Here is a 40,717-nt window from a genome sequence, read left to right as displayed (position 1 = left end):
CGGACGCGGCCCCGGCCGCCGACGCCACCGACCCGGCCGAGGGAGCCACCGCCGGCGACGCCTCCGCCAAGCCCGCCGCCCCCTACGTCGACCAGCCCACCGCCGTCTTCCGGACCGACGGCAAGCCCGCCGCCGGGAGCGCGGGCGAGGCTGCCCCCGAGAACACCGGCAGGGGCGTTGGCGACAGGTCCACCGGGCCGCACGTCGATCAGCCCACCGCCGTGTTCAAGGCCGTGCGGCCGCCGGTCGACCAGGCCACCACGATGCTCAAGCGCGGCGACGCGGCCGGGGACGCCCCCGGGAGCGACCGCAAGGCCGGACCCGACGACGGCCCGAAGGGCACCGCCGGGGCCGCCGCCGGTACCGCGCCCGAGACGGACGTCGAGCGGACCAGCAAGTTCGTCGCGCTCAAGCCGCTGGACGATCCGGCGACGCGGAAGCCGCAGCCGGGGCCGAAGGCGGGCGCGGCGGCAGCCGCGGGCGCGACCACCGCCCCCGGGCGGACCGCACCGGCCGCCCCGGAGCAGAAGGCACCGGCCGCCCCGGCGAAGGACACCCCCGGGCGGAAGGCGTCGCCGGCCGAGGCCACCGCCGCCGTCCCCGTGGTCGGACCCGAGCGGACCACGCAGCAGCCGCTGCCGCCCAAGCCGCCGCTGGACCTGCTGGCCGAGCTGACGAACACCCCGCCGCCCCCGGAGACCCCGCTGCGCACGGCGGTGCGCCGGGTGAAGATCTGGACGCCGATCGCGCTGCTGCTGCTGATCGTCTTCGCGGTCGCGCAGAGCCTGCGCCCCCTGCCGTCGCCCACGCTCGACCTCACCGCGAAGGAGAGCCACACCTTCGAGGGCGGCAAGGTCGACATCCCCTGGCCGGCCGACGGCCAGGCCGCGCTGGACGTCCAGGGGATCGGCACCTTCGGCTCCTCCGGCGAGCAGCGGCCCGTGCCGATCGCCAGTGTCGCCAAGGTCATGACCGCCTACGTCATCCTGCGCGACCACCCGCTCAAGAGCGGCGAGGACGGTCCGAAGATCGGCATCGACCAGGCCGCCGAGGACCAGTCCGACGCCGGGCAGGAGTCCACCGTCGACGTGACCAAGGGCGACAAGATCAGCCAGCGGGAGGCCCTGGAGGGCATCCTGATCGCGTCCGCGAACAACGTGGCGCGGCTGCTCGCCCGCTGGGACGCGGGGTCGGAGAAGGCGTTCGTGCGGAAGATGAACGACGCCGCCGAGGACCTCGGCATGAAGAACTCGACGTACACCGACCCGTCGGGGCTGAACAACACCACCGTCTCCACGGCCGTGGACCAGGTGAAGCTCGCCAAGGCGGCCATGCAGCAGCCCGTGTTCCGCGAGGTCGCGGCGATGATGTCGTACGTCGACTACAAGGGCGTCAAGCACGACAACTGGAACCGTCTGGTCGGCTCCAACAACGTCACCGGCATCAAGACCGGCACCACCACCTCCGCGCTCGGCAACCTCGTGTTCTCCGCCAAGAAGGACGTGAACGGCGAGACGCGGCGGATCATCGGCGCGGTCGTGCGCCAGCCGGCCGGCGGCCCCGACAACACCATCCTCGGCGCCGCCCTGCACGAGGGCGACAAGCTGATCCGGGCCGCGCAGGGCGCGCTGGAGTCGGCGACGATCCTGAAGAAGGGCGAGGTCGTCGGATACGCCGACGACGGTCTCGGCGGCCGTACGCCGGTCGTCGTCACGAAGGACGTCACGGCCGTCGGCTGGGCGGGACTGTCGGTCAAGCTGACGTTTGCCGCGGACGAGCTGCCGCACCAGGCGAAGGCGGGCACGAAGGTGGGCACGCTCACCGTCGGCGACGGATCCAGCAGCGCCGTGAAGGTCCCGGTGGCTCTCCAGCGGGATCTGGTGGAGCCGGGCTTCGCGGACAAGCTGACGCGCATCGGCTGAGCGCGGGCCACGGCCCGCGCACCGCACCCCGTCGGTCGACGGCCCGTCCGGGCCCCGCCCGGCGGGGTGCGTGCTAGCGTCACGAAACGGGGCAGGTCGCCGTGCGCGGCGGCGCGCCGGGGGACCGGGGGACGAACGGTTCACGGCCGGGGAACACGGGCGAGAACAGAAGACGGGACACGGGGAGTGCCTTCGAGTGGCCACTGCGGAGCCGACACGCGCAGACGACGCCGATCCGGGCCCGGTTTCCGGCCCGCGAATAGGCCTGCCCGCAGAACCGGAGCGAACGCCGCGGGAGACCGCGGACCCTGGCGACGGTGACACGACGCCGGGCGGCGGGCACACGACGCCGGGCGGGGACGGCGGAGCGGGGCTGCACCCCGCGGTGCGGGCCGTGCGCGCGCGTATGCTGCGCCACCCGGTCCTGTCGATCACGGGCCTGGCCGCGGTGCTCCACGTCGTCTGGTTCTTCACGTTCGCGAACAGCGGTGGCGATCTGGCCGCGCAGGACGCCTGGGCGGAGTTCGTCGGCCGGCACCCGGACTCGGCGTACAACCTCGCCTGGTACGGCGGTATGCACCCGGTGTCGTACAGCGTGGTGTCGCCGTACCTGATGTCGGTGCTCGGCGTCCGGACGACGATGATGATCGCGGGGACGGTGTCGGCCGGTCTGCTGACGCTGCTGCTGCTGCGCTCCCGTGCGGTCCGCAATCCGCTGTGGGCGTCGCTCGCGGGAGTGTTCGGGCTGTTCTGCAACGCGGTGTCGGGCCGGGTGACCTTCGGCCTGGGCATGATGTTCGCGCTGGGTGCGGTCGCGGTCGTGTTCTGCTGGCCGTACCGGTGGCGGTACAAGCGCTGGGCGAAGGCCCTGTGCGCGGCGCCGCTGGCGGCGCTGGCGACGATGGCGTCACCGGTGGCGGGCCTGTTCGTGGGCCTGGTGGCGGTGGCGTTGTTCCTGCAGAGGCGGCGGCCCGGGGCCTGGGCGCTGGGGTTGGCGCCGAGCGCGGTGGTGGCGCTGTCCGCGTGGCTGTTCCCGTTCTCGGGGACGCAGCCGATGATCTTCGGCTCGGTGCTGCTGCCGCTGGCGTTCTCGGTGCTGGTCCTGGTGCTGGTGCCGCGGGACTGGAAGACGGTCCGGCTGACGGCGGCGGTGTACGGCCTGGGGGTCGTGCTGGTGTGGCTGATCAGCTCCCAGATCGGCTCCAACATCACGCGGCTGGCCATGCTGTTCGCCGGTGTGGCGCTGACCGCCGCACTGCCGTTCACGGTGCCGCGCAGCCGCAAGTGGTACGCGGCCGTGGTCGCCCTGGTCGGTTTCGGCGTGTGGATCGGCTTCAAGACGGTCGACGACATCGTGCACACGGCCCCGGCGGCCTCCTGGTCGCGTGAGCTGGCGCCGCTGGTGAACGAGTTGCAGGAGGTGGGCGCGGAGAAGGGCCGGGTCGAGGTCGTGCCCGCCCGTTCCCACCGCGAGGCCTCCGCCCTGGCGCCGTACGTCAATCTGGCCCGGGGCTGGAACCGGCAGGCCGACATGGAGCGCAACCCGCTCTTCTACGACGACACCCTCAACTCGGCGAACTACCACGAGTGGCTCAAGCGCTGGGCGGTCCACTACGTGGTGCTGCCGAAGGACGAGCCGGACGGCGACGGCGGGGAGCGGGAGCGGGCGCTGGTGCAGCGCGGCCTGCCCTATCTGCGCCAGATCTGGGGCGACGCCAACTGGCAGTTGTTCAAGGTGACGGCGCCCACGCCGCTGGCCGAGCCGAACGCGGTGGTCGACCGGGCCGAGCAGGGCGAGATGGTGCTGCGGGTGAGGAAGCCGGGCCGCGTCCTGGTGCGCGTGCCGTACTCCCCGTGGCTGAGCATCGTCGACGCGGAGGGCAAGAGCCTGAAGCCGCCGCAGGAGACGGAGGCCTCCAAGGACCGTCCCGAGGGCGAGCCGAAGACGTACGTGAACGTCAACGGCTGCCTGGCGGAGACGGAGGAGGACGCGCACGGCGACAGGTGGACGGAGCTGCTCGCGCCGAAGGCGGGCACGTACCGGCTGGCGGCGCCGTACCAGTTCCCGCGTGGGACGCCGTGCCCGGAGGAGCTGCGCTGACCTCGGCGGATCCCGTTCGACCACCGGCACCCCCGGTCTGCCCGACGCAGGCCGGGGGTGCCGTGCATCGGGCCACGGACACCTCTCCATCGTTCATGTAGATGAACGTAGGTCATCTCAGCGAACATCTTTGCCGTCTCTTGACCTTCCTCTTGCTTGCCGTGCGCACGTCACCAAACCCAGAGTTCACATGCCTGACTGTGGCGGCAGCACCGTGGAAGGGGACTCATGAACGGTCTCGACTGGGCCGTGCTCATCGGCTATTTCGCCGTGATGGTCGCGATCGGCGTCTGGTCGCACAAACGCGTGGACAACGTCAGCGACTTCTTCACGGCCGGCGGCAAGATGCCGTGGTGGCTGTCCGGCATCTCGCACCACATGTCGGGCTACAGCGCGGTGATGTTCACCGGGTACGCGGGCATCGCCTACACCTACGGCGTCACGTCCTTCGTCACCTGGTCCTTCCCGATCGCCCTCGGCATCGCCATCGGCTCGAAGCTGTTCGCGCCGCGCATCAACCGGCTGCGCTCCCGGCTGCACGTGGCCTCGCCGCTGGAGTACCTGAAGAACCGCTACGACCTCAAGACGCAGCAGGCGCTGGCCTGGTCGGGCATGCTGCTGAAGATCGTGGACGTGGGCGCGAAGTGGGCGGCGATCGCGACGCTGCTGTCCGTCTTCACGGGCATCTCGCTCAACCAGGGCATCCTCATCACCGGCGGCATCACGGCGATCTACTGCACGATCGGCGGCCTGTGGGCGGACGCGCTGACCGAACTCGGCCAGTTCATCATCCAGTTGCTGGCCGGTGTCGCGATGTTCGTCGCGGTGTTCGTCCGGCTCGACGACCACGGCGGATTCTTCGGCGTCTGGGACTCGCCCGAGCTCCAGGGCCACGAGAAGCCGCTGGTCGGCCCGTACGGCACGGTGTTCCTGCTGGCGTTCCTCTTCATCAAGCTGTTCGAGTACAACGGCGGCATGCTCAACCAGGCGCAGCGCTACATGGCCACGCCGAGCCCGAAGGAGGCGGAGCGCTCGGCCCGGCTGTCGGCGATCCTCTGGCTGGTCTGGCCGCTGGTGCTGTTCTTCCCCATGTGGATGTCCCCGCTGCTGGTCGAGTCGCAGAAGACGGACGGCTCGGACTCCTACGCGCTGATGACCGAGCAGCTCCTGCCGCACGGCCTGCTTGGCCTGGTCATCGTCGGGTTCTTCTCCCACACGATGGCCATGTGCTCCTCGGACGCCAACGCCATCGCGGCCGTGTTCACCCGGGACTGCGCGCCGGTGATCTGGGCACGGGCCCGGGCGTGGAACCAGAGCCAGGGGCTGCGGGTCGCCCGGATCGCCACGGTGGTCTTCCTCGGCCTGTCGATGGCGGCGGCCACCCAGGTCAACTCCCCCGCGTTCAAGGACATCATCACCGTCGTCATCAAGTGGGTGGCCGGTCTGATGGGGCCCATGGCGATCCCGATGATGCTGGGCCTGCTGCGGGCGTTCCGCCGTTCCGGCCCCACCGCGGCACTGGTCAGCTGGTCGATGGGCCTGTTCGCCTTCTGGCTGGTGAACTACCCGATCCACTGGAACGTCGAGGGCGGTGTGCCGCTCCAGTACCAGGTGTCGATCCCGCTGGCGGTCTCCCTGGTGCTGTACGTCCTGGTCGGCTACATCAAGCCGGAGGACACCCCCGAGCGCCTCGCGCTCATCGAGAAGATCAACACGGACGGGGACGGAGCGGCGGCGGCCGCGGTGCCGGCTCCGGCCGGGCCGGTGGACGAGGCGGTGCGCACGACGGTCCGCGAATGACGGGCGGCGTGACGCACGGGGGCGGGGTGACGGCCGGCGGTCGGCCGCGCTGCCGGGAGGCCGCTCAGGCCCGCGGGTAGCGGGCCAGCCACCCCGGGGAGGAGCCGCCGGGCCCGTGCAGGGCGGACCCCTGGGTCATCTCCATGGCGAAGTCGTCGGCCAGCTCCAGGATCGTGGGGCGGCCCTCCAGCTCGGCCAGCCAAGCCGGCGGGAGGGCCGTCTCCCCGTGCAGGGCACCCAGCAGACCGCCGGTCAGGGCGGCGGTGGCGGCGGACGGGCCGTCGTGGTTGACGGCCAGGCACAGTCCGTGCCGGACGTCGGCGGCGACGAGCGCGCAGTACACGGCGGCGCCGACGAGCCCCTCCGCCGTCCCGGGCCCGCTCAGCTCGGCCACGCGCTCCGGCCCGGGCATGCCCTGGCGGACGGCCCCGAGCGCCTGCTGCAGTGCCTCGGACACCGGCTCGTGCCCGGGGCGGGCCGCCAGCAGGGCGAAGGTGCGCTGCACCGCGGCGTCCAGGCTCTCCCCGAGGGCCAGCGCGTGCACGAGCAGGGCGTACGCGCCCGCCGCGAGACAGGCCACCGGGGAACCGTGGGTCTGCGCGGCGCACTCCACGGCGAGCTGGGCGACGAGCTGCGGCTCCCAGCCGACGAGCAGCCCGAACGGAGCCGACCGCGCCGCGGCCTCCGGCCCGTTCTCCCCGGGGTTCTTGGGCGCCTCCAGGGTGCCCATCGTCTCGTCCCCGAGCCCGAGCAGCAGGGCGCGGCCGGGGTTGCGCCGGGCGTACAGCCACTCCTCGCGGGCCAGCCACCCGTCGTCCTTGCGGCGCTCGTCGGGGCCCCAGTCCCGCTGGGTGGCGGCCCAGCGCAGGTACGCCCGGTGCAGGTCGGTGGGTGGGTGCCAGGCACCGGTGTCCCGCCGCACCTGGGCGCGGATCAGGCCGTCGACGGAGAACAGGGTGAGCTGCGTCAGGTGCGTGACGGCTCCGCGTCTGCCGTGGGCGGGGGCGAGGTCCAGCAGCCCTTCCGCGCCGTGCGCCTCCCGGATCTGCTCGATGCCCAGGTTGTCGACCGGCGCGCCGAGGGCGTCCCCGACGGCCGCGCCGAGCAGTGTCCCGCGCACCCGGCTGCGGAAGTCCTGCTGCTCCGTACGGCCCCAGACGGCACCGGCAGTCGCACCCACCTCGACCTCCCAGGGCACCGTCCAGACGTACGACGCTCAGCACTGTAATCGAACGACGACGGCGGGCTCAGGGCCGCAACGGTATGGGAGAAGTGCCGGGAGGGACCCGAGTGGCCGGGTATCAGCCGTACCGGGTCGCCCCCCGGCTGCGGGTCATGACGGGCCGCGGCCCGGGCTCGAGAAGACGTGGAAGAAGGTGTTGGCGTCGGTGGAGTAGGGGGACGGCTCGCCGGCCTCCGTCGTGATGCCCAGGTCGCGGCGCATCGCCTCCCTCGCAGCGGCGATCAGCGTCCACACGGCGTGCTGCGCCTCGGCGGCCGACCGGAGCGTCTCACCCGGTCGCGGGTTGCCCTGCTCCAGGCGTTTGACCTGCCCGTAGACCGCGTTCAGCGCCCCGTTCACCGCACGCGCCGGGTCGACCACCGCGTCGGGCGCGACCATCAGTGCCTCGGACCAGCGGTCGCGGTAGGTGTCCTTGGCCGCCTCCAGCGCCTGGACGTCCTCCTCGCCCACCGCGCGGTCCCGCATGACGTACAGGTGCCGGCTGAGCGCCGTGCAGAACTGGCGCGCGTCGCGGTGCAGTTCCGTGTAGCAGCGGCGCCGCAGCTCACGGTCCTCGCGCTCCTCCTGGAGCGCCTGACTCATCTCCAGCTCACGCCGCTTGGCCTTGTCGGCACCCCGCTGGGTGAGCAGCGCTCCCCCGAGCGTCCCTGCCACACCGGCCACGGCTATCACGACCGCCCCCACGTCCATCCGACCACCCTAGACAGGTCCGAGCGCGAGTTCGGCCCACACCGTCTTCGCTCCGGCCGGCGCCCCGCTCACGCCCCAGCGGTCCGCGTACGCGCGCACGATGACCATGCCGCGGCCCCCTTCCGCGTCCTCCCCCACCGGATCGGGGAGGCACGGGACCCGGTCGCCCCGGGCGTCGGTGACCTCGATGCGGAGCGTGCGGCCGGGACGCAGTTCCAGCACCAGCCGGAAGTCCCTGCCCGGTACGCGCCCGTGCAGCACGGCGTTGGACGCCAGTTCCGCCACCACCTGGGCCGCGGCCGCGTACGGCTCGCCCCAGTCGTCCAGTTGGCGTTCGGTCAGCAGGCGGGCCAGGCGCGCGCCCCTGCGGGTGGCGGACAGCCGCACCGTGAACTGACGCGTCCGAGCCGGGACTTGCAGGGTGAATCTCTGACTCATGTCACCCAGGGTGGTCGCACGGTCCCTACTCTGAACAGCCATGACCCCGGTACGGAGCGTGACTGTACGGACACCGCACGGGGTCGTACGGCTCGTACGTCAGGAGGGAAGGCGTGGAGGACGAGGAAGCGGCGGCCGTACTCAGGGCGGTCGGGCGGCAGATCAGGATGTGGCGGGAGGCCGCCGGGCTGAAGCAGGCGGAGCTGGGCACGGCCATCGGTTACGGGGAGGAGATGGTCTCGTCGGTGGAGCGGGCACGGCGCGTGCCGAAGCCGGACTTCCTCGACAAGGCGGACGAGGTCCTCGCCGCGGGCGGCAAGCTCTCGGCGATGAAGGAGGACGTGGAGAAGGCCCGGTACCCCAAGAAGGTCCGCGACCTGGCGAAGCTGGAGGACGAGGCCGTCGAGCTGGGTGCGTACGACAACCATCAGATTCACGGGCTCCTCCAGACCCCCGAATACGCCCAGGCGCTGTACGCCATGCGGCGACCGGCCTTCACGGAGGACGAGATCGAGCGACATGTCGCGGCGCGCATGGCACGCAAGGCCGTGTTCGATCGCGTGCCACGCCCGCTCATCACCTTTGTCCAGGAAGAGACGACGTTGCGGCGGCCCGTCGGCGGCAGAATGGTGCTCCGCCGGCAGCTCGAACACCTGCTGGACATCGCCAAGTTGCGGCACGTGTCGATTCAGATCATGCCGACGGACCAGGAGGATCACGCGGGCATGGCGGGCCCGTTCCGGGTGCTGAAGCTCCCGGAGGGAAAGACGCTGGGTCACTTCGAGGCCCAGCTGCACAATCGCGTGATCAGCGACCCGAAGGACGCCCAGATCCTCGACATGCGCTATGGAATGATCCGGGCCCAGGCCCTCTCGCCTCAGGAGTCCCTGGCCTTCATCGACAAAGTTCTGGGAGATGCGACGTGACCACCGAACTGCACTGGTTCAAGAGCAGCTACAGCAGCAACGACGGCCCCGACTGCGTCGAGATAGCCCTGGCCCGGACGGCCGTCCACGTGCGGGATTCGAAGGACGCCGGCGGTGCCCGTCTGGCGTTCACGGACGACGCCTGGTCGGCGTTCCTCGCGTTCGCCTCGGAACGCTGAACCCACGGAGATACCGGCGGCCGTGTGCGGGGAGAATGATCGTCATGGCCACCTCATCAACGTCACGCGGCGGACTGTCACTTGCCGCCACGCTGCTCACCGCCACCATCGCCCTCTACATGGCTCTCGTCGCCTTCGGGAACATCACCGACTTCGGGACCAACCAGCAGTTCGTCCGCCATGTGCTGGCCATGGACACCACGTTCAGGGACGAGGACCTGATGTGGCGGGCCGTCACCAGCACGGCGCTGCAGGACACCGCCTACGTGCTGATCATCGTGTGGGAGACCGTCGCCGCGCTCGTGCTCGTCTACGGGACGTGGCTGTGGGCCCGGCGCGACGCCGCGGCGGCCCGGCGGATGTCGACGTACGGGCTGCTGATGGTGATGCTGCTGTTCGGCGTCGGGTTCATCGCCATCGGCGGCGAGTGGTTCTCGATGTGGCAGTCGAAGACCTGGAACGGGCTCGACGCCGCCACCCGGATCTTCCTGTTCAGCGGGGTCGTGCTGATCGTCAACCAGCTGACGGCCCTGCGGACGGAGCGGTCCGCTACCTGACCACGACCACGGTCGTGCCGACCGTGCCGAACGCCCACAGTGCCGTGCCGTCCGCCTTCTTCATCCGCACGCCGCCCGTCTGCGTGCCGGAGGCGGCCGGCGGCGGCGACGCCCCGTCGACCGCGTTGGAGAAGGCGACGGACACGCCGGACTTCGCCGTGAAGTACAGGATGTGCTCGATCTCGACGCCGTCCGAACCGGTCGTCGCGCGGTTGCGGGAGGAGATCGTGTACGTGCCGGGGTCGGGGTCGACCGTCCCCGGCCAGACGGTGAACGTACGGCGGGTCGCGTCGCTGGCGTCGACCAGCCAGACGCGCTCGTCGTCCAGCGCGTACACGATGCGCCGGCCGGTGCCGGAGCCGTCGGGCACCTTCGCCGGTTCCTGCGCCGTGGGCGTGGGTGTGGGCGTGGGCCGCGCGGTCGCCGGGGTGCTCGGCTTCGCCGCGGAGGCGGTGGGGTGCGGGCCGCGGTCCGCCTGCACGCCCAGGACCGTCACCGCGGCTATCGCTCCCACGGTCAGCCCGGTCACCCAGGCCCACGAAGGGATTCGGGCAGGCACCGGCACGCATCTCCTCAGTCACGGGACCCCGGACAGCATCGGGGTTCCGATCATCGTACTGCGCGCGGGCCGCTCCCCCTGCGGCCTCAGGGGCCGTCGGCCGTCTTGCGCACGGGGACCGGACCGGTGCCGGCGCCCCGGGCCGTGTAGCGCGGGGTGCGGGCGGGGGCCGGGTAGGCGAGGTGCACCAGCCGGGTCTGCTCCTGGCGCATGTGCGTGAGCGACTCGAGGATGTAGCCGGACAGCAGCACCAGCGCGGCGATCGTCATGATCGCGGCGGCCAGGATCGCGGTCGGCACGCGGGGCACGGTGCCCGTCTCGACGAAGTCGGCGATGACCGGGATGCCGAGGATCACCGAGACCAGGGCCAGCACCCCCGCGATGAGGGTGTGCACCAGAGAGGGGCGTTCGCGGCGCGCGAGGTCGAGGATGACCCGCAGGATGCGCCAGCCGTCGCGGTAGGTGCGCAGCTTGCTCTCGCCGCCGGCGGGCCGGACCCGGTAGTCCACGGGCACCTCCGCGGTGGGCAGCCTCAGGTGCAGCGCGTGGATGGTCATCTCGGTCTCGGTCTCGAACTCCCGGGCCAGCGCCGGGAAGGACTTCACGAACCGCCGTGAGAACACCCGGTAGCCGCTGAGCATGTCGGTCACGTCGTTGCCGAACAGCGAGCGCACGGCCCCGGTGAGCACCTTGTTGCCGACGGCGTGCCCGGCCCGGTAGGCACCGTCCACCGTCACCCGTCGGGCGCCGACGACCTGGTCGTAGGGTCCCTCGAAGAGCAGGTCGACCAGGTCCCGGGCGCGGGAGGCGTCGTAGGTGTCGTCGCCGTCGATGATGAGCAGGGCGTCGGCGTCGACGTCGGCGAAGGCGCGGCGGATGACGTTGCCCTTGCCCTTGCGGGGTTCCTCGCGGACCACCGCGCCGGCAGCCCGGGCGACCTCGACCGTGCGGTCGGTGGAGGCGTTGTCGTACACGTAGATCACGGCCTCGGGCAGGGTGGCGCGCAGGTCGCGGACCACCTTGGCGACGGCCGCCTCCTCGTTGTGACACGGCACGACACACGCGATCGTCGGTTCCACTGCCACTCCCACTCCTCGCCACTCGTCGCCCGCAGCGCTGTCGGATAGTAGGAAATGATGCGATATGCGCGAGCCCCCGGAGCGAGGGCACGCCGGGTGGCTACCCTCCCTTTCGTGCCGGTTCCTCCCTCTGTGACCAGCTCCGTGCGCCACGCCGTGCAGGGCATCTGGCGCGAAGCCGCCAAGTTCGGCGTCGTGGGCGCGCTGGCGTTCGTCGTCGACAACGGCGGGTACAACCTGCTCGTCTTCGGGCTGCCCGGCGGTGCGCGGGGCGGGCCGATGAGCGCCTCCCCGGTCCAGGCGTCGGTCGTCGCGACCTGCGCCGCCGCGCTGTTCAGCTGGGCCGGCAACCGCTACTGGACCTACCGCGACCGGCACCGCGACAAGGTGACCCGCGAACTCGTCCTGTTCCTCGTCGCCAACGGCGTGGGGCTCGCCATCACCGCCGGGACCGTCTTCGCCTCCCGGCACCTGCTCGGCCTGGACTCCGCGCTCAGCGACAACACGGCCCGCATCCTCGGCTGGGCGCTCGCGACCCTGTTCCGCTTCTACGCCTACCGGCGCTACGTCTTCGTCGCACCCTGAGCCGTTAGCATCCGGCACATGGGACAAATGGGATGGATGCCCCGGACGCGGCACTGGGGCCAGGTCCTGGCCGTCGTCGCCGCCGTGTGCTGCCTGGCCACGATCCTCGTCTTCGCGCCCGGCTTCCTGAGTCCCGACAGTCTCGACCAGCTCCGGCAGGCCGAGGGGAGGAAGCCGCTGACGGACTGGCACCCGCCCGTGCTGAGCCTGGTGTGGCGGGCGCTCATCGCGGTGACCGGCACCCTCACCGCGATGCTCGTCGTCCAGTCGCTGGTGCTGTGGGGGGCGTTGTGGGTGCTGGCCCGGTGCGTGTGGGACCTGACCGGCAGGCGCGGCGCGTCGCTGGCCGTGCTCGCCATCGGCCTGGCCCCGTACGTGCTGACGTTCGCCGGGGTGGTGTGGAAGGACGTCCACGCGGCCCAGGCGCTGCTCGCCGCGTGCGCGGTCGCCTTCGCGGGCCTGCGGATCCGGGACCGGGACGTCCGCCCCGCCGTGCGGTGGGGGCTGCTCTGGCTGGGCGTGCTGTTCCTCGCCTACGCCATGCTCGTGCGCAAGAACGCCTTCCTCGCCGCGCTGCCCGTCTTCGCCCTGCTCGTCCTCGCGCTGTGGCGCGGCCCCGGACGCGGCACATGGGTGCGGTGCACGGCCGCGCTCGCCGCCGCCCTGGTCGTGCCGGCCGCCGCCATCTCCCTGTTCGCCCAGCCGCTGCAGACGAAGCAGGGCGCGCAGATCATGCTCGACGACCTCGTGCACGTGCTGCGGGTGGACGAGCTGCGCTCGGCGGACGTCTCCCCCGCCCTGCGGGACCGGCTCGTGGCCTCCGCCCGCGAGTGCGAGCGCATCGGGGCCCTGTCGGACGCCTACTGGGCGTGCTACGAACGGCCGGCCGACGGCCTGCGCGGCGACTCGGGCGAGATCACCTCCCTGTGGCTGCGGGAGATGCGCGGGCACCTGCCGCAGTACCTCCAGTACCGGCTGCGGCTGTTCGCGGCGCTGCTGTTCGAGACCGGCTACCCCTACAAGGCGGGCATCACCCGCAACGACCTGGGCATCGAGGTGGCGCACCCCCGCCTGGAGGACATGCTCGGCTCGTACGTGAAGGGCATGGTCGCCGACCTGCCCTGGCTGTTCCGCGGCTGGTTCTGGCTGGCCGTCGCGCTGGTACTGGCCGTCCGGCCCGGCCGGGGCACCTTCGCCACGCCGGTCCGGGTCCTGGGCGTCAGCGCGGCGGCCTACATCCTCGGCTACCTGCCGATCATGCCCGCGACGGACTTCCGCTACGTCTACTGGCCGGCGATCGCCGGCACCCTCGGTCTGCTGCTGCTCCGGGCGGGCCGGGGCGCGCCCGCGCCGCGGCGCACACCCCCCGGCGCCATGGCCGGCCGCCCCCTGACGGAACACCAGCCGGCGGACGCCCCAGGCCGGTAGGGCCCGTCCGCCGGCCGGTCCGGTCCGGCGGCCCTTCAGTCCAGTACCGGGAGCAGCTCCGGCAGGTGCCCGTCGGACGCCGCCGCCGCCCGCTGCCGCTCCTCGGGCACCGCCCCGTACAGGGTGGTGCGGGGCCGCGCGGGGCGCCCGGCCGCGTCCGCCACCGCGACCAGGTCCTTGACCGACTTGTACGAGCCGTACGAGGAGCCCGCCATGCGGGAGATGGTCTCCTCCATGAGGGTCCCGCCGAGGTCGTTCGCGCCCGAGCGCAGCATCTCGGCCGCGCCCTCGGTGCCGAGCTTCACCCAGCTGGTCTGGATGTTGGGGATGTGCGGGTGCAGCAGCAGCCGGGCCATGGCCGTCACCGCGCGGTTGTCCCGCACGGTCGGGCCCGGGCGGGCGATCCCGGCGAGGTAGACCGGCGCGTTGGTGTGCACGAACGGCAGCGTCACGAACTCGGTGAAACCGCCCGTGCGCTGCTGGATGCCCGCGAGGGTGCGCAGGTGGCCGAGCCAGTGGCGGGGCTGGTCGACATGGCCGTACATCATCGTGGAGGACGAACGGATGCCCAGCTCGTGGGCCGTCGTCACGACGTCGATCCAGTCGGCGGCGGGCAGTTTGCCCTTGGTGAGGATCCAGCGGACCTCGTCGTCGAGGATCTCGGCGGCCGTGCCCGGGATGGTGTCCAGGCCCGCTTCCTTCGCCGCCGACAGCCACTCGCGCACCGACATGCCCGTGCGGGTCGCGCCGTTGACGACCTCCATCGGGGAGAAGGCGTGCACGTGCATGCCGGGGACGCGTTCCTTCACGGCCCGGGCGATGTCGAAGTAGGCCGTGCCGGGCAGGTCCGGGTGGATGCCGCCCTGCATGCAGACCTCCACCGCCCCCACGTCCCACGCCTGCTGGGCCCGGTCGGCGACCTGGTCCAGGGAGAGGGTGTAGGCGTCGGCGTCGGTGCGGCGCTGGGCGAAGGCGCAGAAACGGCAGCCGGTGTAGCAGACGTTGGTGAAGTTGATGTTGCGCGTGACGATGTAGGTGACGTCGTCGCCCACGGCCGACTTCCGCACGTCGTCGGCGACCCGGGCCAGGGCGTCCAGGGCCGGGCCGTCCGCGTGCAGCAGGGCCAGCGCCTCGTCGTCGGTGAGCTTCGTCGGATCGTCGGCGGCCGTGCGCAGCGCCTGCCGTACGTCGGTGTCGATGCGCTCGGGTGCCATGCCCGGGGCGGCGGCCTCGCGCAGGGCACCCCAGTCGCCGTACACCTCGTCGAAGTCGTCCCGGCGGTCCGACGTACGGCCCTCGGTGTCGATCGAGGAGTGCAGGTCCGTGCGGCCGGAGGCGGTGAAGACCTCCTCCGGCTCCTGCCACGGCAGCCCCCGCGGGAGGGCGTCGGGGCGGGCGAGGCCGGTCTCCGGGTCGGCGAGGGCCGCCACGTGCGGGCGCAGCCGCGGGTCGAGCCAGGGCTCGCCGCGCCGCACGAACTCCGGGTAGACGCACAGGCGTTCCCGCAGCTCGAACCCGGCCGCGCGGGACTTCTCGGCGAGCTGCTCGATCTGCGGCCAGGGGCGCTCGGGGTTGACGTGGTCGATGGTGAGCGGGGAGACGCCGCCCCAGTCGTCGATGCCGGCGGCGATCAGCCGCTCGTACTCGCCGTCGACGAGGTTGGGCGGGGCCTGGATGTTGCCGCCCGGGCCCATGAGGAGGCGGGCGACGGCCACCGCGGCGACCAGTTCGTCCAGTTCCGCGTCGGGCATGCCGCGCATCGCGGTGTCCGGCTTGGCGCGGAAGTTCTGGATGATCAGCTCCTGCACGCCGTGGTAGGCCCGGGAGACCTTGCGCAGCGCGAACAGCGACTCGGCGCGCTCCTCGTAGGTCTCGCCGATGCCTATGAGCAGCCCGGAGGTGAAGGGGACGGAGGAGCGCCCGGCGTCCTCGAGGACGCGCAGGCGGACGGCGGGTTCCTTGTCGGGCGAACCGTGGTGGGGGCCGCCCGGCTCCGACCACAGGCGCGTCGCGGTGGTCTCCAGCATCATGCCCATGCTGGGCGCGACCGGCTTGAGCCGCTGGAAGTCGGACCAGCTCATCACGCCCGGGTTGAGGTGGGGCAGCAGGCCCGTCTCCTCCAGGATCCGCACGGAGACGGCACGGACGTAGGCGAGGGTGTCGTCGTAGCCGTGCGCGTCGAGCCACTCGCGCGCCTCCGGCCAGCGGTCCTCGGGCTTGTCGCCGAGGGTGATGAGCGCTTCCTTGCAGCCGAGGGCGGCGCCCTTGCGGGCGATGTCCAGCACCTCGTCCGGGGACATGAACATCCCGTGCCCGGCGCGGCGCAGCTTGCCGGGCACGGTGACGAACGTGCAGTAGTGGCACTTGTCCCGGCACAGCCGCGTCAGGGGGACGAAGACGCTCTTGGAGTACGTGATGACACCGGGCCGGCCGGCCGCCTCCAGGCCCGCGTCCCGCACCCGGGCCGCGGAGGCGGACAGGTCCCGCAGGTGCTCACCGCGGGCCTGGAGCAGGACCGCCGCCTCGGTCACGTCGAGCGAGACGCCGTCCCTGGCCCGTTTCAGGGCGCGACGCAGGGAGTTCTCGGTGGGTCCGGTTCCGGAGGTCGCGGCAGTCGTCATCCTTCGAGCATACGAGTGCGCTGATCAGCACCGGGGAGCCCCGTCAGTGGAAGGCCAGCCATCCGATGCCCAGGGCGGACACCGCCCCGGCGGCGGCCACGGCGGCCGGCCGGTTGCGGTGCAGGGCGCACCACAGCAGCGCGGCGGTCACCAGCACCGCGATCGTGCCGATCGCTCCGCGCAGCAGGCCCTGGCTGTAGCCGTACTCGCCGAAATGGCGTGCGAACCAGGACATCCAGGCGAACCTCACCGTGCCCTCCCCCGTCGTGACCGTAGACCTGGCCCCGCACCCGGTGCCGCGCGGTGGTCGGCCGCGCCGAGGTGCGTGCCCGGCCGAAGACGACCGCAGTCCATGGCGGCCGGCGTCGTCAAAGGTACTGCGCGAGCCCGTCCAGCGCCTTCAGCACCTCCGCCTCCCCGGCCGGGGGCAGCTGGACGACGACCTCGCCGATGCCGAGGTCGGCGTAGCGGGCGAGCTTGCCGGGGCCGGGACGGACGCCGTAGGGGACGACCTGGAGGGCCTCGGGGTCGCGGCCCGCCTCCGCCCAGGCCGTGCGCAGCAGGGGCAGGGACTCGGACAGGCCCCGTCCGCCGATGGGCAGCCAGCCGTCGGCGTACTCGCAGATGTGGGCGAACAGCTTGGGTCCCGCGCCGCCGCCGATCAGGGTGCGCGGCCCGACGACCGGGCCGCGCGGCCGCTGCACGGGCTTGGGGTGGGCGAAGCTCGCCCGGACACTGCCGAACTCCCCCTCGTGGCCGGCCGGTTCCTCGGACCACAGGGCCCGCATCAGCGCCATCCGGTCCCGGACCAGTTCGCGCCGGGTGCTCCAGCGGACACCGTGGTCGGCGGCCTCCTCGACGTTCCAGCCGAAGCCGAGCCCGAGGGCGAACCGGCCCCCGGACAGGTGGTCCAGGGTCGCGACCTGCTTGGCCAGGTCGATCGGGTCGTGCTGGGCGACGAGCGTGATGCCCGTGCCGAGTCCGAGCCGCTCGGTGACGGCGGCGGCCTGTCCGAGCGCCACGAACGCGTCCAGGGTGCGCCCGTACTCCCGCGGCAGCTCACCGCCGGCCGGATAGGGGGTGGTCCGCTCGACGGGGATGTGCGTGTGCTCGGGCAGGTACAGACCGGCGAATCCGCGCTCCTCCAGCTCCCGGGCCAGCCGGGTCGGAGTGATCGTCTCGTCGGTGAGGAAGATCGTCACGGCGATGCGCATGACCCAATCTGTACCCGAGGGGACGGGCCGTGTCCATACCGACCGGTCGGCATTCGCCGGGGGCCGCGCGGCCGAAAGCCGCCCGTCCCCTTGCCTTGCACCGGCGTTCACGGCTCGGTACAAGGCTGGGCACGAGGTTCCACGCGTCACCGCCGCACCACCCACGCCCTTGTCACGACGACACCCCGGGGAGCAGCAGCATGTGCGAGGACCAGCACGGCGGACTCGGCCGGCGGGCCCTGTTCGTGACGGGAGCGGCCGCCGCGCTTACGTTGGGAAGCGTGAGCTTCGCTTCAGGGACCGGCGGGCGGCCGGAGAGCAGGACGGTGCGCGGCACGCTGCCGCCCGGCTCCCCGGACTTCGTGTACGTGCCGGTGGAGGTCCCGGCCGGCGTCCGGGAGCTGAAGGTCGCCTACACCTACGACCGGCCCGCCGTCCCGGCCGGCACCACGGGCAACGCCCTCGACATCGGCGTCTTCGACGAGCGCGGCACCGACCTCGGCGGCCGGGGCTTCCGCGGCTGGTCGGGCGGGGCGCGCACCGAGTTCTTCATCCGGGCGGACGAGGCCACACCGGGCTACCTCCCGGGGCCGGTGCGCGAGGGAACCTGGCACATCGCGCTCGGTCCCTACACCATCGCCCCGCAGGGACTGTCGTACGAGATCACGGTCACGCTGACCTACGGGGAGCCGGGCGAGACGTTCGAGCCCGTGTATCCGCCGGAGCGGGCCAAGGGGCGGGGGCGGACCTGGTACCGGGGCGACTGCCACCTGCACTCCTGGCACTCCGACGGCCGCCGCACCCCGGCCGAGATCGGGGAGCTGGCCCGCGCGGCCGGACTGGACTTCATCAACTCCTCGGAGCACAACACCCATTCCGCGCACGCCCACTGGGCCGACGTGGCCGGGGACGACCTGCTGGTGATGCTGGGTGAGGAGATCACCACCCGCAACGGGCACGTCGTGGCGCTCGGCACGGACCCCGGCACCTTCGTCGACTGGCGCTACCGGGCCCGCGACAACCGCTTCGGCCGGTTCGCACGCCAGGTGAGACGGGCCGGCGGCCTGGTCGTCCCGGCGCATCCGCACGCCACGTGCATCGGCTGCAACTGGAAGTTCGGCTTCGGCGAGGCCGACGCCGTCGAGGTGTGGAACGGCCCCTACACACCCGACGACGAGGTAGCCCTGGCCGACTGGGACAGCATGCTGGTGGCGTCCGTGCGGGACGGGCGCGACTGGATCCCGGCCATGGGCAGCAGCGACGCCCACCGTGCCCCCGACGCCGTGGGCAGCCCCCAGACGGTCGTGTTGGCCGACGACCTGACGCGGGAGGCCGTCCAGGAGGGCATCCGCGCGGGACGGTCGTACGTCGCGGAGTCGGCCCGGGTCTCCCTGTCGTTCCGGGCGTCCGGCGGGCGCGGCGAACACGCGGGCATCGGCGAGCGGCTCGGCGTGGGCCGCGACACCCCGGTCACCGTCCGTCTGGAGGTCACCGGCGCCCCGCGCTGCACGGTCCGGTTCGTCACCGACCAGGGGGTGCTGCACACCAGTGACCCGCTGCCGGTGTCCGGCACGGGTACGGTCGAGTGGCGCACGACGCCGTCGTACGCGGCCTACGTGCGCGCGGAGTTGCGGCACGAGGCGGCCGCGGGGCCGCTGCCCGGGCCGCTCGCGGCCTTCACCAACCCGGTCTTCCTGGGCCGCCGCACCGGTTGAGCGCGCGACGACTCCCGCGACGCTCGCGGCCGGTGGGTGCCGCGCGCACACGGACCGGTCGCGACGGCTCCCCTCCGCGCCGTCGCGACCGGTCTCCCCCGTGTCCCCCGGTGTCCCCCGTCTCCCCCTGATCCCCCCCGTGCGGTGGCCTACTTGGTCGGCTTGAACGGCTCCGACGTGGCGTGCAGGTCCTTGGTCTCCAGCGGCTCGTCGGTCGCGTGCAGGTCCTGCGGCTTCAGCGGCTCGTTCGTGGCGTGCAGGTCCTTCGTCTCCAGCGGCTCGTCGGTCGCGTGCAGGTCCTGCGGCTTCAGCTCGTCGCCCATGGTCGTCGACTTCCCTTCGGATGGATCAGGCAGTGGTCGGCGGGCCCGCCCGGTCACTCCCCCGAGGATGACCGGACGGGCCCGCCCGGGCGGCTCGCCCGGATGCCGGTGCGAGGCCCGGTGCGTCGACCCGCCTGCCCCCCGACGCGACGGATCGACTGAGATGAATCATGGCGCAGGGCGATAAACGAACGATGAACGCCCCGGAGCGGACCTCAGGCCGCCCGCACCGGCGTCAGCAGGGCCCGCACCTCCGCTGCCTCCGGTGAGCCCAGTTCCTCGTAGATGCCGGCCGCCTCCTGCCAGCAGACCTGGGCCCGTCCCGTCTGGTTGATGCCGCTGAGCGCGCGGCCGAGGACGGTGAGGACGTTGCCCCGGCGCCACTCGCCGCCGATCCCGCGCAGCACGGTGAGGGCCATCTCGGCGTTGGCCGCCGCCTGGGCGGGTCGCCGGGCGGCGAGGTCCACCTCGGCCAGCCGGAACAGGCTCATGCCCTCCCACAGGCGCTGCCTGCTGTCGCGGAACACCTCCAGCGCCTCCTGGAGCCGCCCGGCGGCCTCACCCAGCTCCCCGCTCTGGGTGAGGGCGAGCCCGAGGGCGTAGCGGGCGTTGGCGCCGCGCATGGAGTTGCCCATGGCGTCGTAGATGCCGATGCCCTCCTGGGCCAGCGCCACCGCGCTCTGGGTCCGTCCGGTCGCCAGGCGGATGCGGGAGAGGTTGCACAGGGCGGCGGCCTCGCCGGGACGGTCGCCCAGGGCGCGGAAGTGCTCGATGGCCCGGGACAGGTGCTCCTCGCCGTCCTGGTGGCGGTTCTGGTAGAGCGCGATGATGCCGCGCGCGTTGCGCGCCCAGCACACGGGCAGCAGGTCGTCGGCCTCCCGGGCGAGCAGGATGGCCCGCTCCGCCTCCTCGTCGGCCCGTTCGAAACGGCCGCTCACGTGGTGGACGTTGACGAGCGTCATCAGCGCCCGGGCCTCCGCCCTCTTCAGGCCGTGCGCGCGGGCCGCGCCGAGCAGCGCCGTGGCCGTCGCCTCGTACTCCTTGGAGTTGGCGCCCGACTCGGACAGGTCGTGCGCGGCCCACAGCAGGTCGATGGCGCGCGGGAGGGTCCGCGGCAGGCCCGCCGACTGCCGTACGTGCGCCAGGAGGCAGATCGCCTCGGCGTACAGCCAGTCCTGCGCGGCGTGCCGGTCCTCGAAGCGCAGGCCCGGGTAGGAGGCGGCTTCGAGGTGGTCGACGAGGCGGTCCCCCGGGCGTTCGATCGCGTAGACGCCCGCCGCCGACGCCAGGTAGAAGTCCAGCAGCCGGGACAGGGCCGCCTCGCGTTCGCCCGGGGGCTGCTCGTCGCGCTCCGCGCACGCACGCGCGTAGAGCCGGACCAGGTCGTGGAAGCGGTAGCGGCCGGGGGCCGCCGATTCGAGGAGGGACGTGTCGACCAGCGACTCCAGCAGGTCCTCGGTGTCCTCCACCGGCAGGTCCAGGACGGCGGCCGCCGCGGCGAGGGAGATGTCGGGCCCGTCGGCCAGGCCCAGCAGACGGAAGGCGCGGGCCTGGGCGGGCTCCAGCTGGCCGTAGCCCAGCTCGAACGTGGCCTTGACCGCCAGGTCCCCGGCCTGCAGCTCGTCCAGGCGGCGACGCTCGTCGGCGAGTTTCGCCGCGAGGACGGAGACCGTCCAGGTGCGGCGTGCCGCCAGCCGGGACGCCGCGATGCGGATGGCCAGCGGCAGGAAACCGCAGGCGGCGACCACGTCCAGGGCGGCCTTGCGCTCGGACGCGACCCGCTCCTCGCCCACGATCCTGGTGAACAGCGCCAGCGCCTCGTCCGGGGACATCACGTCCAGGTCGACCAGGTGCGCCCCCGCCAGGTCCACCATCCGCACCCGGGAGGTGACCAGCGCGGCGCAGCCGTCCGTGCCGGGCAGCAGCGGGCGCACCTGGGCGGCGTCGCGGGCGTTGTCCAGCAGGACCAGGACGCGACGGCCGGCCAGTACCGAGCGGTACAGCGCCGCGCGCTCCTCCAGCGAGTCCGGGATCGCCGAGCCGGCCGTGCCGAGGGCCCGCAGGAAGGAGCCCAGGACCGTCTCCGGCTCCGCCGCCCGGGCACCGGCGCCCTGCAGGTCGACGTACAGCTGCCCGTCGGGGAACGCCGAGCGCGCCTGGTGGGCCACGTGCACGGCGAGGGTCGTCTTGCCGACGCCGCCGATGCCGGCCAGGGCGGACACCGCCATGACGCGGCCGTCGGCGGAGGCGAGGATGTCGCCCAGTTCCCGCACGAAAGCCGTCCGGCCCGTGAAATCCGGGACGGTGGCGGGCAGTTGGGCCGGGCGGAGGGGAACGGCCGCCGGTTCGGGGGCCGGTGAGGACGGCTCCGCGAGGCCCGGGTCCGCGCGCAGGATCCGCTGCTGCAGCTCGCTCAGGCCCGGGCGGGGGTCCACGCCCAGCTCGTCGGCGAGCAGGCGCCGGGTGTCGGCGTAGACGGCGAGGGCCTCGGCCTGGCGGCCGCTGCGGTACAGGGCCAGCATCAGCAGCTCGCGCAGCCGCTCGCGCAGCGGGTGGGCGGCGGTCAGGGCGGTCAGCTCGGAGACGGCCTCTGCGTGGCAGCCCTGCTCCAGGTCCATGTCCAGCCGGGCTTCGAGCAGTTGGAGCCGCCACTCCTCCAGGCGGACCCGCTGGGCCTCGGCGTACGGGCCCGGCACCCCGGCCAGTGTCTCCCCGTCCCACAGGGCGAGGGCGCGGCGCAGGGTGGCGCGCGCGTGGCACAGATCCCCGGCGGAGCGGGCCTTGTCGGCCTCGGTCGCCAGGTCCTGGGCGACGGTGAGGTCCAGGGCGCCCTCGCCGAGGTCCCGTACCGCGTAGCCGCCCGACTCGCTCACCAGGACGCCCGGGTCGAGGACCTTGCGCAGCCGGGAGGCGTACGTCCGCAGCGCGGCCAGGGCCTGGGAGGGTGGTTCCTCGCCCCACAGCGCGTCGATCAGCTCGGCGGCCGTGGCCGTACGGCCCTCGCGCAGCAACAGTGCGGCCAGAAGGGCGCGTTGCTGGGGGGACCCGGTGGTGATCGGCTCCTCGCCGCGCCAGGCGCGCACGGGGCCGAGCACGCTGAAGCGCAGCGCCGCGGGCGCCACGGGCCCGGCGGGCCGGGCCGGTTCCCCGGGCCGGGCGGGCGGCGCCGGGTCCACCGGCCGTGGTGACTCCGGCGAGGAGTCGGAACGCCGCTGCTCCGGTACGTGCGGCACACCGACCGGTACACCGTCCATGCAGTCCCCCTCGACATCCTGAGCAACCACGCCAGTTTGCCTTGTGTGCGGTGGATACGTCAGCCGTGGGAGACACCGATCACAGGGCGGCGTACGGGAGTCCGCAGGGTCCGCGCCCTCTCGTCCCACCGGGCGGCGCGGTCGGCGCACACAACACGCCGGGGTGGCGAGAACCGGCCGGTGACAGTGGCGATCGGACCCGCTCGGACGTCGACGCCCGCCCGTGTCCCGGGTGTTCACCCCGGTGCCAGGGCGTTCAGTCGTCGACGAGCGCCCGGCGGTCGGCCCGGCAGTCGTCGACCGAGCCGACCGGGCCCGCCCCCACCTCGACCCGGACGGTCGCCTTGTCGTCGCCGGGAACCGTGACGTCGGCGTGCCGGTCGACGACGGTGAGGCCGCTCTCGTCGACGAAGGTGACCGAGACGGAGAACGTGGCCTTGCGGCCGTTGGGGTTGCTCACCTCGACGGTCGCGTACGGGGCGGACGGGGTCGCGCAGCTCACCAGCCGCGCCGTGCCGTCCTCCAGGCCCCCGCCGCGGCCGGAGCCGGGCGAAGAGGTGGGCGCGGAACCGTGATTCGGCCGGCGGGTGGAGGAACCGGCGCCGCTGGTCCCGTGGTCGTCGTCATCGCCGTAGGTGTCGTCGGAGCCGTAGGAGCCGCCCGAGCCGTACGCACCGCCCGAGCCGGACGAGCTCGCACCGCCGTGGTCCTGGCTGGAGCTGCTGCACCCGCCCCCGTCACCGCCGTGGCCACCGCCGCGGCCCCGGCCCGAGGAGAAGCCGGTCAGCGCCAGCACCACCAGAGCCGACACCGCCGTGTACCTGAGTGCACGCCCCCGAATTCGCATGACGGACAGCCTAGTGATCGCCTGTCACGGTCATGTCACCGTGGGTCGACCGGTGCGTACCCGGCGTGGCGCCGGTTGCGCCGGCCGTTGCGGGCCCCGGTCAGGCCGTGCGGGCCGTCCCGGTGCCCTTCTCGGCGTCCAGCGCGTACACGCAGCGGTCCTTGCTGCACGCGTACACCACCCCGTCCCGCACCACCGGGGAGCCGGTGATCTCGCCGCCGGTGGCGAGCTTCCAGCGCAGCCGGCCGTCGTCGGCCTTGAGGGTGTAGAGCAGGTGGTCGGTGGAGCCGAAGTGGATGCGGCCCTCGGCCACCGAGGGGGCGCCGACGATGTCGCCGCCAGCCTGGAAGCGCCACTTGGGCGTTCCGGTGACCGCGTCGAGGGTGTACAGGCCCTTGCCGCTGCCCACGTGCACGTGGCCCGCGGCGACCAGGACCGGTTCGACCGAGGCACGGGCCTCGGTGGCGATTCGCCAGCGGTCGCGGCCGTCGGTGGCGTCGAGGGCGTAGACCGTGCCGAGGTAGTCGGCCAGGTAGACGCCGCCGCCGGTGACGGCCGGGCCGGGGACGAAGGCGGGCGGGCAGAGGAAGACGGCCGGCGCCTCGAAGTGCCACTTCACGCGCCCGGCCGCCACGTCGAGGGCGAGGACGCGGGTCCCTGCGCTCACGTACACGTACCCGTCGGTCCCGGGGGCGATCCGGACCGGGACGCCGCCGCAGGAGGCCGCGTCGCCGATCGGGTACGACCAGCGCTCGTCGCCGGTGCGGGCGTCCAGGGCGCGCAGCCGGGCGTCCTGCCACACGTAGACCGTGCCGTCGTGCAGGGCGGGTCCGGCCTCGGGGGACTCGAAGTCGCTCTGGCAGCCGGTGATCTCCCACAGCTTCCGCCCGGTGGACGCCTCCCAGCCCTGGACGCCGCCGCCCCGGGTGCCGGTGACGACGGTGCCGCGCTCCGCCTTGAGGGAGTAGACCCAGGCATCGGTCTGCAGGCGCCACAGGTCGGCGCCCTCCCGGGCGTCGAGGGCGAACAGGGTGGGCCCGTCGGAGGCGTGGATGCGCTGGTCGGCGACCGCCATGGACCAGGCGACGTCGCGGGTCTTGAAGCGGCGGCGGCCCGTGGCCACGTCCAGGGCGTGCACCTCGAAGGAGGTGACGTAGACGAGGTCGCCGGCGACGGCCGGGGTGCCCCAGACGTCGTTCGACATGCGGAAGCGCCAGGGCCGCCAGCCGCCGGCCTGCTCGGGCGGCGCCGCCGGGGCCGGGGGCGCGGCGACGGCGGGGCCCACGGCGGGATCCGTGCCGTTGACGCCGGGCCGGGGCTTGGACCAGGAGGCGGCGAGGGCGGCCTCCGGAGGGGGTGCCTTGACGGCGGCGGCGCGGACGTCGGCGACGCGCGGGCCCGGCCCGATGGGCACCTGGGCGCCGGCGAGCCGGACGGGACCGGTGTCGGGGGCGCCCACGGGGGCGGGCACGGGCGCGGGAGCAGGGACGACCGGGTCGTGCGGGGGCGGGGGCGGGATGGGCGCGGGGCCGGGGGCGGGGCGTCCGCCGCCGCGTCCGGCACCGGCGGCGGGCTTGCCGGCCGGGCGGCCGTTGCGGCGGGACTCGATCAGGCCGACGGCCCGCTCGGGCAGCCACGCGGAAGCCGTGCCGCTGTCGTCGGACCCGGAGCCGAACAGGTGCGGTGCGAGCTGGGCCTGGAGGTCGGCGGGGTTGGGGCGGGCCGTGGGGTCCATCTGCATGCAGGACTCGATGAGCGGGCGCAGCTCGTCGGGAAGCCCTTCGAGGTCCGGGCCCTCGCGCAGCAGCATGAAGACCGTCTCGACCGGGTTGGCCCCGTGGAAGGGCGGGTGCCCGGTGGCGGCGAAGACCAGCATCGAGCCGAGCGAGAACACGTCGCTGGCGCCGGTGACGCTGCGGGAGTCCTTGGCCTGCTCGGGTGACATGTAGGCGGGCGTGCCGACGGCGACGTTCGTCATCGTCAGACGGGTGTTCGACACACCGGAGGCGATACCGAAGTCGATCACCCGGGGGCCGTCCTCGACGACGAGGACGTTCGAGGGCTTGAGGTCGCGGTGCACCAGCCCGGCCCCGTGGATCGACTGGAGCGCCTCGGCCACCCCCGCGGCCAGCCAGCGCACCGCCTGGGCCGGCAGCGGCCCGCAGTCGTTCACTATCTCCTCGAGGGAGGGCGCCGGGACGTAGGCGGTGGCCAGCCAGGGCACGGCGGCGCGCGGGTCGGCGTCCACGACGGCGGCCGTGTAGAAGCCGGAGACGGCCCGGGCGGCCTCCACCTCGCGCGTGAAGCGGACCCGGAACAGCTGGTCCTCGGCCAGCTCGGTGCGGACGGTCTTGATCGCCACGCGCCGGCCGGACGCCGAGCGCGCGAGATAGACCAGCCCCATGCCGCCGGCACCCAGCCGTCCCAGCACCTCGAACGGCCCGATCCGCCGCGGATCGTGCTGCGTCAGCTGATCCACCACTCTGCCTGCCACCTCCCCGTACGAGCCGCGCCAAGCCACATCTTCCACGCGACCCCGTGCAGCGTCTCACCACCGCACCGCCATGGCGGCACGCACCCTGATTCTTCCTGGCCCGAGCCGTGGTGGCGAACCCGGTGACAATTAGGATGTGTCCGCACACAGACCATCAAATGCAGACCAAAGTCCGCCCGGTCAGCGGTGGAGCAGCGCGAACGACGCCCCCTGGTCGTCGGTGACGACGGCGACGGTGCCGTAGGAGGCGCGGAAGGGCGGGGCCTGGACGCGTCCGCCGAGCCGGGTCACCTCCTCCAGTGCGGCCGGTACGTCCTCGACGGCGAAGTGGACGAGGAAGTGGGGCGGCATCTCGGCGGGGAAGACGTCGGACACGGGTGCGCGGCCGAAGTCCGGGTCGGCGCCCGGTCCGAACAGGGCCTCGTGGAAGAGGTCCCCGTAGAAGGTGTTGGCCGCCTCGGTGTCCCGGGTGTACAGCTCGGTCCAGGCGAAGGTGCCCGGCTCGTGCCGCGCGCCGAAGCCGGGGTGCTCGCCGGGCTGCCACAGGGCGAAGACCGCGCCCTCCGGGTCGGTGACCAGCGCCGCGACGCCGAGCTCACCGGCCGGCACCGGCGCCGAGACGACCTGCCCGCCCGCCTCCCGCACGCGCCGGGCCAGGGCCGCCGCGTCGGGGGTGGCGAAGTACACCGTCCAGACGGAGGGCAGCCTGCCGTCCATCTTGCGGACCAGCCCGGCCACGGGCTGGTCGCCCTTCAGCGCCCGCGCGAAGGGGCCGAACCAGTCCTCGAAGGTCCACCCGAAGAGTTCCCCGTAGAACCGCTTGCCCGCCTCGACGTCGGGGAGCTGCGCGTCCACCCAGCAGGGGACGCCCTCCGCGTACACCGGTGCCCTGTTTTCGGCCATGTCGCCAACGTAACCGCGTCGGCCGCAACCCGCAGACCAGGCACACCAGCCTCCGCGGACCCCCGCACCCCATTTGCAGTCGGCCGAATAGCGCCCCGATCACGCGTCGGTAAGCTGACGGCATGACAGGACAAGTGCGTACCGTCGACGGCCGCGTGGCCGGTCGACGTGGGCAGGCGACCCGGCAGAAGCTGCTCGACTGCCTCAGCGAGATGCTCAGCTCCTCCCCCTACCGGGACGTCAAGGTCATCGATGTCGCACGGAAGGCGGGCACTTCGCCCGCGACGTTCTACCAGTACTTCCCGGACGTCGAGGGCGCGGTCCTGGAGATCGCCGAGCAAATGGCCTCCGAGGGCGCCTCGTTGACCGAACTGCTGGAGGGGCGCTCCTGGGCCGGGAAGGCCGGCTGGCAGACGGCACAGGAACTCGTCGACGGATTCCTGGAGTTCTGGCGGCAGAACGACGCGATCCTCCGGGTGGTGGATCTGGGGGCCGCCGAGGGCGACAAGCGCTTCGCCAAGCTCCGCGCGAAGATCCTGAACTCGGTCAACGCCTCCCTCGCGAACGCCGTCACGGAGCTGCAGTCGAAGGGGCGTGTCGACAAGGACGTGAACCCGGCGGCCATCGCGGGTTCGCTGGTCGCGATGCTCGCGGCCGTGGCCTCCCACCAGAAGGGCTTCTCCCCGGGCGTGAAGCAGGCCGACCTCAAGCCCAACCTGGCGCTGCTGGTCCATCTGGGGGTCACGGGCCGCAAGCCGGCGAAGTAGCCGGCGACGGCTCGCACTTCTTTCCAAGTCCTGTCTGGCGGGCGGCGGTTCACTCCGGTGGACCGCCGCCCGTCGTCTGTCCCGCCCGCCCCGATCCGCACGGCCTTCGGGGAACAGCCGCTCCCTGTGCGGGCGTTGCCCGGGTACCAAGCATCCTGCCGAAGGCCGAAGGAGACCGTGATGGCCCTGACCCGCGAAGAGCGCGAACAGTTCCTGGCCGAGCCGCACGTCGCCGCGCTGGCGGTCGACGCGGGCCCGGGCCGGGCCCCGCTCACGGTGCCGATCTGGTACCAGTACGAGCCCGGCGGAGAGGCGTGGATCATGACCGGCCTGGACTCCCGCAAGAACGAGCTGATCACGGCGGCGGGCCGGTTCTCGCTGCTGGTGGACCGGCTGGAGCCGTCGATCCGGTACGTGTCGGTGGAGGGGCCGGTGGTGGACTCGGCCCCGGCGACCCTCGAACAGCTCCGGGAGATCTCGGCGCGCTACCTGCCGGCCGACAAGGTCGACGGCTACGTGGACTTCGCCTGGAAGAACCACGGTGAGCAGGTGGTCCTGCGGATGCGGCCGGAGAGGTGGGTCTCCTCGGACCTCGGCCAGGTCTGACGCCTGCGCCGGAGGAGCCGTCTGACTCGGCGGGTCCGCCGGTGCCCGCGGGGCGAGAATCGGGGCATGGATTGCGATCTCCACGCGCTGCTGCGCTCCCTGCGCGTCTGGGACCCGGCGCTCACCGCGCTCCCGCCCTTCGACCCGGCCACCGCGCCCGCCGCCCCGCTGCCGCTGTTCGCCGAGTGGTTCGCGGCGGCGGTGTCGGCCGGGCAGACCGAGCCGCACACCATGTCCCTGGCGACCTCGGACGCCTCGGGCCTGCCCGACGTGCGGATCGTGATGCTGCACGGCGCGGACGCCGACGGCTGGTCCTTCGCCTCGCACGACGGCAGCCGCAAGGGCCGCCAGCTCGCGGCCCGGCCGTACGCCGCGCTCGGCTTCTACTGGCCGGTGCTGGGCCGCCAGGTCCGGGTGCGCGGCCCCGTGTCGGCCGCCCCGTCCGAGGAGTCCCAGGGAGACCTCCACGCCCGTTCCACCGGTGCCCTGGCGGCGGCGCTGACCGGGCACCAGAGCGAGGTCCTGCCCTCGCTCGACGAACTGGCCAGGGCCTCGCGATCCGCGTGGGAGCGGGCCGCCGCGGACCCGGCGGCCCCCGTCCCGTCCTGGACCCTCTACCGGCTGCGCCCCCGGGAGGTCGAGTTCTTCCAGGGCGACGAGCGGCGGCGCCACGTCCGCCTCCGCTACCGGCGCGAGGACACGGGCGGGCAGCAGGCGTCCTGGACGCGGGAGCTGCTCTGGCCGTGAGACGCCGGCAGGGTGCCCCCCCCCGCTCGGCCACCCGACGGCGGACCGCGGGTCACGGGCACGTGTGCACCGCGGTCACGCGGGGGTCGTGCGTGACCGTCACGGGGTCGTGCATCGCCCTCATGGGGGGTGTGCACCGCCGTCACGTGAAGTCGTACACGGCGAAGTCCCCCACCGGCCGGTAGCCGATGCGCTGGTACAGCCCGTTGCTGGTCGGGTTGGCCAGGTCCGTGAAGAGCACCACCTCGTCCGCACCCGAGGCCAGAGCGGCCCGGCTGACCTCGGCGGTCACGGCCCCGGCGTAGCCCCGGCCGCGCAGGGGGGCGGGGGTGTAGACGGAGGCGACACGCACCTGCCCGGCGACCCGGGGCGTGACGCCGGCCATGGCGACCGGCGTGCCGTCCGGACTCTCCCACAAGGTGACGCCGCCGCCGCGGATCCGGGCGTCCGCCCACTCGGCGGATCCCCGGACGGTGCCCAGCCCGACGGCCGCGCCGAACTCGTCGTGCCAGCGCATCAGCAGCTCGCGGTCGGCCTCGCCGGCGACGCGGGGCGCACCGGGCGGCGCGGGCTCCGGCACGGTCAGGGTGCCGAGGCGGTAGAGCCGCTGACGCTGACGGAGCCGGACGGTCACGCCCGTGTGCCGCCGCCACGCCTCGGCGAACGCCTCGGCGGTGTCGCGGTCGGAGTTCACCCCGGGCAGGCGCTGCCCGAGGCGGGCCAGCCGGGCGGCGAGTTCCTCGGCGTCCTCGCGGGTGAGGCCGGTGACGTTCAGCCAGTGCGGCGGCGTACGGAAGAAGGCCGCCCGGACCTGCCCGTCGCGCCCCAGCACCCCGAACTCCGGTGTCCCCTCCCCGTACACGTCCGGTCCCTGCGTGCGCAGGGTCTCCGTGACGGTCAGCGGGACGGTGTGCAGCGCGGGCGCGGAGCGCAGGAACGCCCCGGCGCGGGTGAGGAAGTCGTCCAGCTCCCGGGTGAGGTGCCAGGCGCCCGCCCCGGTGGCGGCGGTGTCGGTGTCCGTGTGGGTGTCCATGCCCCATGATGCCGCCGTGCCGCCTCGCGGCGCTCCCCGATAACGCCGGGCCCGGCCCTACCTCCTCTTGTCCTCCGCGAGGGTATGGGCCACGAGCGCGTTGGCGTGGCCGTGCCCCAGGCCGTGCTCGCTCTTGAGCCAGCCGACCAGTTCCATGTGCCGGGTCAGCGGGGAGGCGCGGATGAGCTGCTGCCATTCGGCGACCGGCCGGCCGTACTTCTTCTCGATGGCGGGGAAGTAGCTCGCCGGGCCCTTCACGGGTTCGGTCATCTCCGGTGTCCCTTCTGTGTGGTCACCGCATACGACCGGCGAGGCGCCCCGGACTCATCGCCGGCCGTCGGTGACCCGCGTCACAGATCAGCGGTCGTCCTCCGAGCCCCGCACCCCGGCCGGTTCCGGGTCCGTGGCCAGCCGGGCGTGCAGATGGGCGTCCCGGAAGGCGTCGTGCCGGTCCTCCGCGAAGATCGCCCCGCGCAGGGTTCCCTCCTGGGCGAAGCCGCAGCGCTCGGCGATCCGGCACGACGCCTCGTGGCCGACCGCGTGGTCCAACTCCAGCCTGTGCAGCCGCAGTTCCGTGAAGGCCCAGCGCGCGGCGAGCAGCAGGGCCCGGGTGGCGACGCCCCGGCCGCGGGCCTCGGGCAGGACCCAGTAGCCGACGCGGGCGACCCTCAGGTGGTACCTGATCTCGTTGACGCCGATGTGGCCCAGCACGGTGCCGCCGCGGGCGTCCGCGATCCGGAACGACAGCGAGGTGCCCTCCGCCGCGCTCTGCTCGCGCGCCAGCAGCGACTCACGGGCGCTCCTGCGGTCCGTGACCGGCCGCAGCGGGGTGTTCCACCTCCGGAACTCCGGGTCCCTCAGTCCGCGCAGCCAGGTGTCCACGTCGGAGCCGGAATCGGGGTTCCAGGGGCGCAACTGCAGGCCGTGCCCGTTGAGTTCGGGGAGTGAGTGGTCACGTGTGGGGGCCATGGGGCCATTCAAGCGCGTGGGACCCCGCGCGCACCCGCGGACCGCGACACCCAGGACCGAGGCCCGCCGCCCCTCGGCTCGCCGACGCTCCCGAATCCGTCACCGGGCCGCCACAACCGGGCCGCTTGCGCCACGGGCCCCACCCGCTCCCCCTACAGGCGTGATCAATCCGAAACCAATTCCGGTCTTGACCGAGACCCATCAAGCGGGTCCGTGATTACGCTCGCGCTCATGGCCGACTCCACACCCCCCACCCGCTCCTCCGCGCAGCCCGCACCCGACCGCCCCGTCTACGTCGTCGGCGGCGGCCCCGGTGGGCTCGCCGCGGCGTACGCGCTGCGCGCCCGGGGCGTACGGGCCGTCGTCCTGGAGAAGTCCGACCGGGTGGGAGCGTCCTGGCGCCGCCACTACGACCGGCTGCACCTGCACACGACCCGCCGGCTGTCCGCCCTTCCGGGCCTGCCGATGCCGCGCCGGTTCGGACGCTGGGTGTCCCGTGACGACCTGGTGCGCTACCTGGAGAAGTACGCCGAGCACCACCGGCTGGAGATCGTCACCGGTGTCGAGGTGTCCCGCATCGAGCGCGCCCCCGACGGCACGGGCTGGCTGCTGCACGCCACCGGCGGCCGTGAGCTGACCGGCGCCGCCGTGGTCGTCGCGACCGGCTTCAACCACACCCCGCGCGTACCCCCGTGGCCCGGCCGGGCGTCCTGGCCCGGGGAGTTCCTGCACGCCGGGCAGTACCGCAACGGCGAGCCCTACGCCGGCCGCGACGTCCTCGTGGTCGGCGTCGGCAACACCGGCGCCGAGATCGCCGTGGACCTGGTGGAGAGCGGTGCCGCCCGGGTCAGGCTGGCCGTGCGCACCGTCCCGCACATCGTGCGGCGGTCGACCGCCGGGTGGGCCGCCCAGTACAGCGGCGTCCTGGTCCGCCGCCTGCCGGTGGGCCTCGTCGACCGCATCAGCCGGGTGCAGGCGAAGGTGGCCGTGCCCGACCTGTCGGCCCACGGCCTGCCGCGCCCCGACACCGGCCTGTACAGCCGCGTGAAGCAGGGGGCCATCCCGGTGCAGGACGTCGGGCTGATCGACGCGGTGCGCAAGGGCAGGGTCGAGGTCGTCGCCGCCGTGGACGGTTTCGAGGAGGACGGCTCGGTGCTGCTGGCCGACGGCTCCAGGATCTCCCCTGACACCGTGATCGCCGCCACCGGGTACGTCCGCGCCCTGGAGTCACTGGTCGGGCACCTCGACGTCCTGGACGCCCGCGGCAGGCCCGTCGCCCACGGCCCCCGCACCCCGAGGACCGCACCCGGCCTGTACTTCACCGGGTTCACCAACCCGATCAGCGGCAACCTCCGCGAGCTGGCGATCGACGCGGTCCGGATCGCGAAGGCCGTCGCGAGGAACGAGGCGGGGAAGGCGGCCCGCCTCCCCGGCTGACCCGTTGCCTGCCCGGCTGACCCGTTGCCTGCCCGGCCGATGCGCGGGAGGAGCGGGCCGCGTGAGCGCCCGCCGCCGGACCGGGCGGTCGTGCCGGGAGCCGGGAGGGCAGGCCGCGGGCGCGGGACATGGCCCGGGCCGTGGGGCGGGATGCCTTCCTGGCCCGGCGCCTGCGGGAGTGGCCGCTCTTCCGGGCGGTCGCCCTGCGGCTGCCCTGGGAGGCCTACCGGCTGCCGGCCTCGCCGGTCCGGCTCCAGCTCAGGACCGCGGCCGAGTCCGGCGGTGTCGGGGCCTGCCGCGTCCACGCCGCGCACGACCGGACGAAGGGGACCCGCGCCACCGCCCGGACCGGTGCCGCCCCCCCGCCCCGGAGCGATGAGCCGCCCCGAGCGGTGAGCCGCCGCTCCGGCGTGCGGGCGCGGGGCTCCTCAGGCCGTCGCCAGGGCGGGCGTCGGCGTGCCGCGGCGGATCACCAGGGCCATCAGCGCCGCCGCCGCGCACAGCGCCCCCGAGGCGTACCAGACCACGTCGTACGAGCCGAACGTGTCGCGCGCGACCCCGCCCAGGAAGGCGACCAGGGCCGCACCGACCTGGTGGGAGGCGAGGACCCAGCCGAAGACGATCGCGCTGTCCTCGCCGTACTGCTCACGGCACAGGGCGAGGGTGGGCGGGACCGTGGCGACCCAGTCGAGACCGTAGAAGACGATGAAGAAGACCATCGGCGGGTGGACGCTCGGGCCCAGCAGGATCGGCAGAAACATGAGGGACACGCCGCGCAGGGCGTAGTAGACGGCCAGCAGGCGGCGCGGCTCGAAGCGGTCCGTGAACCAGCCGGAGGCGATCGTGCCGACGACGTCGAAGACCCCGATGACCGCGAGCAGGGAGGCGGCGGCCGTGACCGGCATGTGGTGGTCGTGGGCCGCGGGGATGAAGTGGGTCTGGATCAGGCCGTTCGTGGAGGCCCCGCAGATCGCGAAGGTGCCGGCGAGCAGCCAGAACGGGCCCGTGCGCGCGGCCGAGAACAGCACGGTCACGGCCCGACGCGCGGCACCGCTGACGGGCGCCGGCTTGGGGACGAACTCCGTCGCCCCGTAAGGCTTGTGATCCACGTCGGCCGGGTGGTCGTGCAGCAGGAGCCACACGAACGGCACGACCGCGAGCGCGGCCAGGGCGACGGTCACGGCCGCCGGCCGCCAGTCGTAGCGCTCGATGATCCACGACAGCAGCGGCAGGAAGACGAGCTGCCCGGAGGCGGACGCGGCGGTGAGGATGCCGCTGACCAGACCGCGCCGCGTGGTGAACCAGCGGTTGGTGACGGTCGCCGCGAAGGCCAGCGCCATGGACCCGGACCCCAGGCCGACCAGCAGGCCCCAGCACAGCATCAGTTGCCAGGCGGCCGTCATCCACACGGTCAGACCGGAGCCGAGCGCGATCAGGGTCAGGGCGACCGCGACGACCCGGCGGATGCCGAAGCGGTCCATCAGGGCGGCGGCGAACGGGGCCGTCAGGCCGTAGAGCGCGAGGTTGACGGAGACGGCGGCGCCGATCGTGCCGCGCGACCAGTCGAACTCCTCGTGCAGCGGGTCGATCAGCAGACCCGGCACGGACCTAAAGGCGGCGGCGCCGATGATCGTCACGAAGGTGACGGCGGCGACGAACCAGGCGCGGTGCACGCGACGACGGCGGGACTTCGGCGGCTGCTCGACGGCCGCTGTTCGGGTTGTCTGGCTCACGTCATAGAGCCTCGGGTCACGGCCGCCCCGCAGCGAGTGGCCCGAGGGACAGCATTCGTTAGGATCGGGCCATGACTCCGGCCAGTGAAGCACCCGGACACCGGGCGGACCCCGGTGTCCGTCCGCACCGCGTCGTCGTCCTCGCGCTCGACGGACTGCTCCCCTTCGAACTGGGCATCCCGCACCGCATCTTCGGCCGCCCCCGGGACGACCGCGGCCGGCACCTGTACGAGGTCGTGACCTGCTCGGTCCGGCCGCCCGGCCCGGTCGAGACGGACGCCGACTTCGCCGTCCACGTCCCGCACGGCCCGGAGGCCCTGGCCACCGCCGACACGGTGATCGTCCCGGCGTCGTACGCGCTGGGCCCCGTCTACGACGAGGGCGTGCTGACCGGGGAACTCGCCGCCGCGCTGGCCCGGATCCGGCCGGGCACCCGGCTGGCCTCGATCTGCAACGGCGCCCACGTGCTGGCCGCCGCCGGCTACCTCGACGGGCGCCGCGCCACCACCCACTGGGCCGACGCGGACCACCTCCAGCGGCTGTTCCCGCAGGTGGAGGTGGATCCGGACGTGCTGTTCATCGACGACGGCGACGTGCTGACCTCGGCGGGGGTCGCGGCCGGCATCGACCTGTGCCTGCACATGGTGCGCCGCGACCACGGCGCCGCCGTCGCCAACGAGGTGGCCCGCCGTACGGTGGTGCCGCCGCACCGCGACGGCGGGCAGGCGCAGTACATCGAGCGACCGGTGCCCGACCCGCAGCAGGCGTCCACCACCACCGCCCGCGCCTGGGCCCTGGGCCGTCTGCACGAGCCGATCCAGCTGCGCGACATGGCCGCGCAGGAGTCCATGTCGGTGCGGACCTTCACCCGGCGCTTCCGCGAGGAGACGGGCGTCAGTCCCGGTCAGTGGCTCACCCAGCAGCGGGTGGAACGGGCCCGCCACCTCCTGGAGTCCACCGACCGTTCCGTCGACCGGGTGGCCCGGGACGCCGGCTTCGGCACGGCCCAGTCGATGCGCCAGCACCTCCAGGCGGCGCTCGGCGTCACCCCGACCGCCTACCGCCGCACCTTCCGCGCCCGGAACCCGTCACCGACCGCCTCCGGCACGTGAACACGGGCGGCGGCCGAGCGACTCGGCCCCGGCCCCGGCATCACACGGACCGGCCCCACCGCCGGCGACAGGACCCCGGCCCCTGTCCACAGCCTGTGGACAACGCGTCGGGCCGGCCGGCACACCCCGTGGGTGGCGGCGGCGCCGCGCTGCTCGCCCCGAGCACGGCAGCGCGCGCCACCCCCGACTCCGGCGCTCCACCCCCGGCTTCCAGGCCCTGACGGAAGCCGACGCCGAACGTCACGACCCGCACTCGCCGAGGACCACCGCCAGCGGGGCCCTCGCCGTCCCCTCACGGCGAATCGCTGGCACAAGCGTGATCAGCCGGTCACCACCAGTCAACAGCCGATCGGCGATCCGCCCCTTATGCGGCTTTCGTCATAGGCGCGCACGGAAGCACGGCCCGGCGCACCGCCACATGTCCGGGGGGAACCGGCCGGCTCACCATGCACCCGTGCCCCTCCTCCGCCGCACGACCGCCCGGCATGTGCCGCGGCAGACCCCCGTCCGGCGCGCGCCCGGCGGGCGGGACCGGCAACGGCGCACTACACGGCTTCGTACGCCGCCAGCCCTTCGAAGGCGATCTCGTCCGCGGCGCCGTACGCCACCGCGCCGCCCGGGCAGGAGGCCGTGACGTCGCGGCCGGCGGCGCACCGGTCCACCTCGCACCAGATGCGCTTGCCGCCGGCCTCGACGCTCCAGCCCCAGCGGTCCGCGAGCCCGTCGACGAGGGCGAGGCCCCGGCCACCGGTCGCCTCGTCGCCGGCGCACCGGGGCACGGGGGCCCGGCCGCTGCGGTCGGCCACCTCGAGCCGGACGGTGGACTCGTCCGTCGCCACCGGCGGCAGGGACAGCCGCAGCAGGGCGGGACGGCCGGTGTGCACCACGGCGTTGGTGACGAGCTCGGAGACCAGCAGGATCAGCGTCTCGGCGAGCGGCTCGTCGGCCTGTATGCCCGACCCGGCCAGGCGCGAGCGGGCCCACCGTCGCGCCCGCCCCACTTCTGCGGGGTCGGGCCGGATCTCCAGCTGCACTTGAAGCACCTGCACCGCTCACACCATCCGAACCGGCGGACACTTAGGCTCGCGCCTCACGAGGGCCACGATCGTAGCCATTTCCTGCATGGCCAGAACAACGGCCGGGACACGGATCACGGAATGTGAATCCCTTGTGGGACAGCATGGTTGACGTACAGTCACCCCAACAAGCGCTTCGGGCATATTCCAGCGCGAAGGAGTACCCCTGCGGGATACTGTGCGACGCTCCCCAGGGGCAGTCGAACATGCGGCGCCACCGGGTCCCACCGCGCTCAGAGCCACTCGCATCTCACCCAAGGTACCGGAGGGGCCGTCGACTCCGGGGGGTGACGGAACAAGCCGGAGGACACCGAGCGGCATCAACGCTCCGTGATCACCCGTTGCCACGATCCATGACACGTCCGCAGGTCGACGCGGTGACGGCCCGGCCAGGCGCCCGGCCGGGCCGCACGACGAGCAGAACGATCGCGCACCCTTCCTCACTGTGCGTCACCACGCCTGCGCGTGGCGTTCGAACCCGCATCCGCCTGCGAGGGCGCTGCGGCTCGGACTGCCAGGTGAGGACCCTGCCGCCGGACGACCGGGGCGGGCGGCGGGTGCCGTGCAGGGCGGGTTCGCCGGCGAGGGGCCGATGGCGGTGGGGCGCGCCGGCCGGGCGGCGGTGGAGCCCGTGGCGTCAGGCGCGGCGGGAGGGCCCGGCGGCACGGGGCGCGGGTGCGCCGCGTCCGGGAGGGCGTCGAGGGGGCGGCTGAACTCTTCGCGCGGCCGGGCGTGTTGCGCGGCCGGTCTCGAACAGGGCTTCACCCACCGCCAGTTCTGCCGGACCGGGCGGTGACCGCCTGCTGCCGAGCGACGGACACGGGCGGCCGGAGGACGCGCGGACGTCCTTCCGCGGGGCGTGCCCCCGCGGAAGGCGCCGGACCCGCTCGACCTACTCGGGCACGGTGAAGTAGCGGGCGAACGCGGGCACGACCTCGGCCTCGCCGACCTTGCCGTCGCCGTCCGCGTCGAGCGCTCCGGCCGCGCGGCCGGCCAGGTCCTCGGGGACGCCCAGGCACTTCAGGACGCGGGCGGCCTCTTCGACCGTCGCCGTTCCGTCACCGTCGGTGTCGGCGACGTCCAGGGCCGCGTGCAGGAACGGCCGGGCGATCTCGGCGAACCGGTCGGGGTTGTCACGCAGTCGCTTGACCGCGCCGGTGACGAACTCCTCGCGCGTGATGCGCTGGTCGCCGTCGCGGTCCGCGATCCCGGCCATGCCCTGCCAGAAGGCCTCCGCGCCGCCGAACAGGGCCTGCCCCTTGTCGGAGCGGGCCGCCACGGCGAACTCCCCGAGGAGCGCCTTGGCCGCCCCGTAGAAGTCCTCGCGGTCGATGTAGCCGTTGCCGTCCTGGTCGAAGCCGGCGAACCGGTCGGCGATCCTGCGCTCGTACTCGCTGCTGACCATGTCTGTTTCTGGCCGCCTTACGTCGGGTGGGGTGCGTCTGGGTCGGAGCGTACGACGGAGGGGACCGTCCGGGCGCGGGAAAGCGTCAGTTGTGCCGGGGATGGGGGAATTCCGCGACGGCGGTGTGGCCGGACGGCGGCACTCGGCCCACGGTGCGTCACGGCGCCCTCACGCGGAGAGGGGTTCGCCCTCGTCGCCGAGGGCCGCGTCCAGGTCGCCGTAGACGTCGAAGAGCCTGCGCACACCCAGCGCCCCGAGGACGCGGTTGACGTGGGAGCCGTCCGCCGCGCCGCGGGCGGGCAGCACCAGGCGCAACCGGCCCTGGCAGGAGCGGATCAGCCGGCGGGCGGCGATCAGCACGCCGACACCGCTGGAGTCGCAGAAGAACACCTGGGACAGGTCGAGGACAAGACAGTGGTGCCCCTCGGCCACCACGTCGTGCACGCGCTGACGCAGCACCGGTGACGTCACCAGGTCCAGTTCGCCCGACACCCGGAGCACGGACCAGTCGCCCTGCTCGCCGTCGGTCACTTTGAAGGTCACCACCACGCCCCTCGCTCGCCCGAACGGAAGCAGTCCCTACGCTTCCTTGCTGCGCGGCTGCCCAGCGGCCGTTCCCTGAAACGCGAGGCGCAAAACTGAACTCTTGAAGAAGAGGCTGGTTCTGGTCGACTTCGATCCTGTTCGATTCCCTGCGGATCGTCCGGCCGGAGGGCGGGTGGACGGGCGCGGGCCCGGCACCACGCGGTGCGCACGCCGGCGGTCCTCTACCATCTGCGGCTCGTCAGGGGGCGCACATTGGCACAAAGGGGCGTGCACCACCGGACGTGCCGACTACATTCGAGGAGACGCCGGGCACAGGCTGGACGGCGAACGGGCGCGAAGGACGAGCAGGGGGTGACGGAGCCGCATGGCCGAAAAGGACGTACCGCCTCGCTGGGACCGCAAGATGCAGCAGCGGCTGGCCCGCGGGGAGGCCGCAGCCCTGGGTGAGCTGTACGACCGGTTCGCCTCCCTCGTGCACGGCCTCGCCCATCGCGTCCTCGGCGACGAACGCGCAGCCGACGGCATCACCCGCGAGGTCTTCGTCCACGTCTGGGAGCACCCCGACTCCTACGACCCCCGCAAGGGCCCGCTGCGCACCTGGGTCGCCACCCTGACCCACCGGCTCGCGCTGCAGCGGCTGCGTGCCACCGAGACCGCCGCGCTGGCCCGCGACGGCGCCGGCAGCCCGGAGGAGCTGGAGCTCAGGGTGCGCAGCGCCTCGGTCGCCGCCCGCGCCGACTACATCGTCCAGTCCATGCCGGTCCCGTTGCGCTCGGCCCTGGAACGGGCCTACTTCCAGCGCCGGGACTACCGCCGGACCGCGGCCGACCTCGGCATCACCGAGGACGAGGCCCGCCGGCGCCTGCGCCTCGGGCTGCAACTGCTGTCCACGGCCCACGACACACAGGCCCCGGGCGCACCGCCCGGATACGGGGGTGCGGTGTGAACGGCCCGGACCGATTCGAGGCGTACGAGGGCCATGACGGGAAGGACGACCACCACCGCACCGGCCGACCCGGAGGGACGGGGTCCCAGGAAGGCGGCACCGGCGCACCCGGTGACGCACAAGACCCGGCCCGTCAGCCGCGGATACCGCTGCCCCGGGCGTCCGTCGAGGACGGCGGACTGCCCCTTCCCGCACCGGCGGACCCCGGCGAGTCCGAACGGCCGCCGCCCGCGCCCGTGTTGGAGCACGCCGTGCTGAAGTCCCTGCTCGGCGCGTGGGCGCTGGCCGCGTGCTCGGCCGAGGAGGCGACGGCCGTCGAGGAGCACCTCGGCTGCTGCGGCGCCTGCGCGGACGAGGCACGGCGGTTGCGCGAGGCGGTCGGGCTGCTGCAGCGCCCCGACAGCCTCGACCTCGACCCGGGTCTGCGCACCCGTGTCCTGGAGACCTGCCTGGAGCGCCGTCCGCCGCGCATCCCGGTGCCCGACTGGGCGGCCGCCTACGACGCCGAGACCGCGCGCCTGGACGCCCTGTTGCAGGACTTCGGCGACGCCGAGTGGCACGCCCCGGTGCGGCTGCGCTGGTTCCGCTCCGACGCATCGACGAGCCGCCGCACCACCGTTGCCGGGGTGATCGCGCACCTGCTCAGCGTCGACGGGATGGTGGCGGTCGCGCTCGGCCTGGACGACCCGCTGGGCGAGGTCCCCGCGCAGCACCCGACCCCGTCGGCCCGCACCGAGGCGTACTGGCGCGCCTCGCACTTCCCGCCCACGCGCGCCGTGCGCGGCCCCTGGCGCGAGCAGAGCCACAGCCTGGTCCGCACGGTCTCCTTCACGGGCGGCGGCGCGGGCCGCATGCCGATCTCCTACGGGGAGTTCGAGCTGCCCCTGCACGACGCGATGCTCGACCGGGCCTTCGAGTGCTGGGTGCACGCCGAGGACATCGCGGACGCGGTGGACTACCCCTACGACCCGCCCTCGCCGCGCCATCTGCACCGCATGATCGACCTCGCGGCGCGCATGCTGCCGACGGCCCTGGCCCACCGCCGGCGGACCGGCCTCGCGGCCCCCGCCCACCACCGCCACCTGGTCGCGGCCGGCGAACCGGGACGCAGCCTGCGCCTGGAGATCGAGGGCTCGGGCGGAGGTGAGTGGCTGATCCCCCTGGACTCCCCGGCGGCCAGGGGCTCCACGGAGCACGAGGTGGCCCACGTGGCCCTGGACGGCGTCGAGTTCTGCCGCCTCGCGGCGGGTCACGTCCCGCCGCAGGAGGCGGCAGCGGGCCAGGTCGGGGACCGGGAGGCGATCAGGGACGTCCTGTTCGCGGCGGCGTCACTGAGCAGGATGTAGGCCCCGGCAGCCCGGCGCCGGAGCAGCCCGGCGCCCGAGCCCCTAGGTGTATTGACCCGCAGGGTTGTTCACACGGCTGATCGGTGGCTGGCCGCCGAGTGCGGTGTGGCAGCGAT

At 73.5% G+C, this 40,717-nt stretch carries 35 protein-coding genes and 1 pseudogene; 16 read left to right on the top strand and 20 right to left on the bottom strand.

Annotated features, from left to right (window positions below):
• The 3 genes and pseudogenes from Q5694_RS33755 to Q5694_RS33745 form a co-directional block, all read left to right on the top strand.
• Positions 1-1,922: pseudogene (locus Q5694_RS33755) on the top strand (D-alanyl-D-alanine carboxypeptidase); the annotation flags it as partial.
• A 196-nt stretch (positions 1,923-2,118) separates the two neighbouring features.
• Positions 2,119-4,023, top strand: a complete 1,905-nt coding sequence (locus tag Q5694_RS33750; RefSeq protein WP_333937335.1) for an MFS transporter — start codon at positions 2,119-2,121, stop codon at positions 4,021-4,023.
• Positions 4,024-4,251: 228 nt separating this feature from the next.
• Entirely contained in the window at positions 4,252-5,823 is a 1,572-nt protein-coding gene (locus Q5694_RS33745; protein WP_333937334.1) for a sodium:solute symporter family protein, read from the top strand.
• Between the two features lie 64 nt (positions 5,824-5,887).
• On the opposite strand, the gene Q5694_RS33740 is transcribed toward Q5694_RS33745, so the two are convergent.
• The 3 genes from Q5694_RS33740 to Q5694_RS33730 all read right to left on the bottom strand — a co-directional run bounded on the left by Q5694_RS33740 (position 5,888) and on the right by Q5694_RS33730 (position 8,194).
• The gene (locus Q5694_RS33740; RefSeq protein ID WP_333937333.1) at positions 5,888-7,003 is read right to left on the bottom strand and encodes an ADP-ribosylglycohydrolase family protein; all 1,116 of its coding nucleotides are present in this window, start codon (positions 7,001-7,003) and stop codon (positions 5,888-5,890) included.
• Between the two features lie 153 nt (positions 7,004-7,156).
• The gene (locus Q5694_RS33735) at positions 7,157-7,756 is read right to left on the bottom strand and encodes a hypothetical protein (RefSeq protein ID WP_333937332.1); all 600 of its coding nucleotides are present in this window, start codon (positions 7,754-7,756) and stop codon (positions 7,157-7,159) included.
• 9 nt (positions 7,757-7,765) lie between these two features.
• On the bottom strand, positions 7,766-8,194 hold the full coding sequence (locus Q5694_RS33730; RefSeq protein WP_333937331.1) for an ATP-binding protein: 429 nt from the start codon (positions 8,192-8,194) through the stop codon (positions 7,766-7,768).
• A 113-nt stretch (positions 8,195-8,307) separates the two neighbouring features.
• On the opposite strand from Q5694_RS33730, the gene Q5694_RS33725 reads away from it, so the two are divergent.
• The 3 genes from Q5694_RS33725 to Q5694_RS33715 are packed head-to-tail and all read left to right on the top strand — an operon-like array spanning position 8,308 to position 9,856.
• Positions 8,308-9,120 (top strand): helix-turn-helix domain-containing protein, encoded by an 813-nt coding sequence (locus Q5694_RS33725; RefSeq protein WP_333937330.1) that lies wholly within the window; start codon positions 8,308-8,310, stop codon positions 9,118-9,120.
• Positions 9,117-9,299 (top strand): DUF397 domain-containing protein, encoded by a 183-nt coding sequence (locus tag Q5694_RS33720; protein ID WP_333937329.1) that lies wholly within the window; start codon positions 9,117-9,119, stop codon positions 9,297-9,299. Before Q5694_RS33725 ends, Q5694_RS33720 begins: the two co-directional genes overlap by 4 nt.
• Before the next feature lie 44 nt (positions 9,300-9,343).
• Positions 9,344-9,856 carry a DUF2165 domain-containing protein gene (locus tag Q5694_RS33715; protein ID WP_333937328.1) on the top strand — a complete coding sequence of 171 codons (513 nt, stop codon included), beginning with the start codon at positions 9,344-9,346 and terminating at the stop codon, positions 9,854-9,856.
• Here the strand turns inward: Q5694_RS33715 and Q5694_RS33710 are convergent.
• Both Q5694_RS33710 and Q5694_RS33705 read right to left on the bottom strand, forming a co-directional pair.
• On the bottom strand, positions 9,849-10,415 hold the full coding sequence (locus Q5694_RS33710) for a hypothetical protein (RefSeq protein ID WP_333937327.1): 567 nt from the start codon (positions 10,413-10,415) through the stop codon (positions 9,849-9,851). The two genes, Q5694_RS33715 and Q5694_RS33710, sit on opposite strands and share 8 nt — an antisense overlap.
• A gap of 86 nt (positions 10,416-10,501) precedes the next feature.
• Positions 10,502-11,500: a glycosyltransferase family 2 protein gene (locus Q5694_RS33705; protein WP_333937326.1), complete on the bottom strand. Its 999-nt coding sequence runs from the start codon at positions 11,498-11,500 to the stop codon at positions 10,502-10,504.
• Between the two features lie 126 nt (positions 11,501-11,626).
• Between Q5694_RS33705 and Q5694_RS33700 the strand changes: the two genes are divergently transcribed.
• Entirely contained in the window at positions 11,627-12,079 is a 453-nt protein-coding gene (locus Q5694_RS33700; protein WP_333937325.1) for a GtrA family protein, read from the top strand.
• A gap of 18 nt (positions 12,080-12,097) precedes the next feature.
• On the top strand, positions 12,098-13,507 hold the full coding sequence (locus Q5694_RS33695; protein WP_333937324.1) for a hypothetical protein: 1,410 nt from the start codon (positions 12,098-12,100) through the stop codon (positions 13,505-13,507).
• Positions 13,508-13,542: 35 nt separating this feature from the next.
• Here Q5694_RS33695 and Q5694_RS33690 read toward each other — a convergent pair whose 3' ends face one another.
• From Q5694_RS33690 to Q5694_RS33680, 3 genes are all read right to left on the bottom strand, one after another.
• Positions 13,543-16,128, bottom strand: a complete 2,586-nt coding sequence (locus tag Q5694_RS33690) for a bifunctional FO biosynthesis protein CofGH (protein WP_333937323.1) — start codon at positions 16,126-16,128, stop codon at positions 13,543-13,545.
• A 43-nt stretch (positions 16,129-16,171) separates the two neighbouring features.
• Positions 16,172-16,363 (bottom strand): hypothetical protein, encoded by a 192-nt coding sequence (locus tag Q5694_RS33685; protein WP_333937322.1) that lies wholly within the window; start codon positions 16,361-16,363, stop codon positions 16,172-16,174.
• Positions 16,364-16,496: 133 nt separating this feature from the next.
• Complete coding sequence (locus Q5694_RS33680) at positions 16,497-17,342, bottom strand: LLM class F420-dependent oxidoreductase (RefSeq protein WP_333937321.1); 846 nt, start codon at positions 17,340-17,342, stop codon at positions 16,497-16,499.
• A 200-nt stretch (positions 17,343-17,542) separates the two neighbouring features.
• On the opposite strand from Q5694_RS33680, the gene Q5694_RS33675 reads away from it, so the two are divergent.
• A complete protein-coding gene (locus Q5694_RS33675) occupies positions 17,543-19,057 on the top strand; it encodes a CehA/McbA family metallohydrolase (protein ID WP_333937320.1) in 1,515 nt (504 codons plus the stop codon).
• Positions 19,058-19,206: 149 nt separating this feature from the next.
• On the opposite strand, the gene Q5694_RS33670 is transcribed toward Q5694_RS33675, so the two are convergent.
• The 5 genes from Q5694_RS33670 to Q5694_RS33650 all read right to left on the bottom strand — a co-directional run bounded on the left by Q5694_RS33670 (position 19,207) and on the right by Q5694_RS33650 (position 26,878).
• Positions 19,207-19,380, bottom strand: coding sequence for a hypothetical protein (locus Q5694_RS33670; protein ID WP_333937319.1), 174 nt, complete (start codon positions 19,378-19,380; stop codon positions 19,207-19,209).
• Positions 19,381-19,595: 215 nt separating this feature from the next.
• Positions 19,596-22,634, bottom strand: coding sequence for an AfsR/SARP family transcriptional regulator (locus Q5694_RS33665; protein ID WP_333937318.1), 3,039 nt, complete (start codon positions 22,632-22,634; stop codon positions 19,596-19,598).
• A gap of 256 nt (positions 22,635-22,890) precedes the next feature.
• Positions 22,891-23,445: a hypothetical protein gene (locus Q5694_RS33660; RefSeq protein ID WP_333937317.1), complete on the bottom strand. Its 555-nt coding sequence runs from the start codon at positions 23,443-23,445 to the stop codon at positions 22,891-22,893.
• A 136-nt stretch (positions 23,446-23,581) separates the two neighbouring features.
• A complete protein-coding gene (locus Q5694_RS33655) occupies positions 23,582-25,963 on the bottom strand; it encodes a serine/threonine-protein kinase (RefSeq protein WP_333937316.1) in 2,382 nt (793 codons plus the stop codon).
• 192 nt (positions 25,964-26,155) lie between these two features.
• Complete coding sequence (locus Q5694_RS33650) at positions 26,156-26,878, bottom strand: VOC family protein (RefSeq protein WP_333937315.1); 723 nt, start codon at positions 26,876-26,878, stop codon at positions 26,156-26,158.
• A 134-nt stretch (positions 26,879-27,012) separates the two neighbouring features.
• Between Q5694_RS33650 and Q5694_RS33645 the strand changes: the two genes are divergently transcribed.
• From Q5694_RS33645 to Q5694_RS33635, 3 genes are all read left to right on the top strand, one after another.
• Positions 27,013-27,645, top strand: coding sequence for a TetR family transcriptional regulator (locus tag Q5694_RS33645; RefSeq protein ID WP_333937337.1), 633 nt, complete (start codon positions 27,013-27,015; stop codon positions 27,643-27,645).
• A 180-nt stretch (positions 27,646-27,825) separates the two neighbouring features.
• Complete coding sequence (locus tag Q5694_RS33640; RefSeq protein WP_333937314.1) at positions 27,826-28,251, top strand: pyridoxamine 5'-phosphate oxidase family protein; 426 nt, start codon at positions 27,826-27,828, stop codon at positions 28,249-28,251.
• A 66-nt stretch (positions 28,252-28,317) separates the two neighbouring features.
• Positions 28,318-28,998 (top strand): pyridoxine/pyridoxamine 5'-phosphate oxidase, encoded by a 681-nt coding sequence (locus Q5694_RS33635; protein WP_333937313.1) that lies wholly within the window; start codon positions 28,318-28,320, stop codon positions 28,996-28,998.
• A 142-nt stretch (positions 28,999-29,140) separates the two neighbouring features.
• Here the strand turns inward: Q5694_RS33635 and Q5694_RS33630 are convergent, their stop codons facing one another.
• The 3 genes from Q5694_RS33630 to Q5694_RS33620 form a co-directional block, all read right to left on the bottom strand.
• Entirely contained in the window at positions 29,141-30,031 is an 891-nt protein-coding gene (locus Q5694_RS33630; protein ID WP_333937312.1) for a GNAT family N-acetyltransferase, read from the bottom strand.
• A 57-nt stretch (positions 30,032-30,088) separates the two neighbouring features.
• On the bottom strand, positions 30,089-30,301 hold the full coding sequence (locus tag Q5694_RS33625) for a DUF4287 domain-containing protein (protein ID WP_333937311.1): 213 nt from the start codon (positions 30,299-30,301) through the stop codon (positions 30,089-30,091).
• A gap of 87 nt (positions 30,302-30,388) precedes the next feature.
• Positions 30,389-31,000: a GNAT family N-acetyltransferase gene (locus Q5694_RS33620; protein ID WP_333937310.1), complete on the bottom strand. Its 612-nt coding sequence runs from the start codon at positions 30,998-31,000 to the stop codon at positions 30,389-30,391.
• A 231-nt stretch (positions 31,001-31,231) separates the two neighbouring features.
• Between Q5694_RS33620 and Q5694_RS33615 the strand changes: the two genes are divergently transcribed.
• A complete protein-coding gene (locus Q5694_RS33615; RefSeq protein ID WP_333937309.1) occupies positions 31,232-32,437 on the top strand; it encodes a flavin-containing monooxygenase in 1,206 nt (401 codons plus the stop codon).
• A gap of 428 nt (positions 32,438-32,865) precedes the next feature.
• On the opposite strand, the gene Q5694_RS33610 is transcribed toward Q5694_RS33615, so the two are convergent.
• Positions 32,866-34,170, bottom strand: coding sequence for an MFS transporter (locus tag Q5694_RS33610; protein WP_333937308.1), 1,305 nt, complete (start codon positions 34,168-34,170; stop codon positions 32,866-32,868).
• Positions 34,171-34,241: 71 nt separating this feature from the next.
• Between Q5694_RS33610 and Q5694_RS33605 the strand changes: the two genes are divergently transcribed.
• Positions 34,242-35,282, top strand: a complete 1,041-nt coding sequence (locus Q5694_RS33605; RefSeq protein WP_333937307.1) for a GlxA family transcriptional regulator — start codon at positions 34,242-34,244, stop codon at positions 35,280-35,282.
• Positions 35,283-35,827: 545 nt separating this feature from the next.
• On the opposite strand, the gene Q5694_RS33600 is transcribed toward Q5694_RS33605, so the two are convergent.
• The 3 genes from Q5694_RS33600 to Q5694_RS33590 all read right to left on the bottom strand — a co-directional run bounded on the left by Q5694_RS33600 (position 35,828) and on the right by Q5694_RS33590 (position 38,312).
• Positions 35,828-36,316, bottom strand: a complete 489-nt coding sequence (locus tag Q5694_RS33600) for an ATP-binding protein (RefSeq protein ID WP_333937336.1) — start codon at positions 36,314-36,316, stop codon at positions 35,828-35,830.
• Between the two features lie 934 nt (positions 36,317-37,250).
• On the bottom strand, positions 37,251-37,763 hold the full coding sequence (locus Q5694_RS33595; protein ID WP_333937306.1) for an EF-hand domain-containing protein: 513 nt from the start codon (positions 37,761-37,763) through the stop codon (positions 37,251-37,253).
• 168 nt (positions 37,764-37,931) lie between these two features.
• Complete coding sequence (locus Q5694_RS33590; protein WP_333937305.1) at positions 37,932-38,312, bottom strand: STAS domain-containing protein; 381 nt, start codon at positions 38,310-38,312, stop codon at positions 37,932-37,934.
• A gap of 361 nt (positions 38,313-38,673) precedes the next feature.
• On the opposite strand from Q5694_RS33590, the gene Q5694_RS33585 reads away from it, so the two are divergent.
• Positions 38,674-39,255, top strand: coding sequence for a sigma-70 family RNA polymerase sigma factor (locus tag Q5694_RS33585; RefSeq protein ID WP_333937304.1), 582 nt, complete (start codon positions 38,674-38,676; stop codon positions 39,253-39,255).
• Positions 39,252-40,601 carry a maleylpyruvate isomerase N-terminal domain-containing protein gene (locus Q5694_RS33580; RefSeq protein WP_333937303.1) on the top strand — a complete coding sequence of 450 codons (1,350 nt, stop codon included), beginning with the start codon at positions 39,252-39,254 and terminating at the stop codon, positions 40,599-40,601. Before Q5694_RS33585 ends, Q5694_RS33580 begins: the two co-directional genes overlap by 4 nt.
• The last annotated feature ends 116 nt before the right edge of the window (positions 40,602-40,717 follow it).

Origin of the sequence: Streptomyces sp. AHA2, assembly GCF_036857595.1 — a bacterium.
Lineage (GTDB): Bacteria > Actinomycetota > Actinomycetes > Streptomycetales > Streptomycetaceae > Streptomyces.
The sequence above is the reverse complement of the archived record's forward strand: the minus strand, read 5'-3'. Positions and strand labels throughout refer to the sequence as shown.

What these genes read in the sequence shown, in the direction of transcription:
- Q5694_RS33715 (WP_333937328.1), top strand. Translation starts at nt 9,344, where the DNA reads ATGGCCACCTCATCAACGTCACGCGGCGGACTGTCACTTGCCGCCACG.
- Q5694_RS33615 (WP_333937309.1), top strand. Translation starts at nt 31,232, where the DNA reads ATGGCCGACTCCACACCCCCCACCCGCTCCTCCGCGCAGCCCGCACCC.
- Q5694_RS33620 (WP_333937310.1), bottom strand. Translation starts at nt 31,000, where the DNA reads ATGGCCCCCACACGTGACCACTCACTCCCCGAACTCAACGGGCACGGC.
- Q5694_RS33735 (WP_333937332.1), bottom strand. Translation starts at nt 7,756, where the DNA reads ATGGACGTGGGGGCGGTCGTGATAGCCGTGGCCGGTGTGGCAGGGACG.
- Q5694_RS33730 (WP_333937331.1), bottom strand. Translation starts at nt 8,194, where the DNA reads ATGAGTCAGAGATTCACCCTGCAAGTCCCGGCTCGGACGCGTCAGTTC.
- Q5694_RS33690 (WP_333937323.1), bottom strand. Translation starts at nt 16,128, where the DNA reads ATGACGACTGCCGCGACCTCCGGAACCGGACCCACCGAGAACTCCCTG.
- Q5694_RS33695 (WP_333937324.1), top strand. Translation starts at nt 12,098, where the DNA reads ATGGGACAAATGGGATGGATGCCCCGGACGCGGCACTGGGGCCAGGTC.
- Q5694_RS33685 (WP_333937322.1), bottom strand. Translation starts at nt 16,363, where the DNA reads ATGTCCTGGTTCGCACGCCATTTCGGCGAGTACGGCTACAGCCAGGGC.
- Q5694_RS33605 (WP_333937307.1), top strand. Translation starts at nt 34,242, where the DNA reads ATGACTCCGGCCAGTGAAGCACCCGGACACCGGGCGGACCCCGGTGTC.
- Q5694_RS33680 (WP_333937321.1), bottom strand. Translation starts at nt 17,342, where the DNA reads ATGCGCATCGCCGTGACGATCTTCCTCACCGACGAGACGATCACTCCG.
- Q5694_RS33665 (WP_333937318.1), bottom strand. Translation starts at nt 22,634, where the DNA reads ATGGACGGTGTACCGGTCGGTGTGCCGCACGTACCGGAGCAGCGGCGT.
- Q5694_RS33650 (WP_333937315.1), bottom strand. Translation starts at nt 26,878, where the DNA reads ATGGCCGAAAACAGGGCACCGGTGTACGCGGAGGGCGTCCCCTGCTGG.
- Q5694_RS33595 (WP_333937306.1), bottom strand. Translation starts at nt 37,763, where the DNA reads ATGGTCAGCAGCGAGTACGAGCGCAGGATCGCCGACCGGTTCGCCGGC.
- Q5694_RS33630 (WP_333937312.1), bottom strand. Translation starts at nt 30,031, where the DNA reads ATGGACACCCACACGGACACCGACACCGCCGCCACCGGGGCGGGCGCC.
- Q5694_RS33635 (WP_333937313.1), top strand. Translation starts at nt 28,318, where the DNA reads ATGGATTGCGATCTCCACGCGCTGCTGCGCTCCCTGCGCGTCTGGGAC.
- Q5694_RS33675 (WP_333937320.1), top strand. Translation starts at nt 17,543, where the DNA reads ATGTGCGAGGACCAGCACGGCGGACTCGGCCGGCGGGCCCTGTTCGTG.
- Q5694_RS33745 (WP_333937334.1), top strand. Translation starts at nt 4,252, where the DNA reads ATGAACGGTCTCGACTGGGCCGTGCTCATCGGCTATTTCGCCGTGATG.
- Q5694_RS33585 (WP_333937304.1), top strand. Translation starts at nt 38,674, where the DNA reads ATGGCCGAAAAGGACGTACCGCCTCGCTGGGACCGCAAGATGCAGCAG.
- Q5694_RS33670 (WP_333937319.1), bottom strand. Translation starts at nt 19,380, where the DNA reads ATGGGCGACGAGCTGAAGCCGCAGGACCTGCACGCGACCGACGAGCCG.
- Q5694_RS33625 (WP_333937311.1), bottom strand. Translation starts at nt 30,301, where the DNA reads ATGACCGAACCCGTGAAGGGCCCGGCGAGCTACTTCCCCGCCATCGAG.
- Q5694_RS33640 (WP_333937314.1), top strand. Translation starts at nt 27,826, where the DNA reads ATGGCCCTGACCCGCGAAGAGCGCGAACAGTTCCTGGCCGAGCCGCAC.